63 protein-coding genes (2 of these 63 running past the window's edge) are annotated in these 56159 nt (G+C 47.7%); 10 read left to right on the top strand and 53 right to left on the bottom strand.

Annotated elements, in window-relative coordinates; translation table 11 throughout:
- The 10 genes from BCOA_RS31485 to gpr all read right to left on the bottom strand — a co-directional run.
- Positions 1-321, bottom strand: partial view of a 16S rRNA (uracil(1498)-N(3))-methyltransferase gene (locus BCOA_RS31485; RefSeq protein ID WP_014097973.1) — the start only. It extends 432 nt beyond the left edge of the window; 321 of the gene's 753 nt are visible here — the first part of the coding sequence; the start codon lies at positions 319-321; its stop codon lies off the left edge, out of view.
- A 6-nt stretch (positions 322-327) separates the two neighbouring features.
- Entirely contained in the window at positions 328-1266 is a 939-nt protein-coding gene (gene prmA / locus BCOA_RS31480; protein WP_014097972.1) for a 50S ribosomal protein L11 methyltransferase, read from the bottom strand.
- 22 nt (positions 1267-1288) lie between these two features.
- On the bottom strand, positions 1289-2425 hold the full coding sequence (gene dnaJ / locus BCOA_RS31475; protein ID WP_014097971.1) for a molecular chaperone DnaJ: 1137 nt from the start codon (positions 2423-2425) through the stop codon (positions 1289-1291).
- Positions 2426-2556: 131 nt separating this feature from the next.
- Positions 2557-4383: a molecular chaperone DnaK gene (gene dnaK / locus BCOA_RS31470; protein ID WP_014097970.1), complete on the bottom strand. Its 1827-nt coding sequence runs from the start codon at positions 4381-4383 to the stop codon at positions 2557-2559.
- Between the two features lie 34 nt (positions 4384-4417).
- Positions 4418-5080: a nucleotide exchange factor GrpE gene (gene grpE / locus BCOA_RS31465; RefSeq protein WP_014097969.1), complete on the bottom strand. Its 663-nt coding sequence runs from the start codon at positions 5078-5080 to the stop codon at positions 4418-4420.
- A gap of 110 nt (positions 5081-5190) precedes the next feature.
- Positions 5191-6219 (bottom strand): heat-inducible transcriptional repressor HrcA, encoded by a 1029-nt coding sequence (hrcA, locus tag BCOA_RS31460; RefSeq protein WP_014097968.1) that lies wholly within the window; start codon positions 6217-6219, stop codon positions 5191-5193.
- Between the two features lie 99 nt (positions 6220-6318).
- Entirely contained in the window at positions 6319-7452 is a 1134-nt protein-coding gene (gene hemW / locus BCOA_RS31455; protein WP_014097967.1) for a radical SAM family heme chaperone HemW, read from the bottom strand.
- 92 nt (positions 7453-7544) lie between these two features.
- Positions 7545-9377 (bottom strand): translation elongation factor 4, encoded by a 1833-nt coding sequence (gene lepA / locus BCOA_RS31450; RefSeq protein WP_035199711.1) that lies wholly within the window; start codon positions 9375-9377, stop codon positions 7545-7547.
- Positions 9378-9503: 126 nt separating this feature from the next.
- A complete protein-coding gene (locus BCOA_RS31445) occupies positions 9504-10706 on the bottom strand; it encodes a stage II sporulation protein P (RefSeq protein WP_014097965.1) in 1203 nt (400 codons plus the stop codon).
- A 105-nt stretch (positions 10707-10811) separates the two neighbouring features.
- Positions 10812-11963: a GPR endopeptidase gene (gpr, locus tag BCOA_RS31440; RefSeq protein WP_043052562.1), complete on the bottom strand. Its 1152-nt coding sequence runs from the start codon at positions 11961-11963 to the stop codon at positions 10812-10814.
- 135 nt (positions 11964-12098) lie between these two features.
- Here gpr and rpsT point away from each other — a divergent pair, with 135 nt between their 5' ends.
- Positions 12099-12359 (top strand): 30S ribosomal protein S20, encoded by a 261-nt coding sequence (rpsT, locus tag BCOA_RS31435; RefSeq protein WP_014097963.1) that lies wholly within the window; start codon positions 12099-12101, stop codon positions 12357-12359.
- 38 nt (positions 12360-12397) lie between these two features.
- Here rpsT and holA read toward each other — a convergent pair whose 3' ends face one another.
- Positions 12398-13423: a DNA polymerase III subunit delta gene (gene holA / locus BCOA_RS31430; RefSeq protein WP_014097962.1), complete on the bottom strand. Its 1026-nt coding sequence runs from the start codon at positions 13421-13423 to the stop codon at positions 12398-12400.
- 268 nt (positions 13424-13691) lie between these two features.
- Between holA and BCOA_RS34845 the strand changes: the two genes are divergently transcribed.
- Positions 13692-13826, top strand: coding sequence for a YqzM family protein (locus BCOA_RS34845; protein WP_014097961.1), 135 nt, complete (start codon positions 13692-13694; stop codon positions 13824-13826).
- A 54-nt stretch (positions 13827-13880) separates the two neighbouring features.
- Here the strand turns inward: BCOA_RS34845 and BCOA_RS31420 are convergent, their stop codons facing one another.
- The 3 genes from BCOA_RS31420 to BCOA_RS31410 are packed head-to-tail and all read right to left on the bottom strand — an operon-like array spanning position 13881 to position 17521.
- On the bottom strand, positions 13881-16163 hold the full coding sequence (locus BCOA_RS31420; RefSeq protein ID WP_014097960.1) for a DNA internalization-related competence protein ComEC/Rec2: 2283 nt from the start codon (positions 16161-16163) through the stop codon (positions 13881-13883).
- Positions 16164-16175: 12 nt separating this feature from the next.
- Entirely contained in the window at positions 16176-16778 is a 603-nt protein-coding gene (locus BCOA_RS31415) for a ComE operon protein 2 (RefSeq protein ID WP_014097959.1), read from the bottom strand.
- A gap of 26 nt (positions 16779-16804) precedes the next feature.
- Positions 16805-17521, bottom strand: a complete 717-nt coding sequence (locus tag BCOA_RS31410; protein WP_014097958.1) for a helix-hairpin-helix domain-containing protein — start codon at positions 17519-17521, stop codon at positions 16805-16807.
- Between the two features lie 110 nt (positions 17522-17631).
- On the opposite strand from BCOA_RS31410, the gene comER reads away from it, so the two are divergent.
- A complete protein-coding gene (gene comER / locus BCOA_RS31405) occupies positions 17632-18453 on the top strand; it encodes a late competence protein ComER (RefSeq protein ID WP_014097957.1) in 822 nt (273 codons plus the stop codon).
- A gap of 80 nt (positions 18454-18533) precedes the next feature.
- Here the strand turns inward: comER and BCOA_RS31400 are convergent, their stop codons facing one another.
- The 10 genes from BCOA_RS31400 to glcD form a co-directional block, all read right to left on the bottom strand.
- Positions 18534-19280, bottom strand: coding sequence for a class I SAM-dependent DNA methyltransferase (locus BCOA_RS31400; protein WP_014097956.1), 747 nt, complete (start codon positions 19278-19280; stop codon positions 18534-18536).
- The gene (rsfS, locus tag BCOA_RS31395) at positions 19277-19630 is read right to left on the bottom strand and encodes a ribosome silencing factor (RefSeq protein WP_014097955.1); all 354 of its coding nucleotides are present in this window, start codon (positions 19628-19630) and stop codon (positions 19277-19279) included. Before rsfS ends, BCOA_RS31400 begins: the two co-directional genes overlap by 4 nt.
- Positions 19631-20200 carry a bis(5'-nucleosyl)-tetraphosphatase (symmetrical) YqeK gene (yqeK, locus tag BCOA_RS31390; protein WP_014097954.1) on the bottom strand — a complete coding sequence of 190 codons (570 nt, stop codon included), beginning with the start codon at positions 20198-20200 and terminating at the stop codon, positions 19631-19633.
- Complete coding sequence (locus BCOA_RS31385; RefSeq protein WP_014097953.1) at positions 20190-20759, bottom strand: nicotinate-nucleotide adenylyltransferase; 570 nt, start codon at positions 20757-20759, stop codon at positions 20190-20192. Before BCOA_RS31385 ends, yqeK begins: the two co-directional genes overlap by 11 nt.
- An 11-nt stretch (positions 20760-20770) precedes the next feature.
- Positions 20771-21061 carry a ribosome assembly RNA-binding protein YhbY gene (gene yhbY, locus BCOA_RS31380; protein WP_014097952.1) on the bottom strand — a complete coding sequence of 97 codons (291 nt, stop codon included), beginning with the start codon at positions 21059-21061 and terminating at the stop codon, positions 20771-20773.
- Complete coding sequence (gene aroE / locus BCOA_RS31375; RefSeq protein WP_014097951.1) at positions 21055-21897, bottom strand: shikimate dehydrogenase; 843 nt, start codon at positions 21895-21897, stop codon at positions 21055-21057. The genes yhbY and aroE overlap by 7 nt, the downstream gene beginning before the upstream one ends.
- 31 nt (positions 21898-21928) lie before the next feature.
- Positions 21929-23035 carry a ribosome biogenesis GTPase YqeH gene (gene yqeH / locus BCOA_RS31370; RefSeq protein WP_014097950.1) on the bottom strand — a complete coding sequence of 369 codons (1107 nt, stop codon included), beginning with the start codon at positions 23033-23035 and terminating at the stop codon, positions 21929-21931.
- 2 nt (positions 23036-23037) lie between these two features.
- The gene (locus BCOA_RS31365) at positions 23038-23556 is read right to left on the bottom strand and encodes a YqeG family HAD IIIA-type phosphatase (protein ID WP_014097949.1); all 519 of its coding nucleotides are present in this window, start codon (positions 23554-23556) and stop codon (positions 23038-23040) included.
- A 287-nt stretch (positions 23557-23843) separates the two neighbouring features.
- Positions 23844-25184 (bottom strand): (Fe-S)-binding protein, encoded by a 1341-nt coding sequence (locus BCOA_RS31360; protein ID WP_014097948.1) that lies wholly within the window; start codon positions 25182-25184, stop codon positions 23844-23846.
- Positions 25181-26590 (bottom strand): glycolate oxidase subunit GlcD, encoded by a 1410-nt coding sequence (glcD, locus tag BCOA_RS31355; protein WP_014097947.1) that lies wholly within the window; start codon positions 26588-26590, stop codon positions 25181-25183. The genes BCOA_RS31360 and glcD overlap by 4 nt, the downstream gene beginning before the upstream one ends.
- 167 nt (positions 26591-26757) lie before the next feature.
- Between glcD and BCOA_RS31350 the strand changes: the two genes are divergently transcribed.
- A complete protein-coding gene (locus BCOA_RS31350) occupies positions 26758-27843 on the top strand; it encodes a CdaR family transcriptional regulator (RefSeq protein WP_014097946.1) in 1086 nt (361 codons plus the stop codon).
- Between the two features lie 254 nt (positions 27844-28097).
- Here BCOA_RS31350 and BCOA_RS31345 read toward each other — a convergent pair whose 3' ends face one another.
- A complete protein-coding gene (locus BCOA_RS31345; protein ID WP_014097945.1) occupies positions 28098-29522 on the bottom strand; it encodes a multicopper oxidase family protein in 1425 nt (474 codons plus the stop codon).
- 177 nt (positions 29523-29699) lie between these two features.
- On the opposite strand from BCOA_RS31345, the gene BCOA_RS31340 reads away from it, so the two are divergent.
- Positions 29700-30140, top strand: coding sequence for an Hsp20/alpha crystallin family protein (locus BCOA_RS31340; RefSeq protein ID WP_013859723.1), 441 nt, complete (start codon positions 29700-29702; stop codon positions 30138-30140).
- A gap of 38 nt (positions 30141-30178) precedes the next feature.
- Here BCOA_RS31340 and BCOA_RS31335 read toward each other — a convergent pair whose 3' ends face one another.
- From BCOA_RS31335 to BCOA_RS31310, 6 genes are all read right to left on the bottom strand, one after another.
- Positions 30179-30571 (bottom strand): DsrE/DsrF/DrsH-like family protein, encoded by a 393-nt coding sequence (locus tag BCOA_RS31335; protein ID WP_013859724.1) that lies wholly within the window; start codon positions 30569-30571, stop codon positions 30179-30181.
- A gap of 13 nt (positions 30572-30584) precedes the next feature.
- Positions 30585-30818, bottom strand: coding sequence for a glutaredoxin family protein (locus BCOA_RS31330; RefSeq protein ID WP_014097944.1), 234 nt, complete (start codon positions 30816-30818; stop codon positions 30585-30587).
- A 188-nt stretch (positions 30819-31006) separates the two neighbouring features.
- A complete protein-coding gene (locus BCOA_RS31325; RefSeq protein WP_013859726.1) occupies positions 31007-31366 on the bottom strand; it encodes a rhodanese-like domain-containing protein in 360 nt (119 codons plus the stop codon).
- Positions 31367-31381: 15 nt separating this feature from the next.
- Positions 31382-33322, bottom strand: a complete 1941-nt coding sequence (locus tag BCOA_RS31320; protein ID WP_014097943.1) for a CoA-disulfide reductase — start codon at positions 33320-33322, stop codon at positions 31382-31384.
- Between the two features lie 162 nt (positions 33323-33484).
- A complete protein-coding gene (locus BCOA_RS31315; RefSeq protein ID WP_014097942.1) occupies positions 33485-33739 on the bottom strand; it encodes an SHOCT domain-containing protein in 255 nt (84 codons plus the stop codon).
- 1204 nt (positions 33740-34943) lie between these two features.
- Positions 34944-36164 (bottom strand): multicopper oxidase family protein, encoded by a 1221-nt coding sequence (locus BCOA_RS31310; protein WP_014097941.1) that lies wholly within the window; start codon positions 36162-36164, stop codon positions 34944-34946.
- Between the two features lie 206 nt (positions 36165-36370).
- On the opposite strand from BCOA_RS31310, the gene BCOA_RS31305 reads away from it, so the two are divergent.
- Positions 36371-36808 carry an Hsp20/alpha crystallin family protein gene (locus BCOA_RS31305; protein ID WP_013859730.1) on the top strand — a complete coding sequence of 146 codons (438 nt, stop codon included), beginning with the start codon at positions 36371-36373 and terminating at the stop codon, positions 36806-36808.
- Positions 36809-36874: 66 nt separating this feature from the next.
- Here BCOA_RS31305 and BCOA_RS31300 read toward each other — a convergent pair whose 3' ends face one another.
- The 7 genes from BCOA_RS31300 to BCOA_RS31270 form a co-directional block, all read right to left on the bottom strand.
- Entirely contained in the window at positions 36875-37111 is a 237-nt protein-coding gene (locus BCOA_RS31300) for an SHOCT domain-containing protein (protein ID WP_014097940.1), read from the bottom strand.
- A gap of 72 nt (positions 37112-37183) precedes the next feature.
- Positions 37184-37783, bottom strand: a complete 600-nt coding sequence (locus tag BCOA_RS31295) for a TlpA family protein disulfide reductase (protein WP_014097939.1) — start codon at positions 37781-37783, stop codon at positions 37184-37186.
- Positions 37784-38210: 427 nt separating this feature from the next.
- The gene (locus tag BCOA_RS31290; RefSeq protein WP_014097938.1) at positions 38211-38984 is read right to left on the bottom strand and encodes a TPM domain-containing protein; all 774 of its coding nucleotides are present in this window, start codon (positions 38982-38984) and stop codon (positions 38211-38213) included.
- On the bottom strand, positions 38984-39562 hold the full coding sequence (locus BCOA_RS31285; RefSeq protein ID WP_014097937.1) for a LemA family protein: 579 nt from the start codon (positions 39560-39562) through the stop codon (positions 38984-38986). The genes BCOA_RS31290 and BCOA_RS31285 overlap by 1 nt, the downstream gene beginning before the upstream one ends.
- A gap of 139 nt (positions 39563-39701) precedes the next feature.
- Entirely contained in the window at positions 39702-40067 is a 366-nt protein-coding gene (gene crcB, locus BCOA_RS31280; RefSeq protein ID WP_014097936.1) for a fluoride efflux transporter CrcB, read from the bottom strand.
- A gap of 17 nt (positions 40068-40084) precedes the next feature.
- Complete coding sequence (gene crcB / locus BCOA_RS31275) at positions 40085-40495, bottom strand: fluoride efflux transporter CrcB (protein ID WP_014097935.1); 411 nt, start codon at positions 40493-40495, stop codon at positions 40085-40087.
- An 86-nt stretch (positions 40496-40581) separates the two neighbouring features.
- Positions 40582-41280 (bottom strand): VIT1/CCC1 transporter family protein, encoded by a 699-nt coding sequence (locus BCOA_RS31270; protein WP_014097934.1) that lies wholly within the window; start codon positions 41278-41280, stop codon positions 40582-40584.
- Between the two features lie 202 nt (positions 41281-41482).
- On the opposite strand from BCOA_RS31270, the gene BCOA_RS31265 reads away from it, so the two are divergent.
- The 3 genes from BCOA_RS31265 (at position 41483) to pssA (ending at position 43604) form a co-directional block, all read left to right on the top strand.
- A complete protein-coding gene (locus BCOA_RS31265; protein WP_014097933.1) occupies positions 41483-42394 on the top strand; it encodes a cation diffusion facilitator family transporter in 912 nt (303 codons plus the stop codon).
- 436 nt (positions 42395-42830) lie between these two features.
- Positions 42831-42971 (top strand): sporulation histidine kinase inhibitor Sda, encoded by a 141-nt coding sequence (locus BCOA_RS31255; protein WP_013859738.1) that lies wholly within the window; start codon positions 42831-42833, stop codon positions 42969-42971.
- Between the two features lie 93 nt (positions 42972-43064).
- Positions 43065-43604: a CDP-diacylglycerol--serine O-phosphatidyltransferase gene (gene pssA / locus BCOA_RS31250; protein ID WP_014097932.1), complete on the top strand. Its 540-nt coding sequence runs from the start codon at positions 43065-43067 to the stop codon at positions 43602-43604.
- Between the two features lie 38 nt (positions 43605-43642).
- Here pssA and sigK read toward each other — a convergent pair whose 3' ends face one another.
- The 6 genes from sigK to mtnN all read right to left on the bottom strand — a co-directional run bounded on the left by sigK (position 43643) and on the right by mtnN (position 48770).
- Positions 43643-44368, bottom strand: coding sequence for an RNA polymerase sporulation sigma factor SigK (sigK, locus tag BCOA_RS31245; RefSeq protein WP_013859739.1), 726 nt, complete (start codon positions 44366-44368; stop codon positions 43643-43645).
- 163 nt (positions 44369-44531) lie between these two features.
- Positions 44532-46088 (bottom strand): alkyl hydroperoxide reductase subunit F, encoded by a 1557-nt coding sequence (gene ahpF / locus BCOA_RS31240; protein ID WP_014097931.1) that lies wholly within the window; start codon positions 46086-46088, stop codon positions 44532-44534.
- A 14-nt stretch (positions 46089-46102) separates the two neighbouring features.
- Entirely contained in the window at positions 46103-46666 is a 564-nt protein-coding gene (ahpC, locus tag BCOA_RS31235) for an alkyl hydroperoxide reductase subunit C (RefSeq protein ID WP_014097930.1), read from the bottom strand.
- Positions 46667-47192: 526 nt separating this feature from the next.
- Positions 47193-47336 carry a YrzI family small protein gene (locus tag BCOA_RS34835; protein ID WP_014097929.1) on the bottom strand — a complete coding sequence of 48 codons (144 nt, stop codon included), beginning with the start codon at positions 47334-47336 and terminating at the stop codon, positions 47193-47195.
- 374 nt (positions 47337-47710) lie between these two features.
- Positions 47711-47989 carry a YrhC family protein gene (locus BCOA_RS31230; RefSeq protein ID WP_235221954.1) on the bottom strand — a complete coding sequence of 93 codons (279 nt, stop codon included), beginning with the start codon at positions 47987-47989 and terminating at the stop codon, positions 47711-47713.
- Between the two features lie 88 nt (positions 47990-48077).
- Positions 48078-48770 (bottom strand): 5'-methylthioadenosine/S-adenosylhomocysteine nucleosidase, encoded by a 693-nt coding sequence (gene mtnN / locus BCOA_RS31225; RefSeq protein ID WP_014097927.1) that lies wholly within the window; start codon positions 48768-48770, stop codon positions 48078-48080.
- Between the two features lie 116 nt (positions 48771-48886).
- On the opposite strand from mtnN, the gene BCOA_RS31220 reads away from it, so the two are divergent.
- A complete protein-coding gene (locus tag BCOA_RS31220; RefSeq protein WP_014097926.1) occupies positions 48887-49093 on the top strand; it encodes a YrzA family protein in 207 nt (68 codons plus the stop codon).
- Between the two features lie 17 nt (positions 49094-49110).
- Here BCOA_RS31220 and BCOA_RS31215 read toward each other — a convergent pair whose 3' ends face one another.
- The 9 genes from BCOA_RS31215 to alaS all read right to left on the bottom strand — a co-directional run.
- Positions 49111-49725 carry a DUF1510 family protein gene (locus tag BCOA_RS31215; protein WP_014097925.1) on the bottom strand — a complete coding sequence of 205 codons (615 nt, stop codon included), beginning with the start codon at positions 49723-49725 and terminating at the stop codon, positions 49111-49113.
- 171 nt (positions 49726-49896) lie between these two features.
- Entirely contained in the window at positions 49897-50367 is a 471-nt protein-coding gene (gene greA / locus BCOA_RS31210; protein WP_013859748.1) for a transcription elongation factor GreA, read from the bottom strand.
- A 153-nt stretch (positions 50368-50520) separates the two neighbouring features.
- Positions 50521-51156 carry a uridine kinase gene (gene udk, locus BCOA_RS31205; RefSeq protein ID WP_013859749.1) on the bottom strand — a complete coding sequence of 212 codons (636 nt, stop codon included), beginning with the start codon at positions 51154-51156 and terminating at the stop codon, positions 50521-50523.
- Between the two features lie 5 nt (positions 51157-51161).
- On the bottom strand, positions 51162-51803 hold the full coding sequence (locus BCOA_RS31200) for an O-methyltransferase (RefSeq protein ID WP_014097924.1): 642 nt from the start codon (positions 51801-51803) through the stop codon (positions 51162-51164).
- 101 nt (positions 51804-51904) lie between these two features.
- On the bottom strand, positions 51905-53005 hold the full coding sequence (gene mltG, locus BCOA_RS31195; RefSeq protein WP_014097923.1) for an endolytic transglycosylase MltG: 1101 nt from the start codon (positions 53003-53005) through the stop codon (positions 51905-51907).
- 189 nt (positions 53006-53194) lie between these two features.
- The gene (locus tag BCOA_RS31190) at positions 53195-53500 is read right to left on the bottom strand and encodes a DUF1292 domain-containing protein (protein WP_013859752.1); all 306 of its coding nucleotides are present in this window, start codon (positions 53498-53500) and stop codon (positions 53195-53197) included.
- 12 nt (positions 53501-53512) lie between these two features.
- A complete protein-coding gene (gene ruvX / locus BCOA_RS31185) occupies positions 53513-53929 on the bottom strand; it encodes a Holliday junction resolvase RuvX (RefSeq protein ID WP_014097922.1) in 417 nt (138 codons plus the stop codon).
- On the bottom strand, positions 53926-54198 hold the full coding sequence (locus BCOA_RS31180; protein WP_013859754.1) for an IreB family regulatory phosphoprotein: 273 nt from the start codon (positions 54196-54198) through the stop codon (positions 53926-53928). The genes ruvX and BCOA_RS31180 overlap by 4 nt, the downstream gene beginning before the upstream one ends.
- Before the next feature lie 144 nt (positions 54199-54342).
- A protein-coding gene (gene alaS, locus BCOA_RS31175) for an alanine--tRNA ligase (protein ID WP_014097921.1) crosses the window boundary here: on the bottom strand, positions 54343-56159 show its 3' portion. Its footprint extends 829 nt past the window's final position; the window shows 1817 of its 2646 coding nt (coding positions 830-2646); the start codon falls outside the window, past its right edge — the gene reads right to left on this strand; the stop codon is at positions 54343-54345.

The raw sequence follows: 56159 nt of genomic DNA, 5'->3' as shown, positions 1-56159 counted from the left end.
AGGCAAAAATTGAAAGGCGCCGAGCTCTGTTCCCTTTTGGATGATCCATTCCAGTTTATCCGCTTTCGGGAGTCCGCATGATACCGTCACATGGACCGGAAGCTCTTTTACAGCGGTTTCCCATCCGGTAATCCGGGCCACAACGGCATCACCTGTAATCTCCCCGATTTCACAAATGCACACCTTTTCATCTGAAAATACACCATAGAAGCGGCTTCCGACGGACATTCTCATGACGCGCGCGATATGATGGTAATTTTCGCCACTCAGGCGGATTTCCTGCTCACCGCGATACGGCCGATCCAAAAAATAACGCTGCATGGCCAATCACCCGCGCTTTGCGATGAGCGCAACCCAGTCTTCCATGACCATCGTTTCTTCAATGATGAAGCCGGCAGAAGTGAGTGCGTCCACGACAAGGTCCTTTTTTTGCCGGATAATTCCGGAAGCAATAAAATGGCCGCCCGGTTTGACATGTCCGAATGCGTCTTCAGCAAAACGGGCGATCACTTCAGCAAGAATATTGGCCACCATCACATCGGCTTGTTCGTTTACGCCCTTCAACAGATCATTTTGTTTGACGGTTACCCGGTTTTGGACTTTATTGAGTTTCACATTGAGCGTAGCCGCCCGAACCGCCACCTCGTCCAGATCAAGTGCAAGCACCCGCTCTGCTCCAAGCATGGCGCTGGCAATGCTTAACACGCCGGAACCGGTGCCGACATCCATCACCGAGTCGCCCGGTTTTACCGTTCGTTCCAATGCCTGAATGCACATGACCGTGGTCGGATGGGTGCCGGTGCCGAACGCCATGCCGGGGTCCAGTTCAATGATCAGCTCATCGCTTGATACCGGCTCATAATTTTCCCACGTCGGCACAATCGTAAATTTTTCGGATATTTTCACGGGATTGTAGTATTTTTTCCATGCCGTTGCCCATTCTTCTTCATGCACTTCGCTGATCGTCACCTTGTTCGGGCCGATATCAATATCAAAAGTGGTCAGATTGGTAATCGCCTGTTTAATTTCCTCGACAGTTTCACCTAAAAAGCTGTTCACAGGCAGATAGGCTTTAATGATGACCCCTTCTTCCGGAAAATCGTCCGGATCCAGTTCATAAATTTCACCGTACTGGTCGTCGTGCTCTTTCAGCAGCTCATCCGAGTCCTCGATCACAATCCCGCCGGCGCCCGCTTCATATAAAATATTCGAAATCGGCTCCACCGCTTCATTCGTGGTGTGAATCATAATTTCCGACCATTTCATGAACGCCTCACTCCATTCCTGTTTAGTCCCCTTTAAATGCCCGTTTCATTTTGTCAAAAAAATTGCTGCTTTGTTCATCCGGGACCTCTCCGCTCACTTCGGCGAATTCACGCAATAGTTGTTTTTGCCGTTCGGTGAGCTTCGTCGGGGTGACAATTCTCGTGATGACATGCTGGTCGCCGGTGCCGTGCCCATGGACGTTTGGCACGCCTTTCCCGCGCAGCCTGAATTTCGTGCCGGATTGTGTGCCGGCCGGAATTTTTAATTTAACTTTCCCGTGCAACGTCGGCACTTCGATTTCGTCGCCTAAAGCAGCCTGGGTAAAAGCAATCGGGATTTCGCAGTAGATGTCATCGCCGTCCCGTTCGAACAGTTCATGCGGCCGGACATGGAAAATAATGTACAGGTCGCCGGCCGGTCCGCCGTTTATGCCCGGTTCACCCTGGCCTGCAACGCGGAGCTGCTGCCCGTCATCGATGCCGGCCGGAATTTTGACATGAATTTTGCGGCGCTTTTTCACTCTTCCGGTACCACCGCAAGTTTTGCATTTGTCTGTAATGATCTTGCCTGTACCGCCGCAGTAATGGCATACCCTGCGGTTTACAATCCGACCGAATGGTGTCGATTGCTCGGTATTGAGCTGGCCGGTTCCGTGACAGTGCGGGCATTCTTTCGGATGCGTTCCCGGTTTTGCCCCGGTTCCGTGGCAGGTGTCACAAGTTTCCTCGCGCGGAATCCGGATGTCCGTCTCTTTCCCGAACACCGCTTCCTCAAATTCAAGCGTCATCGTATATTGCAAATCAGCCCCCTGCCTTGGCGCATTCGGGTCATTTCTTCTGCCACCGCCAAAGAAAGTGCTGAAAATATCTTCAAAACCGAAACTGTCAAAATCCGAGCTGCTGAATCCGCCAAAACCGTTTCCGCCCCCGAAGCCCTGGTTCGGCCCTGCATGCCCAAACTGGTCATATTGAGCGCGTTTCTGGTCATCGCTCAACACTTCGTACGCTTCCTGGATTTCCTTGAATTTTTCTGCAGCATCAGGCGCTTTGTTAATATCCGGGTGGTATTTTTTGGAAAGCTTGCGGTACGCTTTTTTTATCTCGTCTTTCGATGCATCTTTCGCGACGCCCAACACTTCATAGTAATCCCGTTTACTCATTTCTTCTCACTCCCGAAACGTTCACATAAAGGTAATTGTAGCATTCGCATAAGAAAAAAGTCAAAGCCGAGAATAGACCAGACTTTGACTTTTTTTCTGACTCATTGAAAAATGGCCATATTGTTTTATCGTTATTTTTTATTATCATCGACTTCTTCAAAATCAGCGTCGACAACATTGTCATCTTTTTTTCCGTCTCCCCCGGCATCCGTGTTTTGCTGCTGTTGTGCCGCCTGCTGATACAGCTTGACGGACAAGTCTTGGACGATTTCCTGCAGCGCATCTTTTTTCTGCCTGATTTCATTGAGATCGTTCTTCTCAATGGCCGCTTTTAATTCGTCTTTTGCTTTTTCGGCTTTGGAAATTTCAGATGCGTCCACTTTTCCTTCCAGTTCTTTCAATGTTTTTTCAGCAGTGAATACAAGCTGGTCGGCTTCATTGCGGAGTTCCGCTTCTTCTTTGCGCTTCTTGTCTTTTTCTGCGTTCGCTTCCGCTTCTTTTACCATCCGTTCGATTTCTTCATCGGACAAAGTGGTGGACGATTTGATCGTAATCTTTTGCTGTTTGCCAGTGCCAAGGTCTTTTGCGCTGACATTGACAATCCCGTTTTTATCAATATCAAACGTAACTTCGATTTGCGGAATGCCGCGCGGTGCCGGCGGAATATCGGTCAATTGGAAACGGCCGAGCGTTTTGTTGTCGGCAGCCATCGGGCGTTCGCCCTGCAGAACATGAATGTCAACGGCTGTCTGGTTATCCGCTGCAGTTGAAAAGATTTGCGATTTTGAAGTCGGGATCGTTGTGTTGCGCTCAATCAATTTCGTGAACACGCCGCCCATTGTTTCAATTCCGAGCGACAGCGGCGTAACGTCGAGAAGCACGACGTCTTTCACATCCCCGGTCAATACGCCGCCCTGGATTGCGGCACCCATCGCCACGACTTCATCCGGGTTGACACCTTTATGCGGTTCTTTCCCGATTTCTTTGCGGATCGCTTCCTGAACGGCCGGAATCCGGGTCGAGCCACCGACTAAGATGACTTTATCGATGTCATTCGCCGTGAGCCCTGCATCCTGCAACGCCTGGCGTGTCGGGCCCATTGTCCGTTCAACAAGGTCTGCCGTCAGTTCGTCGAATTTCGCACGGGTTAACGTCATTTCCAGGTGGAGCGGGCCTGATTCCCCTGCTGTAATAAACGGCAGGGAGATTTGGGTGGAAGTGACCCCTGACAAATCTTTTTTCGCTTTTTCAGCCGCATCTTTTAAACGCTGGAGCGCCATTTTGTCTTTCGACAGGTCGATGCCGTGTTCTTTCTTAAATTCACTGACAAGGTAATCGATGATCGCCTGGTCGAAGTCGTCGCCGCCGAGATGGTTGTCACCGGCTGTCGCGTGCACTTCAAAGACGCCGTCGCCGAGTTCAAGGATGGAAACATCAAATGTACCACCGCCAAGGTCAAATACAAGGATGGTCTGGTCTTCATCCGTTTTATCAAGGCCGTATGCCAGCGCTGCGGCAGTCGGTTCGTTGATAATCCGTTCGACTTCAAGCCCGGCAATTTTCCCGGCGTCTTTCGTTGCTTGGCGCTGGGCATCATTGAAATAAGCAGGGACCGTAATGACCGCTTTTTCGACTTTTTCGCCCAGATAATCTTCCGCATACGATTTCAAGTATTGCAGAATCATGGCGGAAATTTCCTGTGGCGTATATTCTTTTCCTTCCGCCGTGACTTTGTGTGTCGTGCCCATATGGCGTTTGATCGAGATAATCGTATTCGGATTTGTGATCGCCTGGCGTTTGGCGACTTCCCCTACCTGGCGTTCCCCGTTTTTAAAAGCGACAACAGACGGTGTTGTCCTGCCTCCTTCCGGGTTCGGAATGACTTTCGGTTCGCCGCCTTCCAAAACTGCGACACATGAGTTCGTCGTACCTAAGTCAATGCCGATAATTTTGCTCATGATAATGCCTCCCTTAAAAATTATGTAAAGCGCGTTACTCGTTCACTTTCACCATGGACGGGCGGATCACCCTGTCTTTTAAAATGTACCCTTTTTGGAATTCCTCGATCACAACATTGGACGCAGTGCCTTCTTCCTGCCCCTGCATGATCGCCTGGTGATAGTGCGGGTCGAATTCTTTCCCGAGTGCTTCAATCGGTTCTGCGCCTTCTTTTTTCAGCGCCTCCAAAATGCTGCGGTAGACCATTTCCATCCCGTCCAGCAACTGGGCCGTATGTTCATTTTTTTCAGCCATGGACAGCGCGCGTTCAAAATTGTCAAGCGCCGGCAGCAGGTTCACAATCAGATCCTGTGCCCTGTATTTCTCGGCTGCTTCGCGGTCCAGATTTACGCGGCGCCTGTAATTGTCAAAATCTGCGCGCAGGCGGAGATAACGGTTTTCAGCCTGATCGAGCTCATTCCGCAATTTCTCAATCTCCTCTTTTGCTTTATTCAGTTCTTCAGCGGCATTTTCGGTTTCAGGCTTCTCCGCCTTTTCCGCTCCATTACCTTCGCCCTCTGGCGGCGCCTGCTGATTTTCCGTATCTTTTTCTTCCGCAAAAACGGATTCAATTTGTCCTTCTTTCACTTCATCCGAAGCCCGTTTTTGTTCGTCTTTCACTTCTTCTGAAGCACGTTTGTTTTGTTCGTCTGCCATGAGCGTTCACCCCCTTTAAAATGAGACGGGCATAAAAAAGTCCAGTAAGAAAGGACTTAAAGCATGTGCTTTTGCGCTTTAAGCCTCCCTACCCAATATGCCCGTATTGCCTATCCGTCATACAGTTTCGTCAAGGCGTTGGTCATATCATTACTCAAGAAATCCACTATGCTGATGACGCGTGAATATTCCATGCGCGTAGGGCCCAAAATTGCAATTTTGCCGACCGGCTGGTTACCGATCGAATAGGTGGCTGTAATCATGCTGCAATCTGCCATCTCGGAAATCTGGTTTTCTTTCCCGATTTTTACGTGAATGCCGCTCGGCACGCGTTTGACCAGGTCATAAAAACTGTCTTCCCGTTCTATCATATCAAGAAGGGGACGGACTTTCTCAAGGTCATGGAACTCCGGCTGGTTCAAAATATTGGCTTTCCCGCCGACAAAAATTTTATCATGCCGGTTTTCGTTGAACATGCTGATTACGGTCTTCAGGATCGATTCATAGTTTTCAGTATGGCTGCGCAAAATGTCAGCGACTTCTTTATATATTTTATCCCTTAAATCCGGAATCGGCACATTGGCCAGCCGCTCGTTAAAAATATTGACCATTTTTTCAAGTTCGCCCGGGCGGAATCCTTCCGGCAGCGAAATCGTCTTGTTCTCCACGCGGCCGGTATCGGTAATCATAATGGCAACCGCCGTTTTTTCATTCAGCGGGACGATCTGCATATTTTTCAGTTTCGTATCTTTGACTTCCGGGCCAAGCAGAATCGCCGTGTAGTTCGTCATTTCGGAAAGGATTTGGGCAGACTTTTTCACAAGCTCTTCCATTTCGTCTATTTTTTCGGCAAAAATCGAATGAAGCTGCGATATGTCTGCCGGTCCCAGTTTTTGTGGCGACAGAAGATGATCGACGTAATAACGGTACCCTTTTTCAGAAGGTACCCTGCCGGATGACGTATGTGTTTTTTCAATAAACCCAAGTTCCTCAAGATCTGCCATTTCATTCCGGATCGTAGCGGAACTGAAGGAAATGCCGTTTTTCTTGGAAAGCGTCCTGGAACCTACCGGCTGGGCGGAACGAATAAAGTCATCAATGATCACTTGCAAAATCAACAGCTGACGATCAGTTAACAACTTCCATCACCCCTGTTAGCACTCCGTATAAACGAGTGCTAATTTATATAAATAAATTAACAAAATCCCCTGTTGTTGTCAATATATTTACATCAAGCGTCAACTGAGGAGAAAAGCTTCAAAGACTTCATTGCCGAGAAAACGCCCTTCCCTTGTCAGCCGGAGAGAACCGCCCTTTTCTTCAAGAAGCCCGCGTTCTGTCATTTCTTTGATCGCGCCTGCAAAAACTTCTTTCATATCCACTCCAAATTTTTCACGGAAATGGCGGAAACGGACGCCTTCGTTTTTTCTGAGCCCGAGAAACATTTCTTCTTCCATTTTTTCTTTTTTTGTCTCTGTATGTGTTTCCATAACAGGGAGGCACCCGTCCCGGAGCATGCCGATATATTTTTTCAATGCGCCGTAATTGGACAGGCGGACACCTTTTTCATACCCATGGGCGCCGGCGCCGAAACCGAAATATTCTTCATTATTCCAATAGACGAGATTGTGGCGGCTTTCATAGCCGGGTGTGGCAAAATTGCTGATCTCATACTGCTTTAGGCCGTGCTTTTCCATCTCGTCCATTAACATGCTGTACATATCCGCTTCCGCATCTTGTGACGGCAGGCGGAGTTTTCCTTTCCGCAGCAGATTGTAAAAAATCGTCTTCGGCTCAATGATCAGCGAATAACTTGAATAATGCGGCAGCCCCATCGACAAGGCTTCGTCAAGCGTTTCGCGGAAATCTTCAAGCGTCTGCCCGGGAAGCGCGAACATCAAATCCATGCTGATATTGGAAAAACCGATCTTTCTCGCATGGCTGATCGTCCGGTAGACATCTTCCCGGCGGTGGGTCCGTCCGATTTTCTCAAGCAGCCGGTCATTGAACGACTGGACGCCGAAACTCAGCCGGTTGACACCGTAGTCATGCAGAAGGCGTAGCTTCTCTTCTGACGTTTCCCCGGGATTGGCTTCAAATGTAAACTCCCCGTCCCCGTCATAAGGCAGGATCGTGCGGATTGCGGCAAGCAGTTTTTCAAGCTGCCGCTCATTCAGCGCGGTCGGCGTGCCACCTCCGACAAAGACCGTGCTCAGCTTTTCACAAGGGGCTTCAGCCGTTTTGATCCGCATTTCTTCCAGCAGCATCTCAATGTATTCATCCACCGGCTGGCCTTTTAACAAAAATTTATTGAAATCGCAGTAATAACAAATATGTTCACAAAATGGAACATGAATATATGCGGCTTTCATTGCATCACAACCTTATTTGTTTTCATCACGGGCATGCCCCGGGGAAAAGGAGCGCGCGGACAGCCGCCAATCCGCTCCCTACCCGCCCCCGGTTATTTTTTCGGGGTCTCGTCCATTTTCAGCACAGCCATAAACGCTTCCTGCGGGATTTCAACAGAACCGACCTGCTTCATCCTTTTCTTACCTTCTTTTTGCTTTTCAAGCAGTTTCCGTTTCCGGGAAATGTCCCCGCCGTAACATTTTGAAAGCACGTTTTTGCGCAATGCTTTAATATTGGAACGCGCAATAATTTTCTGGCCGACTGCCGCCTGTACTGGCACTTCAAACTGCTGACGCGGGATGAGTTCTTTTAATCTTTCGACAATCGTCTTGCCGCGCTCGTACGCAAAGTCGCGGTGGACGATGAAACTGAGGGCGTCCACTTTTTCCCCATTCAGTAAAATATCCATTTTTACGAGATTGGACTGTTTGTAGCCGATCAATTCGTAATCAAAGGAAGCATACCCTTTTGTACTCGATTTCAGCTGGTCAAAAAAGTCGTATACAATCTCAGAGAGCGGGATTTCATAAATGACATTGACACGGATATCATCGAGGTACTGCATATCGATAAAATTGCCGCGTTTTGCCTGGGCAATTTCCATCACTGCGCCGACATAATCGTTCGGAACCATAATGGACGCGCGCACGTACGGCTCTTCGATATATTCGATTTTCTGCGGTTCCGGCAAATTCGCCGGATTATCAACCGTCACTTCACTGCCGTCCGTCAGTTTAGTTTTATAAATGACGCTTGGCGCGGTCGTAATCAGATCAATGTTGAATTCGCGTTCAAGCCGTTCTTGGATGATTTCCATATGCAGGAGCCCGAGAAAACCGCAACGGAAACCAAAACCGAGCGCCTGCGATGTTTCCGGCTCATATTGCAGCGACGAATCATTTAACTCCAGCTTTTCAAGGGCATCCCGCAAATCATTGAATTTCGCGCTGTCTACCGGGTACAGGCCGCAGTAAACCATCGGATTCATCCGCCGGTAACCGGGAAGCGCCTCTTTTGCAGGATTTTCAGCGCTTGTAATCGTATCGCCGACGCGCGTGTCTTTTACATTTTTAATCGATGCCGTTAAAAATCCGACATCGCCGACAGTTAATTCGTCTATGTACAACGGTTTCGGGGTGCTTACGCCAAGCGCTGTCACTTCAAATTCCTTGCCGGTTGACATCAGTTTAATCTTATCCCCGACTCTGACAGAGCCCTCCATTACACGGATATAGGCAATCACGCCGCGGTACGAATCATACAGCGAGTCAAAAATAAGCGCCTTCAGCGGGGCATCCGGATCCCCCTCAGGCGCCGGTACTTTTTCGACAACCTGTTCAAGAATATCTTCAATCCCGATCCCGGCTTTAGCGGAAGCAAGAACGGCTTCCGATGCATCAAGGCCGATCACATCCTCTATTTCCTGCTGGACGCGTTCCGGATCGGCGGAAGGCAGGTCAATTTTATTGATGACCGGGATAATTTCAAGATTGTTATCCAATGCAAGATAAACATTTGCAAGCGTTTGCGCCTCGACCCCTTGCGCGGCATCGACAACGAGCACCGCTCCTTCACAGGCGGCAAGGCTGCGTGACACTTCGTATGTAAAGTCTACATGTCCCGGGGTATCAATCAAATGGAAAATGTATTCTTCCCCGTCATTTGCTTTATAGTTCAGCCGGACGGCATTTAATTTGATCGTAATTCCGCGTTCCCGTTCCAGTTCCATCGAATCGAGGAGCTGGTCCTTCATTTCGCGCTCGCTCAGCGCATGGGTCTTTTCCAGAATGCGGTCGGCCAAAGTCGATTTGCCATGGTCGATATGGGCAATAATGGAAAAGTTGCGGATCCTCCTCTGCCTGTCTAATTTTTCTTCACGGTTCATCATTTACCTTCACTCCTGTATTCGGCACATGTACACTATTTCTGATTATATCAGCAGGAAAGCGCGACTTCAACGAAAAATGATCAGCCGCGCCTCGCCAAAAAAAAGAACCGCCTGTTCAGACGGCTAACGGTTTCCTGATTGTCCGCTCCCGGCGCCGTTTACACTGTCCGCCTGCCAGTAATACCCAGCGAACACATCGGCAAAAACATCCATCGTCCGGTACATTTCTTCAAAAGTATTATCCACGCCGCCGACTTCAATGAGAAAAGCATTTCCCGATAAATCCTGGTTGAATTTTCCGTTGGTTGACGCCCCTTTCTTCAAAATGACACCCCTTGACAGGTTTTTATACTTCTTTTTGATCAAGTTATGCAAATCCTCAGCCAGCTTTGCATTCTTTTCCCAGTTCGGGTTTTCCCCGCCGATCACAAAAGCAATTTTTGCATACGATTTTCCATTGATGGTAACGGTCGTATCTTTTTTTCTTCTCGAATCGCGGTGGATGTCAATAAAATATTGAAGGTCGCGGTCGTTTTTCATCGCCGATTCGACGACGGTGCGCGATCCTTGGTAAGACTGGTAATACTGCATATGGTTTTTCTCAAGTAGCTTCAACACATCAGTCGTATTCGCCTCTGCGCCAATTCCCTTGTCCTCGAGATCCTGCGCGAGCCTCGCCCCGACTTTTGTTACGTTGATCTTCGAATGCTGGGCAAGGTCGGGATTCGTGACGCCTTTTAAATACGGCAGATAGGATTCATGTGTATGGGTAAAATAAATCAACACCCGTTTCTTGCCGCCCGTTGTCCGCCCGGGCCGCTGTTTTGCATCGTCCGATCCGCCATTTTCCTCGATTTTTTCCGTATTTTGTGTGGCCGGATCTTTCGATTGCAAGGCGCTGTCAGGCGGGACGGATTCAATCGGCATATTCGTATAGTCAGCGCCGTCTCCGGCAACAAGGATTTTGCTGTCAAAGATTTCAAATCCCGGCAGTTCACGCCCGAGAAAGCTGCGCGGGTCTTCAAAGCGGATGTTGGTGAGCATTTCAAACACGAGATTTCCGACCGGCCGCTCGTCCGTATCCGGAAAATGGTGTACAAGCAGCTGGCTGTCCGACAGCAGGTACTTGTACAATGTTTTGCTTGAAAGATGCTTTGCGGCTTCATTGACAGCCGAAGAGGAAACCCGGTATCCCGGCTTCAACGACGTCAATGTGCCAATTAAGATGACAACAAGCACGAGGGACAGGATGATTATAGAGATTAGGCGTATCACACTGGTCAGATTCAATATAAAAAAATGGCTGGAATGCCTGCCGCTTTTCATCGTCCCACCCTTTCCAATCGATTCTATTACATTCTATGAATCTCATGGAAGAATAGAACACCGAAAAGCGGGGGCGCCCTCGGGCTATGGCGGAGCGCCTGCAACTTACCTCGTCTTAAAACCGGTATTTTCCTGGTTCACATGGGGGTGGAGCGCCGCATTTAGCCCGCTCGCCAGAAGATTTGCCATATCTTCCATAAAAATGTCCACTTCTTTTGGCGTCACCATTAAGTTATGGCCGAGCGGCGCGAGCACTTCGTGAATCAGTTTCCGCTTTTCCTGTTCATCCAGATTGCCGACAATTCCCATAAACATTTTCCGTGCTTCACTTCCCGGCAGATCTTCTTCCGTTAGCCTCCGCTTTTCCCCGAACGAAAGCCCTGCCGGTGCAAGCGCCCGTGAAGGCCGGCCTGATTCTTTCATTTCTTTGCCAAAATGTTTTAAAAGAAAATCGATCGCGTCGCTCGTAATCGTCACGGCGTCCACCACTGTCGGAACGCCGATCGCAATTACCGGCACACCGAGCGTTTCTTTCGACAATTCTTTCCGCTTGTTGCCGACACCGGATCCCGGTTGAATGCCTGTATCCGAGATCTGGATCGTGGCATTCACCCTTTCCAGCGAACGGGATGCGAGTGCATCGACGACAATAATAAAATCCGGTTTCGATTTTTCACTGACGCCGAATATAATATCGCTCGTTTCGATTCCGGTCAGCCCCATAACCCCCGGGGCAAGCGCACTCACCGGCCTGTAGCGCGATTCAACATTTTCCGGCTCGATTTTAAACAGATGGCGGGTGACGAGCACTTTTTCGCAAACAAGCGGGCCGAGCGCATCAGGCGTCACATTCCAGTTGCCGAGCCCGACAACAAGGCAGCTCGCCTCCGGACCAATATTTAAATGTTTCAAATATTGATTAAACTCAAGTGCAAACAATTCTTCCACCTTTTGCTGGATGTCCATATCCCCGCTGCGGATGCCCTGCATTTCAATCGTCAAATAATTCCCGGCCTTTTTTCCGATGACTTTTTCCCCTTTTTTGGAAATTTGAACCGTCGTCACCTTTATATCGTTTACGGTCCGTTCTTCCACCGTTACGCCTTCCAGTTCTTCGCTTTCCCGGTTCTTCACTTTCTCTTCCACTGCAAGATCACGCGCTTCAATCGCTAAATCTGTGCGGACGGAATAAACACTGAGATCCATTTGTTCTTCTTCCTCCTTTTGGCCGTTTCCTTTATCCTTGTTTTTCCCCATTCCAGCCAGACCATTCGTTTTGTGCAAATTCCGGCTGTATGTATTGCAATCTTGTCTTCCATTTGTTACAATATCATTTGTTCTAAAGTGAAAGTGGACGAGCCAAACTAAGTTTGCTCGTAGGAGGTGAAACGGGTGCCAAACATTAAATCTGCGATTAAACGCGTAAAAGTGAACGAAAAAAACTATGCTCAAAATACAGCGGCAAAATCCGCCATGCGCACGGCAGTGAAAAAGTTTGAAGCGGCGGTTGAAAACAACGACGAAAACGCAAAAGCACTTTTAGTCGATGCGGTGAAACGCCTTGATAAAGCTGCATCTAAAGGCCTTATCCATAAAAATGCGGCAAGCCGCCAAAAATCACGCCTGATGAAAAAATTATCCGAACTGGCGTAACGCACCAAAATAAAAAAGACGCGCAATCCGCGTCTTTTTTATTTTGCCTTCATTTCATGCAGTTGAAACAAAAACATTTCAATGATCATTTCTTTTTTCAGCCCGCCCGATTTCATCTGGTAGTCGCTATCGGCAAGCAGCGCCATGATCCGGTTCAGTTCATCCGCGGAAAAAAGCCCCGCCTGCCCCGCCGCCAGTTTTACTCTGTATGGATGCACTTTTAAATAAGACGCGATTTGCTGCTGGCCATAGCCGCGCCTTGCCAACTCTTTCGTCTGGTAGATGAGCCGGAACTGGCCGGCAAGGAGCGCCAATATTTTAATCGGCTCTTCATTGAGCTTTAAAAGGTCATAATAGATCCGGAGCGCCTCATCAATGCGGCGGTGAACCACTTTTTCGACAAGTTCAAATACATTTTGCTCAAGCGACCGTGCCGTCAGCAATTCCACCATTCCATCTGTAATTTCATTACCGCTTCCGGCATACAGGGCCAGCTTGTTTATTTCATGATCGAGCGCAATCATATTGGTTCCGGCAAGCGAAATCAAGTGTTCCGCAGCCTTCCTGTCAATCCGGCAGCCTTCTTCAGCGGCGCGGGAAACAAGCCACCCTTCAAGCTCCCTTTCATTTAATTTTTTTGCCTGGAAAGTTGCGGCCTGCTTTTTGATCAATTTCACCAGTTTTTTCCGTTCATCCAGTTTTTCATAAGGCGCAACCAGCACAAAAACCGTGTAAGGGGCGGGAGATTTCACGTATGCTTCCAGCTTGTCCAGCTGGTGTTCCACTTTCTGTTTTTGCTTTTCAGCAGTCAAAAAAAACGGATGGTGCGCAATCACGAGCCGTCTCTCCCCCATAAAAGGGAATGTCTCCGCATCTTCGACCGCTGTCTCGACCGGCACTTCCTCCAGGTCATACGAAGCATAATTAAAATCTGCCTCTTCCGGAGTGAGCGCATGATCCAGCAACTTTTGTTTCGTTTTTTGAATGAAATAATCTTCTGCGCCGTACAATAAATAAAGCGGGGAAAATTGCCCGCGTTCAATCTTTTTCCATAATTCATCCATTCTGTTCCGCTCCCAAACCTTTCTTACTCCCTATGTTAAGAGAACGGGCGCATGGTTGCAAGTAGAAAACAAATGGAAAAGGGGATCCGTAAAATCCCCTTTATCTATATAAACGTTAACGGAACAGTCCCGGGAAGCTTTTCCGTTAACGGTGGACCCGTACCCTTATTGTCACACGCAGCCGGATATCTATGAATGACAACTCCATCCAAAACGGTGGAAATCGTTCTGAAATTATTATATAATCAAAAAACAGGGAGGGATTTGGATGAATGAATTCGAGCAGGATGTCCAGTCAAAAACGAACGATGTTGCCGATGCCGGAGCAGGTTTTCTGATCTCTTTTTTGTTTTTTGCGCTGATATTTATCATTGCCACCGCAGCAGACATCATTGGCAGATAGCCCCGCTCCGGGCAGTGCCGAAGCCATTCCGGACGGTTCCTTAATTAATGTATATTATGGGAGGACGGTAGAAAAGGTTCCCTTTTCTTTGAAAAAGCGGTATTGCACCGCCCCGTCCTCATCCGTCCGGAATATGAATACCCCGTTTTCGCTGAGCCGTTTGACCACTTCCGGAGATGGATGCCCGAAACGGTTATGCTTTCCGACAGAAATGACGGCGATCCGCGGATGATACTTTTGGATGAGCGTTTCGCTTGTCGAAGTTTTGCTGCCGTGATGCCCGGCTTTTAGTACGTCAATGTGGATATCCGGATAAGCCGCCACGAGTTTTTCTTCTCCTTCCTGCTCAAGGTCTCCGGTAAACAGCCACGTCTTTCCCCCTGTTTTCGCATAAAGGACAAGCGAGTCATTATTCCCCTCATACGTTTCGTCAAACGGCGAAAGATATTGAAATACGCCCGATTTGTTTTGCCATCCGTTCCCACTTTTCATTTCATATACCGGGATTTTTTTCTGTCGGGCACAAGCGAGCACCTTCTGCATCAGCGGTTTTTCCCATGAATGGGGCGAGATATCGATTTCTTTGACGCGGAGAGACGTGATCACCGCCGTTGCGCCGCCAATATGGTCCTCGTCGCTGTGCGTTAAAATCAGCTTATCAATCGTTGTAATCCCCTGGCTTTTTAGAAATGGCACCACAATATCTTTGCCGGTTTCAAACGGATGCTCCCTTTTTTTCCATGCCGGTTCCGGAAACTGGACGGTCCCTCCTGTGTCAATCAAATACGTCCCCCTTGAAAGCGGCAGCCGGATTAAAATACTATCCCCCTGCCCGACGTCAATAAAGGTGATTTTACCGAAAAGCGGATATCTGTTTGCCGCAAGGAGGAGCAAAAGCACAGAAAAAAGTGGCAGGACAGCCCGGATCGTTTTCTTGCCGTTTTCCATCGCCACCAAACCATAAAATCCCGCACCTGTCATCAGGATCAATCCCCAGTATGGCGGCCTCCCGGTAACGAGCGTGGACCAGCGGCCGTCGAACGCTTCCCCCGTTTTTTCCGACAGCGTTACAAGCCCGTCAAAACACGTGGCAAAGATGGAAAACAGCGGCGGCGCCCATTCTGAAACAAAGGCAAGCGCAGCAAGCGGGAGCAAAACATACGTATAAAGCGGCACATAAAAAAGATTGGCAACAAGCCCCGCAATAGAAAACGCGTAAAATGAATAAGAAAGGATGGGGAGGGCCGCAAGCTGGGAAATGAACGAGATTGCGAGCCCTTTTTGCAACGGGCCCCGGAACCGCTCTAAAAGAGGCCCTGAAAGAAGCAGTGCGGCGCAAACGGCAAAAGAGAGCTGGAATCCGATATTATACACGATATTTGCATTTTTTAACCCATACAAAATGAAACAGATGGACAAAGCATCGAGCGGCCCGATTGGCAGTTTTTTTTGCCCAGCCAGCACAAGCAGCATCGTCATCGCCGCCGACCGGACAACTGGCGGGTTCATGCCGCATAATACCGCATAAACCGGCATCACCCCCAGTAAACAAACGGCGGCACGTTCCCTTGTCATCCCGAGCCGGATGAACAAATAGTAGCAAAACCCGGCAACGAGCTGCACGTGAAGCCCGGAAATGGCAAGCAGATGGACGACGCCAAGCCGCTGGTACAGCTGGTAAACATCGTCATCAAAGTCTGTTTGCTCGCCAAATAAAAGCGCTTCTGCATACGGTACGGATTTTTCCGGAAATGTTTTTTGAATTTGAAGCAGGAAGTGGTGGCGGATTTTTTTCAAGAAACCGAGCAGATGCTGTGGCGGGCTGTTGCACGCGGAAAGCCGGTCCGCTTTTAAAATCCAGCGGATATGCTGATGAGCCAAATAGGTGCGGTAGTTAAATGTAGACGGGTTGCGGTTTGGCTCAGGGGCTTCCAGTTCCCCTTGAGCCATGCAAACCGTTCCGGGGGATAAGGTTTGTTTCAAAGATTCCAGTTCTGCTTCGTTCCCAGCGTAATACGTTAACATAAACGTTTCTTTCCCGGTTTCCGCCTTTCCCTTGATCGCGTTCCCGTCGATACGCGGATAATCGCTGAAGCGGACGGGCATCCGGGCACTGCCGGCATGAAACTTTGTATCATACGCAACTGTCTGAAAGGTACCGCTCAAAAACCCCAACCCGTAAAAAACAGCGGACAAAAGGAGCAAAGGCCGGTTTCGGGCCAGGAAAATCCGGATCCAAACCAAATGGGCCGAAAGAACCAGAAGCAGCGGCGCGTGAAGGCCAATCAGGATGCCGCTTAACGTGGCGAGCGCGGCGAACAGCCAGTTGCCTTTCACACCATCACCGTGTTACGCTTTCGGAACGGATCCCGTTTCCGTTTCTTGATAAGTGCCTGCAAATAATGCCGCCGCCATTTGCTGCAATTCCTCCAGTTCTGCCGCTTCCGCCCCGTGGTCCTTTGCAATCATGAATAATTTCTCCACCAGTTTGGCTTTTTCTTTCGCCCGGATATCGAGCGTTTCCGGATGGAACGGGACATGTTCGACATGCACCCCCGCTTTTTCAAAAAGCTCCTTTGCATACGGATGTACCCGGTAATCTTGGGCATAGTACACGTTTTGAATCCCTGCCTGAATAATTGCTTTCGTACAGTGCAGGCACGGGTAATGAGTCACATAAAGATCCGCGCCGTTTGTTGCCACCCCGAACTTTGCACATTGCAAAATCGCATTCATCTCCGCGTGGATGGTCCGCACGCAATGTCCATCAATCACGTAGCAGCCTTTGTCAATGCAGTGTTCGTCCCCCGCGATCGATCCGTTGTAGCCGCCTGCGATAATTCTTTTATCCCTGACGATCGTCGCCCCAACCGCAAGCCTTGAACAAGTGCTCCGCCAGGATAATAAATGGCTTTGCGCCAAAAAATACTGGTTCCAGGAAATCCGGTCCATTTTTCTCTTCCTTTCTGCTCATGTGATTACTGTAAAGTGATGGAATTTTCGATTTTCGCAAAAGTCTGGTCCCCAATCCCCGACACATTTTTCAAATCTTCCGGTTTTTGAAAAGGGCCGTTTTTCTCCCGGTATTCGATAATGGCCGCAGCTTTTGACGGCCCGATGCCCGGAAGCGTTTCAAGCTGGGTCTGGTCGGCCGTATTGATATTGACCTGTGCGGCCGCTTCACCGCTTGCCGCCGTCCCGGAAGAAGAGGAAGCGGGCGCAGAAATTCCGGCAGCCGCCGTGGCAGTTTGGGCAGAAGCCGCTTTTTCGCCTTTTTTCGGCACCTCAATCACCATTTCATCTTTTACTTTCTGCGCGAGATTGACCTGATTCCGGTCGGCGTTTTCATTAAAGCCCCCTGCTTCCTGAATGAGGTCATAGACCCGGTCATCTGCTTCTGCTTTGTAGATGCCGGGATGCTTCACCGCGCCTTTTACATCCACGTAAACTTCGGCAGCGTTCTGCGTTTGGGCCGGGGCTTGCGTTTGTGCGGTATTTTGGGTCCCGTTTTGATTTTGCACATCTGTCCCGCCCTCCGCAGGCTGTCCGGACTGCACGGCCGTTTCGGGTTGCTGGTAAGCCCCGGAAGCAGTGTCCATACCTCCATTTTGGCTAAAATAGTAAAAGATTGCAATCGTAATGGCTGCGACAGCCGCAGCAGCATGCCAGCGGTATTTGAGAAACAACGTTTTCAAAGACGTTCACCTCTTTTTTTCTTTTTGTTTTTGGATACATAATCGCCTGAATTTGCGCATATATTGTACCGGGCGCTGAAAGATCGGCGGCTTGAGGAGGGGAAGCCAGCATGAACATTGGCGTGATCGGAACGGGAAATATGGGTAGCATGTTAATTGAAGCTTTGATAGAAACAAAAGCCGTTACGCCTGCACAATTCCGGATCACAAATCGCACACCTGAAAAAGCCGCAAAACTTGCAAACAAGTATCCCGGGATGCAGGTTAAAAATATAGAAAATACTATTTTGGAGAGCGACTTAATTTTGCTGTGTGTAAAACCGCTTGAGATTCACGGCATTCTAGAGAAGGCTGGGGGCGCCTTCCGGAATGATCAGTGCCTTGTCAGCATTACAAGCCCGGTTACAGTCGGGCAGCTCGCCACAATGGTTCCCTGCTCGTGCGCAAGAGCCATCCCGAGCATTACAAACAGGGCAGCTGCCGGTGCGGTGTTGCTGACATTTGGCAGCCAGTGCACAAGCGAGTGGCAGGGAAAATTAAAAACCCTGTTCTCCAACATCTCCACCCCGGTTGAAGTTGACCAGCAAATCACGAGAGTGGCATCGGATTTGGTCAGCTGCGGTCCTGCTTTTTTCAGTTTTTTGGCACAAAAAATGATAGAAGGAGCCGTCAACAAAACAAAGATTGACAGCGACACCGCTTGCATATTAACGGCTGAGATGTTGATCGGCCTGGGGGAACTGCTGAAGCAGCAAATTTATACGCTACCTGCCCTGCAGGAAAAAGTGACGGTAAAAGGCGGTATCACCGGCGAAGGATTAAAGGTGCTTGAAAAAGGGACGGATGGCTTATTCGAAAAACTGTTTGAAGCGACGCATGAGAAATTTAAGGAGGATACGGACGCGGTGGCCGGGCAATTCGGCACACCATGATATTTCGACATCTTTCTGTTTATTCCTGCTTCTTTTTTAAATTTTTTTCAAAAAAAGCATTCTGCGTAGGCAGAATGCTTTTATCGTTTGATGCACGTAAAAAATATCCTTTCACTTTTTGGGCCGGGCGCTTCTTCTGTAAAATCAGCAGCGGGCGGCATAACATGGAAGCCCGATTCCGTAAGCCAGTTTTCATAATCAGCAACCGGAAACGTCCGCTGTTTATGTAATTCATCAAAACGTTCATACAAGCCGGATTTCTCATCATATACGAAAAAACTGAGATCATGTTCAACGGCATGCGGGCGCTCACCCGGAAAGCAGTTCCAGATATAGGAAACCTCATCCCCGTTATCGGCAAAAGTGTGATGAGGGAATAACACATCTGTTTTATAAACGGAATGCACGTCAAACAAAAACATTCCCCCGGCCTTCAGGGCTGCATGCACATGCCGGAACGTTTCTTTGACCTCTGTTTCCGTTTCCAAATAGTTCAGAGAATCACAAAAAATCGTGACCATATCAAAATCATGCAGGCCGCAAAGCGCGCGCATATCCTGCTGCAGGAAAGTGAGGTGTGCCCCTTCAGCCAGTGCTTTTCCGCTCGCGACTGTAAGCATGTCTTCCGATAAATCAACGCCCGTTACTTCAAAACCTTCCCGTGCAAGCAGCAGTGACAGTTCACCGGTACCGCAGGCAAGATCGAGCATGCGCCTTCCTTTGACACCATGCCGCTCCCTTTGCTGCTTCACCCACTGCAGCCATTGCGGATAGGGGGCATCTTCCATCAACGCATCGTATACATAGGCGAAATTTTCGTAGCTCATTGCAAGACGCTCTCCGCACTAACAGTCGGCGCGTCCCCCCAAAGCCTTTCCAAATTATAGTAATTCCGTTCATCACGGTTAAAAATATGGGCGACAATATCCCCAAGGTCAATCAGCACCCATTTTCCCTCTTCAAACCCTTCCATGCGCCTGACCGCAGTTCCTGCTTCTTCCGCTTTTTCTTTCACTTCACGGGCGATCGCCTGAATTTGTTTATCGGAGTTCCCATTACAGATCAGGAAATAATCCGCAATTAATGAAATCCCGCGCATATCGAGGACGACGATGTCTTCCGCACGTTTATCATCGCAAGCTTTTACGACTGTTTTTAATAACGTCTGATTGTCCATTTACTCCCCTTCTTTCTTCATCACTAAATCATTGTATAACGCAATCGTATCCGGAAAAACGGGCTGATTCCGGCCAATTAAAAATGTAATGGTATGCCCGGCTGCATACAACACCGCTTCATCGAGATCCTTGCCCGCAAGCCGCCTTGCTTCTTCGACACCCGGAAAATTCCGGCCGGGTTCAATATAATCAGCCAAATATACAATTTTTTCAAGCAACGCCATTCCAGCCCTGCCTGATGTATGGTATTTGATGGCATCGAGCACTTCCCGGTCCGTGACGCCGGCTTCTTTTTCCACCAAATAAGCGCCAACAGGGGCATGCCATAATTCATGATGAAAAGAAAGCAGCCGTTCGTCCATTTTCTGGTCGAGGATGATTTGTTTCATTTCCTCTTTCGGGCGGAATTTTGCATAATCATGAAAAATCGCCGCAAGTTCGGCTTTTTTCTGATCAGCATGATATTTTTTCGCCAGCCGGACGGCGCTTTCAGCAACACCGAGCGTATGGATGTAACGGCGCTCCGTCAGCTGGGCTTTGACAAGTTCCAATGCTTTCTCACGTTCCATATAAATGATGCTCCTTTATATATTCCCACACTGCATCCGGAATTAAATATTTTACCGACCGATTTTTTTGCAGACGTTCACGGATCAGTGACGAGGAAATATGAATTTCCGGAATTTCAACAAATTGGACAGGATACTTGGTCTGGTGCGAATATGACGGCCGGTTGACGCCGACAAAGCGGACGAGCCGGACGAGTTGATCGATATTCCGCCATTTCGGCAAATATTCGATCATATCCGCACCAATGATAAAATAAAAGTCCGTATCAGGTTCCCGCTTTTTAAGCAGCACCATGGTTTCATATGTGTAGGAGCGGCCGGGCCTCTCCATCTCTATCCCCTCAATCGAAAATGCCGGCTGCCCCGAAATGGCAAGCATGAGCATTTTGATCCGGTCATGGCCAGTGATGCCAGCCGTTTTTTCTTTATGGGGTGGGTCCTGGTTTGGCATAAAACGGACTTCGTCAAGTTTCAGATCCTGCAAAATTTCGTTCGCGATAATCAAATGACCGATATGCGGAGGGTCGAACGTCCCCCCTAAAATACCCACTCTTTTCATGCCGCCCACCCTTAAGGCAAAACAATCTCTTTATGGTTTTTTGATTCTTTATAAAGGACAATCGTATTGCCGATGATTTGCACGAGTTCCGCACGCGCCCCTTCTGCAAGCGCTGCGGCAACAGTATCTTTATCTTCTTCGCAGTTTTGCAGGACGCTGATTTTGATCAGTTCCCGCGCTTCAAGCGCCTCCTGCACCTGTTTGACCATATTTTCATTGACCCCGCCTTTTCCGACCTGAAAAATCGGGCTCAAATGGTGGGCTTTTGCCCGCAAAAACCGTTTTTGTTTACCTGTTAACATGAGTTTCCTCCTAAAATGCTTTCAACGACGTTTTTCATTTTCCTGGTATCCGGCTTTACGCCGGTCCATTTTTCAAACGCAATAGCCCCCTGGTAAATAAACATGCCGAGGCCGTTTTGCACCCGGGCGCCGCGTTTTTTTGCTTCTTTTAAAAATTTCGTTTCAAACGGATTGTATATAATATCAGATACAAACGCATCTGGATTTAAATTGCGGACGGAAAGCGGCTGTGCGTCTGTATTTGGATGCATGCCGATCGATGTCGTCTGCACAATCAGCGTATATTCTCCCAGCTGTTCTTCCGCTTCTTTAAGCGTAAGCACCTTTGACGGGCACGGAAAAGGGCTTTCGTCCCGCATTTCTTCCGCTTTTTTTACCGTGCGGTTGCACAGATCAACGGTGACTGCCCCTTCCCGGCATAGCGTATAATAAATCGCTCTTGCCGCACCGCCCGCGCCGATGACAAGCACTTTTTCCCCGGAAATCACCCGGCCGCTTTCTTCTTTCAGCGCCTGCATAAACCCCGGGCCGTCTGTATTATACCCGGCCCATCCGTGTGGGGTGCGGACAACGGTATTCACCGCACCGATCGTTTCCGCAAGCAAGTCAATCTCATCCAAATAGGGCATGATCGCCTGCTTATGCGGAATGGTCACATTAAATCCGGCCACGCCGATTGCTTTCATGCCGTTTACGGCGGCTTCCAGATTTTCCGGTGTGACATGGAAAGCATGATAGTCTGCATCAATCCCAAGTGCCCGGAATGCTTCATTGTGCATCGCAGGCGACAGCGAATGGGCAATCGGGTCACCGATCACCCCATATAAATCGCGCACATTCCTCACTCCCCGTTAAAACAGAACCTTTTTAGATCAACGACTGGCGCAGCATGACCTGAACGCCCTTTGGCACATAGGCCGCGACAACGGCACCCGGTTCGTTGACCGTCACCCAGCCAAGCCCGGAAAAGACAATATCCGTCTTTCCTTCTTTAATGGAAAATTCATGGCGGACAAGCGCCGGGAAATCCGCGGCTTCCGCTTTTCCCGGCGGCTGGAGCAGTTCCCCGAGCTGGCGCGCATACAAATCATCCGCATTTTCAAGTTTTGTACGGTGAATCTTTAAAGCATTTGAAACATAGCAGACAAATGAACGTCTGCCGCCTTTTATATAATCAAGCCGCGCAAGACCGCCGAAAAACAGCGTCTGCTGCTCGTTCAGCTGAAATACGGTCGGCTTGATTTCTTTTTTCGGCGTAATCACCTTTAATTCGTTTTTCCCGACAAAATGCGCCATCTGGTGGTGGTTGATGATCCCCGGCGTGTCATAAAGAGATGTCCCGTCATCAAGCGGGATACCGATCATATCCAGCGTCGTCCCCGGAAAATAGGATGTAGTGATGACCTCTTTTTCCCCTGTTGCCTGCCGTATAATGCGATTGATAAAAGTGGATTTCCCAACATTCGTGCAGCCGGCAACATACACATCTTTCCCGTTCCGGTACTGTTCGATGGCAGCCATCGCTTCATCCATGCCGTGCCCCTTTGCTGCGCTCACAAGCAACACATCGACCGGACGGAGCCCGAGTTCTTTCGCCTGCTGCTTCATCCAGTTGGCCATTTTCGCTCTTTTCACCGATTTTGGCAGGAGATCCTCTTTATTGCCGATTAAAAGAACCGGGTTTTTGCCCGCGAAACGGTGGAATCCCGGCAGCCAGGACCCGTTGAAATCAAAAATATCGACAATTTTTACAACGAGCGCATCCACTTGCCCAAGCCGGTTTAAAATTTTTAAAAAATCATCGTCTGTAAGCGGCACGTCCTGCACTTCATTGTAATGTTTCAATCTGAAACAGCGCTGGCAAATGACCTGCTCTTTTTCCAGCGCAGATTTTGGCGCGTAACCTGCCTCATCCGGATCTTCCGTCTGGATGAGTGCCCCGCAGCCGATACAATGGACAGCTTGTTTTTCCAAATTCAATCCTCCCAAGTCAAATAACCTTTTTTCCTGAACCAGCCCATAATCCGGCGTTCAATCATCCGGTTGAGTTTCGTCGCAAAGCCGTCTGATTGCGCAACCGGGACGACGAGAATCGTATAAAAACCGCTTCTGTTACCGCCGAGCACATCGGTCAAAAGCTGGTCGCCGATCACGACGGTTTCTTCCTTTTTCACGTTCATGATGGCAAGCGCCTTACGAAACGCTTTGCCAAGCGGTTTTCTCGCTCTGAAAAGAAACGGGATGCCAAGCGGGTCCGCGAATGTTTTGACCCGCATTTCATTATTATTGGAAACAATCGTGATTTTGATATGATGTTCCTGCATATCTTGGAACCATTGGACCAGTTTTGGCGGCGCAATCGGCCTGTCCCATTCGACCAATGTATTGTCCAAATCGGTGATGATAGCTTTAATGCCATGCTTTTTTAATTCTTCCGGCCTGATTGACAACACCGATTTCACTTGTCGGTCCGGCAAAAAATTTTTCAAGATCAATCCGTGACACTCCATTCATTTTACCGTTCTGTCCACAAGATGCAAGCTTATCCGCCCGTTTATGCGTATATTGTCCCGAATATGCTTCATTCAAGTTTCTTTTATCATAACAATTTTTGCAAAAGATTCAACTGATAGCAATACCCAGTTCCCCGAAAGCCGGAAAAACAGGAAAAACCGCCGGGCAGGGTACGCTCAGCGGTTTTGATTGCTTTCTAACAGTTCGGTTCGACTCCATGGGTAAATCGCAAGGTCGCTATGCCCGGTCCGCTAAAAAACTTTGCGCTTTATACCGGCACTTTTTCCCCAATCGCTTCGATCAGCAAGTCGGCGATATGGACAGCGCGGACTTTTCCGCTTAAACCAGCCCGTTCGATCCCGAGTTTCATTTGCAGCAGGCAGCCCGGATTGGCGGTCACAATGGTTGTGGCATGTGTTGCTTTTGCGTTTTCCATTTTATGATCCAAAATTTGCATGGACATCTCCGACTCGACAATATTGTAAATGCCGGCCGACCCGCAGCAATGGTCCGCTTCCTTCATTTCCCGGAATTCCACATTTTCGATCGCGTCAAGGAGCAGGCGCGGGGCAGAAGAGGTCTTCATCACATTGCGCAAATGGCATGAATCCTGGTACGTCACCACTTGTTCCGGGAGGCTGAGTTTCCGTTTATGGAAGCCTAGTTCTACGAGGATAGCAGAGATATCTTTTATTTTGCTTGAAAATGCCGCGGCCCGTTCCGCCCATTCCGGATCGTCTTTTAACAAATGGCCATAATCGATTAAATAGGCGCCGCAACCACCGGCATTCGTAATAATATAATCGGCGTGCAAATCTTCAAAAGCCTTGATATTGCGGCGGGCAAGGTCTTTTGCCATCTCTTTTTCGCCGCCGTGGCCGTGCAGCGCCCCGCAGCATACCTGGTCCTGCGGAATGACAACCTCACAACCGGCAAGCTGCAATAGTTTCATTGTCGCATCATTGGTCTCCATGAACATCGTATCCATCAGGCAGCCGGTAAAAAAGGCAACGCGTTTTTTTACTTCTGCTTTTGGCATCAGATGTTCCGGGCGCTGTTTCATTTCCTTCCATTTTGGGATGTTTGGCAGCACTTTTTCCATAGACGATAGATTTTTTGGCAAAAGTTTTAAAGCGCCTGTCGCATGCGCCGCTTTTTGCAAGCCGCTTCGCTGGTAAAAGCCGATCAGGCCTGTTAAAGCACGCATCCGGTTCTGGTGGGGAAACAATTCTTCAAAGACCGCTTTTCGGATCACTTTTACCGGCAGAGACTGCTTCTTTTTCTTCGATTGCTGGATAATATCGCGCGCTTCTTCCAAAAGATGCCCGTATTGGACGCCGGGCGGGCATACCGCTTCGCAAGCCCGGCAACCGAGGCACAGGTCCAAAGAGCGCTCCACATCTTCATCCGGTTCGATAACGCCGTCCACAACGGCTTTCATTAATGCAATCCGGCCGCGCGGCGAGTGCGATTCTTTGAACCCCGATTCAATATAGGTCGGGCAAGACGGTAAGCAAAAGCCGCAGCGCATGCAGTTTAAAAGCTGGTCTTCGTCCATTCTATCCCTGAATTTCTGCTGGATTTCTTTTTGCTGTTCTTGTGTTATCATTTTTCCATCACCACTCGATCCGTTTCTTTGGCAAAGACTTTGCCGGGATTTAAAATATGGTTCGGGTCCAGCGCATTTTTGATCGCATTCATGACGCTAATGCCCGGTTTCCCGAGTTTCCATTCAAGGTACGGCGCTTTAGCCATCCCGACGCCATGTTCGCCGGTAATCGTGCCGCCCAGTTCAATCGCTTTTTGAAAAATTTCCGCAAACGCTTTTTCAACCCGCTCCATTTCGTCCTGATCGCGGATATCAGCAAGACAGGTCGGGTGCAGATTCCCGTCCCCCGCATGGCCGAATGTTCCGATATGAAGCCCGTATTTTTCAGCGATTTCATTGATCGCCACTACCATCTTTGCGACTTCAGAACGCGGCACGGTCGCATCTTCCAAAATTGTTGTCGGCTTCAGACGGGCGAGTGCGCTTAATGCGCTCCGTCTTGCCGTCATGAGCGCTTCCGCATGCTCCGGGGAAGCTGCCACCTTTACATCGACTGCATGTTGCTTGCGGCAAATTTCCGCGATCTTTTCAATATCGCGTTCCACCACTTCCTGCGGGCCGTCCTGCTCGATCAAAAGCACTGCCTTCACATTGGTCGGTAGGCCGATATGCGCAAAAGCTTCCACCGCCTGCAGTGTCGGCTGGTCCAGAAATTCCAGCGTCGCCGGGATGATCCGGTTCGCAATAATGTCGGAAACCGTTTGCGCACACGCTTCAATATCCTGGTAAAGCGCCAGCATCGTCTTTTTTGCTTCCGGCATCGGCAAAAGTTTCAGCGTCGCTTCCGTAATGACGGCGAGCGTCCCTTCCGAACCGACCAAAAGCCGCGTCAAATCGTAGCCGGCTACATCTTTCGCCAGTTTTCCGCCGGTGCGGATGACCTCACCGCTTGCAAGCACGGCTTCAAGTGCCAGCACATAGTCGCGGGTCACCCCGTATTTCAAACCGCGCAGCCCGCCGGAATTTTCGTTGATATTGCCGCCAATGGTCGAAATCTTCATCGAACTCGGGTCCGGCGGATAAAACAGCCCCTTTGCTTCCACCGCTTTGATCATATCGAGCGTGATCACGCCGGGCTCAACCGTCACCGTCAGATTTTCTTCATCAATTTCCAAAATCTTGTTCATATGCTTAAACAACAGCACGATGCCGCCTTCTATCGGGCATGTGCCGGCACAAAGGTTGGAGCCCGACCCGCGCGGCACAATAGGAATCCGGTGTTTGTTGCAAATTTTTACGATTTTCTGCACTTCTTCTTTATTGCGCGGCGCCACGACCGCATCCGGCATTGACTGAAACTGCGGGCTTGCATCATACGAATACACAAGCCTGCCCGCCTTCGAATCATCGTAATTTTCCGGGCCAACAATTTGCTGCAGTTTTTCTTTTATATCGGCTTGAATCATCAAACCTTCCCCCCGTTCTGCAAATTTTCAATATTTTAACGAGAAAAATATTGTTTTGTGCTTCATTTTATGATAAAGCTAAAAGTGCAAGAATGATATAGATAAAAATACAAAGTTTAGCGGTTACTATTGGTTGATTTTTAAATTTATATACAAAGGTGGTCAACATGCTGTTGTTTCCAAAAATTGCCGGAAAAATCGTGAATGAAGTGCAGTCGGTGATGGATGAGGATATTATTGTTGTGGACGAAAACGGGGTGATCATGGCCTCGACGCAAAAAGACCGGATTGGAAACTTCCATATGGGGGCACAGAAAGTTTTTCAAACGAACAAAAAATTGTATATTGATGAAGAAATGGCGGCGCAAATGGAAGGGGTGCGGATGGGGATCAATATGCCGATCCGGTTCGAAGGGAGGACGATTGGCGTTATCGGCGTCACCGGCAATCCGAAAGAAGTCGAACATTATGCGGAGCTGATCCGCCGGCTGACGGAGCTTATTATTCAGGAAACCGTCCATGCTGAACAAGCACGGTCCAAAACGAGGGGGCTCGAGGCATATTTCTACGAATGGGCGACAGTAAAGGCGTATGACCAGCATTTCGTTGAACGGGGACTGATGCTTGGGATTCCGATGCAGGTGCCTCACATCTGCTGTTTTTTAAAAATGGCGGTGCCGCCATCGGGGGAAACAGAAATATTTGAACGGCTGCAATCCTATATTGAAACGGACCGCGACATGATTGTGCACTGGAGTCCGGGGTTGTTTTTGCTGCTGAAAAGCGTGGAAGCGCCGTTTTCAAAAGAACGGTTTTATGGGCAATTGGAAGATTTTAAGCGGCGATTTGCGCCAAATTGCGCAGTCGGGGTCGGAAAAACAGCCGGTACATATGTGATCCGCCAGTCGTTCAAAGAAGCACAGAAAGCTTTGAAAGTTGCCGGAAAAAATGGCGGTATTGTGTTTTATGAAGACCTGCTCCTTGATCTGCTGATAGAAGAAGTGTCGGAAGAGGCGCGCCAGGAGTATTTGCAAAAAACAATCGCGAAACTGCAGGAACATGCGGGCCTCGCAGAAACATTGCAAGCCTATCTTGCAAACAACCTGTCGCTGAAAGAAACAGCCGCACAGCTCCATGTGCATATTAATACGCTCCATTACAGGCTGAAGCAAATCACCGAAGTCACGGGCATTGATCCGAAAACAGCGGAAGGCATTGCACTGTTTTATTTGGCGGTACATTTGGCGGAGTAGAAGATTTTTCACTGAAAGCGTAACGGAGCTGTCCCAAAAGCCCCATTTAAGTAGGAATTTTGCTCTAACGGTCGTGACACAGCTTCTCAAAGCCGTTTCTCCAGAGATTTTTGCTCTAATGATCCTGACAAAGCTTCTCTGAACCGTTTCCTCGGGAAAATTTTGCTCTAAACAAGAAAACCCTTTGAGAAAAAGTAATTTCTCAACGGGTTTTCTTGTTTAAAAAGGACTTTTGCGAGAACTCCCTTTCTGGCTTATTTCACTTCAAACTGCCCCATCATGCCAAGGTCTTCATGTTCGAGGATATGGCAGTGATACATATAAATGCCTTTAAACGGGAACCGCATTATCACTTTCACCGTATCTCCCGGATTGACGAGCACTGTATCTTTCCAGCCCTGCTCATTTGCAGGCGGCGTTTTGCCGTTTATGCTCAAAATCTGGAACTGGACACCGTGGACATGGAACGGGTGCACCATTTTTTTCGTCCCCATGGAAGTTGAAGCGTTTTTGATTTCCCAAATTTCGATGGAATGCAGTTTCACTGTTTCATCAATGTGGTTCATATCCATTTGCTTGCCGTTGATGCTGACATTCGGGCCCATGCCGCTCATCACAAATTTGCGGGTTTTGACCGCTTTTGAATCCGGGATTTTCTTAATGGTTGCAAGTTTCCTTGGGACGCTGTAAGATTTTGTGTATTTGCCTTTAACTTTAAAATACATCAGCGTTTCTTTTCCGTTTTTCAACTGGAGCATACCGCCGTCTCTTAGCTTGGAAAAATCAACAAGGATTTCCGCGCGCTCTCCGGCTGAAAGTGTCAGTTTTTTCATTTTCACCGGCGATGCAAGGAACCCGCCGTCAGATGCAATTTGCGTAAATGTTTGGTTGCCGCTTAGGTGCAGATTATACGTCCTGCCGTTTGAGCCGTTTAAAATCCGGAGGCGGACAAGACCGCGTTTGACTGTCAATTGCGGCTGGATTACGCCGTTGACGAGTTCGGTCGTGCCCTGAAAGCCGAATACTTGGTCGTTCATGTCCAATTTATAGGACAATTGCCCGTTTTTCGTAAAACGGCGGTCCTGCAGCACGAGCGGAAAATCGTTTTTTCCGTAGTCTTTCGGGATATCTAGTTTCTCCGAATTTTGATCATCGACATAAATCAGCCCGGCCAGGCCTTTATAAACCTGTTCACCCGTCTTTCCCATCGGGTGCGGATGGTACCAAAGCGTGGCTGCCTGCTGGCTTACGGTAAAGCTGACTTTCCACGTTTTGCCCGGCAAAATCGTATTATGTGGGCCTCCGTCTGCGGAACCCGGTACCAGAAGGCCATGCCAGTGTACCGTTGTCACTTCTTTTAAGTCGTTTTTTACTGTCATATTGACCTTTTCGCCTTTTCTCACCCTGATCACAGGACCTAAATAATTGCCGTTATACCCGTATGTCGTTGACGTTTTTCCAGCTATAAATTCTTTTTTGCCATGCTGTGCGGTTAAAGTGAAATCCGCCACATCCGGATCCGGATTGGTGTCTTTAAGCACCGCCGGAATCGGCAGTGCAGGATGCTGCGCGTCTTTTTGCTCCGCGCTCTTTTTCACGTGCCAACTGTAAAAAACGGCACCCCCGATGATCACGATAGCCAATAGGATAATGGCTGTTATCCATACTCTCTTTTTCATATTACCCCTGCTTTTTGTTATTTTTATGTTCGGTATCATCTTAACGTTTTTTTGTGCAGGAGTTCTATTAATAAGTTTTGACGCTTTTGTGAACAAATTTATTTTGAATAGTATCTTTGTTTTAAACCGATTTCAGCAGGGTATAATGATAGTGTAAGTAGAAGGAGGGATTTTGAGATGTTTGATTTAATGCCATTCAGAAGGAATGAAGATGTTTTCGAACGTATGCTTAAGACCTTCAATGATATGTTTGACACAAATGCTTTAACACCGTTCAACGGTAATGCCAACTCGTTCCGGACAGATATTACTGAAAAAGAAGATGCTTATCTCGTTGAAGCGGAATTGCCTGGCTTTTCCAAAGAAGACATTACGATTGATGTGAACAATAACTATTTAACGATCCGCGCAAAACGCGACCAAATGGAAGAAAGCAAAGACGAAAAAAATAAAGTCATTCGGCAGGAACGCCGCTACGGCGAATTCGTCCGGCAGTTCTATGTCGACAATATTAAAGAAGACGAAATCAGCGCCACCCTTGATAACGGCGTCCTGAAAATCAACATCCCGAAGAAAACGAAAGAAGGTTCATCCGGAAAAAGGATTGAAATTCAATAAAAAAGAGCGGGGACTCGAGGGAGAGTCTCCGCTCTTTTTCAAAACGCCAGCGTTACATCCGCATCTTTTGCGTATTCGAGAAAAGTGACAGCGCCGCCGACTTCAGTGCCGTCGATAAAATCTTCTTTCTTCAGGCCCATGACATCCATTGTCATCTGGCAGGCGATGAATTTTACACCCAGGTCTTTTGCTATTTCAACGAGTTCAGGAATAGAAGGGGTGTTGCTTTTCGCAAAACCTTCCGCATAGTTTTCTTTTCCTTCCGGCATCGGCAAATTTTTATGCACTTCTTTATGGATGAGGTTCAATCCTTCAAATGTGAAAAAGATGGCCACCTCCATGTCGGACGCTGCCCCTGCCGTTGCAATGTTAAATACTTTATAGGCATCAAACAATCCGCCGTTGCTTGCAATGATCGCTACTTTTCCCATGTTTCATCTCTCCTCAATTTTGTAATGCCTGCATAATGCCTTCCGGGTCAAAACCGATCACCCATTTGCCGTTGATTTCGGTTTGTGGAACGCCAATCTGCCCGGTTGTTGCGACAAGTTTCCGCATCATCGCAGGGACCCTTTCCACATTTACTTCTCTGTAAGGAATGTTCTGTCCGTTTAAAAAGTTTTTTAGCATCGCGCAAAACGGGCAATGCGTCGTAGTATAAACTGTTACATTGTTCATCTGTCTTCTCTCCTTTTTGTTTTACAAGGGGTATCTCCGATGCTGTTTCATAAAAAATCAGCGGTTCTCATGCTTTTATCAGCGGTTTTTGGAAAATATCAGCGGAAATTCAATACATATCAGCACTTCTTACCTATTTATCAGTGGACTGCCCGAATTATACAGGGAGGGGTATCTGGCATCCCAAGCTATCTCCACGCTGACATGCCGCCTTTTACATTTGTGATCTGCTTAAATCCCTGTTTCTTTAAAATTTTGCATGCTTTGCTGCTTCTCATCCCGCTTCGGCAGATGACCACCACTTCTTTGTCTTTCGAAAGCTGTGCGGATTTTTCGGCCAGCTGGTGCAAAGGGATGTTTTTAAATTCTTTGATGTGGTTCCCTTTGAAATCTGCAGGCGTTCGCACATCAATAAATTGCTTCCCTTTATCTTTTAATTCATTCTTTAACGTTGCTGTGGTGATCTGCCTGACCCCTTTTGCCGGGATCAGGCGGGGAATCACAAGCAGCACGATCAATACCAGGATGACAATATTTAAGATCGTCATATTGCGCCTCCGCTATTATTTTTTCTGAATCCAGAATTTAATCGTTGGTCCGTCTTGTTCGGTTTTCAAAATTTGATGGCCTGCATTTCTTGACCATGCCGGAAGATCATTGAGCGCGCCTCTGTCTGTTGCATGCAGTTCAAGCACTTCGCCGCTTTTAATTGTTTCGATGCCTTTTTTCAAGCGGATCACCGGCATCGGGCAAACCAGACCGCTCACATCCAGTACTTTATCCGCCTGTACTTCACCTGTAACTTCCGTTTCGCCTCTGTCATTCACAGTCGTTTTGCTGTCATTTTCAATGTTGCTTCCAAACACGCCGGAGTATGTTTTCCATCCACCGTCCACGTTTTTCACGTCAAAACCGTTGTTTTTCAGAATCCTCGTAGCCAAATAGCCGCGCAAACCAACCTGGCAGCTGACATAAACGGTTTTGTCTTTCGGAATTTCATCGAGCCTGTCCCTTAATTCGTTCAGCGGAATATTGATCGATCCTTTGATATGGCCGAATTCGCGTTCTATCGGTTCCCGGACGTCTATCAAAATCCCGTCATCTTCAATGATCTTGTCAATTTCATGCCACTGGACATGTTCGAGTTCCCCGTTCATGAGATTGGTAGCGACATAGCCAGCCATGTTGACCGGGTCTTTCGCAGAAGAATATGGCGGAGCATAGGAAAGTTCCAGGTTCGTCAAATCTTCAACAGTTAAGCCGCCTTTAATGGCCGTCGCAATGACATCGATCCGTTTATCAGCGCCGTCCGTACCGACCGCCTGTGCTCCGAAAATTTTTCCAGTATCTTTGTCAAAAATCAGTTTCAAGGAAATCGGCGTGGCGCCCGGATAATAGCCGGCATGCGAACTCGGATGAATATGGACGACTTCGTATGACACGCCAAGCCGTTTCAGCGTTTTTTCGTTATTGCCGGTTACCGCAACAGAGAGGTCAAATACTTTTGCAATCGAAGTGCCGAGCGTCCCCTCGTATTTTTCCTTTTTGCCCATGATGTTATTGGCGGCAATGCGCCCTTGCCGGTTTGCCGGTCCCGCAAGCGGGATCATTGTCTTGTTTCCGTTGATGTAATCCACAACTTCTACCGCATCACCGACTGCGTAAATATCTTCATTTGAAGTTTGCAAGTATTCGTTAACAACAATGCCGCCGCGCCCGCCCAAAGCAAGGCCCGTATCCTTTGCCAATTGGTTTTCCGGACGGACGCCGATCGCCAAAATCGTCATATCCGTTTCAATTTCTGTCCCGTCTGATAAAATCACTTTTTTTCCTTCATTTGCAAAAGCTTGAAGCCCGTTTTCCAACACAAGGCGGACGCCTTTTTCTTTCAAATGGTTGTGTACAAGGCTCGCCATTTCATAATCGATTGGCGCCATCACTTGGTTTGCCATCTCTACGATTGTCACTTGAATCCCGCGATGTGCAAGGTTTTCCGACATTTCAAGGCCGATAAAACCGCCGCCAATAATCACTGCACGTTCCGGTTTTTCCTGATCCACAAAGTTTTTGATGCGATCCGTATCCGGGATATTGCGAAGCGTAAAGAGCGTTTTGTTTTCTCCCAGCCCCGGAACAGGCGGCACAATCGGGCGTGCACCCGGGGACAAGAGCAGCTTGTCGTACGTTTCTTCGTACACTTCATTGGTCCGCAAGTTTTGTATGGTGACAGCCTTCTTCTCCGGATCAATTTTTGTTACTTCGCTTAAAGTGCGGATATCTATATTGAACCGTTTCGACATGCCCTCAACCGTCTGCACAAGAAGATTGCTGCGGTCCTTGATCGTTTCGCCGATATAGTACGGCAATCCACAGTTTGCGAAAGAGATGTATTCACCGCGTTCCACAAGAACGATTTGGATGTCTTCACTCAGCCTTCTGAGTCTGGCGGCAGCGGTTGCCCCGCCGGCTACACCTCCTACGATGATCACTTTCCTTACAGCCATGATATTTACCTCCTAATGATCTGTCTAAATACCCATATAGGTATATTGGAAACCAAAAAATAATTTGATTTTTATTTAACTTGGTATTTACAAAACTCATTTTATACCCCTATAGGTATATTGTCAATAAAATTTAACGAAAAAGGAGCCAATTGCAGCCCCTTATTCCGCCAAGTCTTTCTTCATTTTCTTAAATTCTTCTTCCGTGATCTCGCCTTTTGCATACCGTTCCCGCAATATTTCCAGGCTACGGTCTTCTTTCGGATGAACCCCGAAATCTTTTTCGCTTACTTTTTTAATGCCAATTACAATCAAATAAATAATTAATATGAAAATCAACAGCTGGACGATCATGCCAATCATCCCGAAAACGCCCATCATGCCGTATCCACCGTACTCATTGTACCACATATGCATAGACAAGCATCCTTTCATTTTTAATTTTCGCTCTCCAAATTATATTTCGATCTTCATACTTAATGTATCACCTTTTTCTAAAAAATTCCTTAAACATGCTTATATTGGCCTGTAATGGCTTCCAACTAATTCTTTGTTTTTCGAGGAATATCCGCAACGTCCAGAACAAGCTGAGAAATGCCGGTTTTCGGTATATCATACTTTGATCACCGTTTGGGGAGTGGGGTATAAGGGGTTGTGGACCCAAAAAGATTTTTTATCTCATAATTAGACAGTGTGGATTACTTCATTTTTTATCATCAATTGTCTCTGTAACAAATTTTTTCTTTACCACTCGTTCCCCGCCTCTATTTTTTAGATATAATATTAGTATAATTTAGTAAAATTGCCATTTTTAAAAAGGAGTTTTATCAATGGAAGACATCATCAACACCTATAAAAATGACCCCGAGTCCGTATACCACACTTGGTTCTTAAATAATGATGATAGATTAAAAGCTTTCCGGTCCATTAGAAAAAGCCTGGCAAAGGTTATAGATGAAATTGAAGAAGGCAAGTTTGGAAATGATTTTAAAGGTTCCAGTTTAGAAACGGTAGTGACGGCGATATCAGAACAGAAACAAATATTTGAAGGCGCCGCCCATGCATTTTTTTGGAAACCAAAACTGCGTATCCCGGATATTTACGAAAATGAGGCAAACAAAAAAGCGTTCGGGCGGTTTTTGAAAGCGTGCCTGAATGCAACAAATGAAAAACAAGTTTTGGATGAAATACGTGAATTGAATGGATACAACATAAAAGGGCTAGGACCGGCTGTTGCAAATATAATCTATTTTTTGCATCCGACTTTATTTCCTCCGTTTAATACAGCCATTGTGAAAGGCTTTAATTTGCTGTTCAGCCAAAAAATTAAACTCGGCTCCTGGCCTGAGTATTTAAAAATGAGGGAGATTATTCTCTTTAAAAATCAGGAATACCGTAACATGCTGTCCAAAGATTTGGGCGCTTTCGCCGGCCTTCTCTTTGAAATCGGATCGAACCGTTTAGTCATCGATGAAAATGCAAAACTTGTATTACAAAATGAACTGGATAAGCAGGTAAAAGCAATTGCACGCCGACATAAAGAAGTAGAGAAAGATATGGCGGAGGAAAACTCCCATTCAGAAATGCAATATGATCTTGCCAAATTAGGGCGGGCTTTAGGCTACAAAGTGTGGATAGCACGCAATGACCATAAAAGAAAATGGAACGGTGTAAGTTTAGGTGAGCTCTCCATCGTATTTAATTTAACCGCCTCATCTATCCGGTCCATGTTCATTTGCCTGCCGTTAATGCTGACGTTCGGGCCCATGCCGGACATGACAAATTTCCGCGTTTTCACCGCTTCTTGCACCGGCATTTTTTCGATCACAGCCAGTTTTTGTGGAACTTTGTAGGTCTGGTCGGACTTTCCTTTTACTTTAAAATACATGAGCGTTTCTTTCCCATTTTGGAGCCGGAGCGTGCTGCCGTTTTTCATTTTTGAAAAATCAACCAAAATTTCTGCACGTTCCCCGGGAGAAAGCGTTAATTTTTTCATTTGCACAGGCGTCTTGAGAAATCCCCCGTCGGATGCAATTTGCACAAATGTCCTGTTGCCGCTCAGATGAAGATTGTACGTCCTGCCGTTTGCCCCGTTTAAAATCCGGAAACGGACGAGGCCGCGCCTGACCGTTAACTGCGGCTTCACCGCGCCGTTTACCAGTTCGGTTGTGCCCTGGAAGCCGTACATTTCATCTGTCATATTTAATTTGTACACGAGCTGGCCGTTTTTGTTAAAGCGGCGGTCCTGCAGCACAAGCGGAAAATCATTTTTGCCGTAGTCTTTCGGAATATCAAGGCTTTCCGCATGTTTGTCATCGACATAAATCAGACCGGCCAGGCCTTTGTATACCTGTTCGCCTGTTTTTCCCATCGGATGGGGATGGTACCAGAGCGTGGCAGCCTGCTGGCTCACCGTAAACTTTGCTTTCCATGTTTTGCCCGGCTGGATGGCAGCATGCGGGCCGCCGTCAGCCGAACCCGGGACAATGAGGCCGTGCCAATGGACCGTCGTTGCTTCCGGCAATTTATTTTTTACGGTGATATTCACTTTTTCGCCCGTTTTCAACCGGATGACCGGCCCCAAATAGTCGCCGTTATATCCGTACGTTGCTGTTGTTTTCCCGGAAATAAACGCCTTTTTCCCCTGCTGTGCGGTTAAAGTATACTCCGCCACGTTGGGATCCGGGTTCGTATCTTTTAAAACGGCTGGAATGGGCAGATCCGGATGCTGTGCCGCTTTATGATTTGTGCTGATTTTCACATAGCCATTATAAAAGAAAACACCGCCAATACCCACAATGGCCACGATTAAAATCAGAGCCCCTAACTTTGTCTTGTTCATCCTACCCCTGCTTTTTCTTTTTTGATGTTCAGTACCATTGTAATGGTTTTTAACACCGGAAATCCATCGTTATAGATTGACGATTTTGTGAACATCTGTTGTGCATTGGCATCTTTGTTTTCAACTTTTTTACAGTGGGGTATAATAACTTTGTTTTCAACTTTTTTACAGTGGGGTATAATAATAGTGAAAAGGAGGGATTGAATATGTTTGATTTAATGCCGTTCAGAAGAAACGACGATGTTTTCGAACGTATGATGAAGACCTTCAATGAGATGTTTGATGCGAATGCGTTGGCGCCTTTTGCGAACGCAAACTCGTTCCGTACCGACATTACGGAAAAAGAAGATGCTTATCTTGTGGAGGCCGAACTGCCGGGCTTCTCAAAAGAGGACATTACCATTGATGTCCGCAATAATGAGCTGACCATCCGTGCAAAACGCGACCAAATGGAAGAAAGCAAAGATGAAAAACATAAAGTTATCCGGCAGGAACGCCGCTATGGCGAATTCGTCCGGAAGTTTTACGTGGATAATATTAATGAAGACGAAATCAGCGCCACCCTTGATAATGGCGTCCTGAAAATTCATATTCCGAAGAAAACGAAGGAAGGCCCATCCGGAAAACGGATTCAAATCCAGTAATCATGAAGCGGAGGCTTGTAATGCAAGCCCCCGCTTTTTTGTGTAAAAAAGAAGCCGGATAATCCCTTAATCCATCAAATCCTTCTTCATTTTTTTAAATTCTTCTTCCGTGATTTCCCCTTTTGCATACCGTTCCCGCAAAATGTCGAGGCTTTTGTCTTCCCTTTGATGCGGCCGGAATTCGCTCACTTTTTTGATGCCTGCCACTATCAAAAAAATCACGAGCACAAAGATGACAAGCTGGGCAATCATGCCGATTAGGCTGAATACGCCCATCATGCCATAGCCACCGTACATCATCATGGTCAGCACCTTTCCTTTTTACATTCCCTACTACTGTATACTGTACCACTTTTTTTTTAAAAAATCCTTGATCTATTCGGGCTTCCCTTCCCCCCTTTTTTTGCACTCTTGCGCAAATTCGGCCATCGTTTTCTCATCCATCGGGCCGATGACTTTACGGATGATGGTCCCTTCTGCATCAATAAAGTAAGTCGTCGGAATGGTAACCGTTTTGTAAAGGGTGCCGACGGAGCCGTCCATGTCAAACAGAATTTGAAAAGCAAGGCCGTTTTTCTTCACAAAGTCAAGCGGCGCATTCTCGTTTGTTTCGGTATTCGTTAAATTCACAGCAAGCACTGCGACATCCGGGTTTTTTTCATAGAAACGCTGCATATCCGGCATCTCCGCTTTACACGGCGGGCACCAGGAAGCCCAAAAATTCAGGATCACCGTTTTCCCTTTAAAATCAGACAGTTTGACCGTTTGCCCCGATAGATTTGTCAGTGCAAAATCCGGCGCCTTTTCCCCTTCTTTTGCTTCTGCACCGCCGGATAGCGGTTGTGCCTTCACCGCGGTTTCCTGCCTCTCCCCTGCTGTTTTATTTTTATCGGGATCGTCCGGTTTTTTTAAGGCCATAAGCAAAATGGCTGAGGCCAGAAGCACGGCGGCAGCCAGAAACACTCTTTTTTTCAACCGCTTCAACTCCTTTCCGGGTATTAAAGTGCTTTCTATCATTTTTATTCTTTTTTACGATGAAATAGAAGCAAACGCTATAATACCATTATTTGCAAAAGGGGCAGGAGACGCTCTATAAAACGAGATGGAACCCGACCGGTATTGCAAATGCAAAAAACGTGCTGCCACAAACCAGTATGCGGCCGATATCGGCTGGGCATCCAAGCAGGTTTAAAATACTTATAAGCTGTACAACCTGCTCGATTCGGGCAAAACGAACCTGGCATCCCGAAATCTCAACAGCCATGCAAAGAAAGCAGCAGGGTGCTTTATCCTGCTGCTTTACCCGTTTTCATTTCTCCTATGGCTGCGCCGGGCTTTTGCCAATGCGGGGAGCGGTTTAAAGCGTGCTTCCCGGCCGTTCAAAAAAGGAGAACCTTTGGCGTTACCATCCCCGGCTTGCGCCGCCGCCTCCGGAAGAACCGCCGCCGCCTTTGCTGCCTCCCCCGCCGCCACCGCCGCCGCGAAAGAACATCATCAGGATATTCAGCAGAAAATACGTCATGGTCCCGCCGAGAAACTTGAAATCAATGAAAATCAGGATAAGGATCCCAAGCCCGATCAAAATCTGTTTCCAGAACGAATAAGGGGAAGCCTGGGCGGAAGAGGGCCACTCATACGCCTTTGGATGGGCTTGAAGATTTACATTGTATTCTTTCGCCGTTTCGGCGGCAAGCTTCTTATACGTATTGATAACCGCCGCATCCGGCTTGTTTTCTTTCAAATACGGTATGGCATACTGATCAAGGATCCGTCCTACTTTTCCGTCCGGAAGCGCCCCCTCCAAGCCGTACCCGACTTCAATTCTAATTTTCCTGTCTTTTACTGCCACTACGAGCAATACCCCGTTGTTCATGGTTTTATTGCCGAGCCCGTACTGGCGGAAAGCTTTGTTGGCGTAAGCATCAATGTTTGTGTCTTTCCCGGTCGTGTCCACAGTCAATACCGCGACTTGCGCTTTTGTTTGCTCATCTAGCTGCCTGCCGAGCGAAACGAGCTCCTGTTTCTGGCTGTCTGTCAGCACCCCGGCAAAATCCTGCACATAGATGTCCCCGGCCGGTTTCGGAATGCCCGCTGCAGCACGCGCACTGGGAACGGCCGTGCATACGGCAAACAGAAAGGCGAGAAAAACGGCTGTAATAAGCGCGGCCCTTTTCATCACTGATCACTGCTGTCCCCAAAATCAACTTTCGGGGTTTTCTTTGCACTTTCATCCGCTTTAAAATATTCCTTTTCCTCAAAACCGAACAGGCCGGCAATAAGTGCGCCGGGCATTCTTTTCACCTTTTTGTTATACGTTGCGACGGCGCTATTGTAATCCTGGCGCGCCACAGCAAGGCGGTTTTCCGTGCCGGCGAGCTCATCCATCAGCTGCGTGTATTGTTGGTTTGCTTTTAAATCCGGATATTTTTCAACCACCACCAACAGCCGGCTCAACGCACTGTCCAGGCGGTCGTTTGCCGCTGCCTGATCTCCGGGTGTTTTCGCCCCGGCCAATTGTGCGCGGGCTTTCGAGACGTCATCTATCACCGCTTTTTCGTGGGAAGCATAGCCCTTGACGGTGTTCACAAGATTCGGGATCAAATCCGTCCGCCGTTGCAGCTGGTTTTGAATTTGCGAATAAGATTGATTTACATTTTCTTCCGCATTCACCAAGCTGTTATAACTTGTAAAAACGCTGACGATCAGAACCACCAATATGGCGGCCACAATCAGCCATGGCATCCACTTCTTCATATACAATCCTCCTCATTTATGCTTATAAATCCAATACCCTGTCAAGAGCATTGAAATACCAGGCTCGGCAAATAAAAAGAAAACATGTACCGGCCGTCTATCATTAAGATACGGAGTGCCTGCCCAAAAGTTTCATGCTTCATGTAAAATATTTTCCGAGCAGGATGCCTGAAAATGCCAGGGCAATGCCGAACAGATAGCTCAACACAAGGTACGGGACAAGAATATGATATTTTTTGTCTGCTTGCAGCTGAATATTCTCAAGTTTAAAAGTGGAGAAAGTTGTAAAGGCACCCAAAAAGCCGGTCCCGAGAAGCAGGCGCCACGAACTCCCGGCACCAGCACCGAACAGAAGGCCGAGCATAAATGAGCCCGAAAGGTTAATGAAAAATGTGGCCAGCGGGAATTTTGCCGGAAAGGCCCGGTTGATCCACCGCGAAAGAGAAAATCGGGAAACCGCCCCGAAAAAGGCGCCAATTGCGATAAAGATGCCGTTTAAAACCATGAATCCGTCTCCTTTATTTATGCTGTATCTGAACCGACGCTGCCTTTAGCCCGCGAATGCAGTATTCCGCCAAGTTTAAAGCCGGCCCATGACATGAACAAGCCGCCAAATAAACTGCAGAAAACATACAACATCGCGGCAAACGCATGCGATTGCCGGATCAGCTGCACCGTTTCCACACTGAAAGTCGAAAATGTGGTGAAGGAACCGACAAACCCGGTGCCAAGTGCGGTTACAACATACGGATGAATCTTTTTAGACTGAAATATATGCATCGTAAGCCAGCCAAGCAGAAAACAGCCGGCCAGATTGATCGCAAGTGTCGGGTATGGAAAAACGGCATGCGTGTACATGCCGATCCATATGCCGAAATAATAGCGTGCCAAGGCACCGAAAATACCGGCAACCCCGACCCAAATATATAACATACAGCTCCCTCCAGTCCATTGCGGCATGGGCTCCCCCCACTGTTTTTTCGTGAAAAGAGTTCCCCGTGCCGTTCTTAAAGTGCGTTTTATTTTGTCAAAAGCCTTGCCAGCCCAAACGCAGCGGCAGCGGCCAAACCGCCAATCACAACCGTTTCAAGCCCGCTCTTCCACACATTGGAACCGGTAAACCGCCCTTTCACTGCCCCGAAAATAAACAGAACAACGAGCGTCACCAGAACGGAAACAAGCAAGGCCTGTGATGCCCGGGTGACAAAAAAGTAAGGGGAAAGCGGGATCAGCCCGCCCACAATATAAGACAAGGCAATCGTTAACGCACTTTTTAAGCTCCGCCCTTTTTCTGGCTTCTCAAGCCCCAGCTCGAATTTCATCATAAAATCCACCCATTTATCAGGGTTTTCCGCCATTTTATCGACGATTGCCTCGATTTGTTCCGGTTTCAGCTCATATGCCTTAAATACATCCCGGACTTCGTCTTTTTCCCGTTCCGGTACCTCTTCTACTTCCCGGTATTCCCTTTTTAATTCACTATAATAATGCTCGGCATCCGATTTTGCTGCCAGATATCCGCCAAGCCCCATGGCAATGGAACCAGCCGCAATTTCCGCCGCGCCGGCTGCGAGAACGAGCACCGGCGAATCCACTGCACCGGATAATCCTGCTGCGAGTGCAAACGGCACAGTCAGCCCGTCTGACATGCCAATCACAATATCACGGACGGTGTCAGATGCCTGGAAATGTTCCTCAACATGTTCATATTCCGGCATTCCTTCTCTTCCTTTCTGTCTTTATAGGTCTTATTGTAGCATTTCAAGCCGGAAATGGGCGAAAATGAACATAAAGTTTACTTTCTTGTAAAAGTTTCTTTGCAAACTTTTGAGATACGCATATAATGAACTTAACAACTGACGTCCGTCCAAAAGCCTGTTTCCCGGCTTTTGGACAGCATGTGTAAAAGGAGCCAATAAAATGTCACACGGCCATGGACACCAACACCATCACCATGAACCGGCACAATACGGAAAAGCTTTCGCCGCCGGCATCGGGCTGAATATTCTTTTTGTTGCGGTTGAAGCCATTTACGGTTTCTTTTCCGATTCCCTTTCGCTGTTGGCGGATGCAGGCCATAATCTGAGCGATGTGCTCGGGCTCATCATTGCTTGGGCCGCTGTCTGGCTTGGCAAAAAATTGCCGACAAAAAAGCGCACATACGGCTATAAAAAATCATCCGTGATGGCTGCGCTTTTAAATGCGATTATTTTGCTGATTGCGATCGGCGCGATTTTTCTCGGGGCAATCCAGCGTTTTGCCCATCCGGAACCTGTCGCAGGCAAAACGGTCATGATCGTTGCCGTGATCGGGATCGTTATTAATACCATTACCGCTTTACTGTTTATGTCAGGAAGAAAAACGGACCTCAACATCCGCGGCGCTTTTCTGCATATGGCTGCCGATGCGCTTGTCTCTCTCGGCGTTGTCATCGCAGGTGCGATTATCCTGTTTACAGGCTGGGAGTGGGTCGACCCGGTTACAAGCATCATTATTGCGATTGTGATTTTTGCGGGGACATGGGGTCTGTTGCGGGAAGCAGCCGACCTTTCGCTTGATGCGGTGCCTGCAGGCGTTGATGCTGATGCGATTAAAACCTATTTAGAACAAATTCCGACCGTGCTCAACGTCCATGATTTGCATATCTGGGGAATGAGCACGACAGAAACGATATTGACGGTCCATATTGTCCGTTCGCAAATTGAAGACAACGACCTGCTGCTTGAAAAACTGGAAAAAGAACTGCATGACAAATTTGGGATCGAACACGCTACCATCCAAATTGAGAAAGGGACATATGTTTGCGGCCTGGCGCCGGACAACAAAGTTTAAACCGGATAAACAAAACTTACGGCAATTCAATAAGCATGGCCGGCACATGAAGCCGGATCCAGCATGCAAAACCCCGATGGAAACAAGCGGTTTACCTCATAAATACGTCTTTTGCCCGGATTTTCCTTTTGTACCGGCAAAAGAAAAAAGGCTGCCACTGCGCAGTCTTTTTTTGCCCCTTTAAAAGCACAAAACTTTTCGACAGATTTCTACATTCTCCGTTGCTGTGGATATTCTTATACACATTTTGCACAAAGTAACACCAGGCCTTCTCACGTTTATAAACAATTTACCCACAAGATATAAACATTTTACTGTGGATAAAAGAACGCTTGTTCCGCAAGGCTAAATTTGGTAAAGTAAGAATACAAATACTCTCTCTTTATGATACGCGGGCTACTTAAAAAAAAGAACAACATTTTCGGAGGTGGTACAAATGTATAAGTTATCTGATGAACTATTGATCGAGTCCTATTATAAAGCAAAAGAGCTGAAATTAAGTGCCGAGTTTGTGAAGCTGATTGAAAAAGAGATTGAACGCCGGTCCCTGACCCATAAAATCAAAGCAACGTCCTAGCCACTTTTGCTTGATATGTGGCTTTTTTTGTGTGATCAATCCTTTTTTCTTGAATATATATATAAATAAATGGCAGTTGGGAGGTTTGCGGGGGTGGACTTTGATCATTGGTATGATGCTTTCTTGAATTTTATCAAATCGCAAGCCGCCAATGGATTGACAATGGCAAACGGATGCTGCGGTGCTGCAGCGCTTTTTTATTGCGGCAATCATCAGCCGGCGGTTTCCGCAGCCTTGATCTTTGCCGCTGTATTGTTCGACCGCTATGACGGGAAACTGGCCAGGAAGTTAAAAACGGAATCCGCACTTGGCAAACAGCTTGATTCCCTTTGCGATTTGCTTTCGTTTGGCGCCACGCCTGCCATGCTGATCCATACAGCGCTGTTTTGCCTGTACGGGGTTCCGGGTATGTTGGCCGCCATTTTTTATATGCTTTGCGGGATGATCCGGCTCGCCCGGTTTAATATCAGCAAGCAAGAGGGCTTTTTTTACGGGCTTCCGATCCCCGTGGCAGGCTTATGTGTAACGGCCGGTTTTTTTGCCGTTCCTTATGTCACCCACTTCTGGTTGTTTGTGTGGATGGTGCTGTTGTCGGTCCTGATGGTGGCGCCGTTTAAGTTAAAAAAAATATGAAAAAGGCGCACTGCAAATTTTGCAATGTGCCTTTTTCATTATTCGCCGTTTTGTTCCTTTCTTTTTTCTTTCTCAAGCCGGTAAAATTCGTGGAACATTTTCATGAGGGCCCGCTTTTCAATACGGGATACGTAGCTTCTTGAAATGCCGAGCTCCTTCGCAATTTCGCGCTGTGTTTTTTCCTTTTTTAAATTCAGGCCGAATCTGCCGATGATCACCTGTTTTTCGCGTTCATCCAATATGTCAAAGAATTGTTTCACTTTTTCCAGCTCCATATTCAGCTGGATCGTGTCAAATACGTCTTCCGCTTCAGACTGGAGAACATCAATTAACGAAATTTCATTTCCTTCCTTATCTTGGCCGATCGGGTCATGCAGCGAAACATCTTTTTTTGTTTTCTTTAAAGCTCTTAAATGCATGAGGATTTCGTTTTCTATACACCTTGCTGCATAAGTGGCAAGTTTTGTCCCCTTCCCTTCCGAATAGCTCTCAATTGCTTTGATGAGGCCAATTGTTCCGATCGAGATAAGGTCTTCTGTATCTTCACCGGTATTTTCAAATTTTTTGACGATGTGCGCTACAAGCCGCAGGTTATGTTCGATTAAAATATTCCGGGCATCCGCGTCGCCTTCCGCCATCCGCTTCAAATATTTCCGTTCTTCGCTTGCCGAAAGAGGTTGTGGAAAAGCATTGTTTTTCACATAGGAAACCAAAAAAACAAGCTCTTTCATCATATAGCTTACCGCTGTTAAGATCCCCGACATCCTTCCACCTCCATTAGGCTTGAGCCTATATAGTTCAAACATATGAACAAGGAGGCGGAATTGTGTCTGTCCCGAAGAAAAGACGGTCTGGTAAATATTGCACGGCATTTAAAAAATCAAAAAACCGCATTACAGCGCGCTGTAATGCGGTTGAAAAGATTCCTTAATTGTGTACAGCTTCATCCGTTTTTGTTTCCCGGATGATGTAATCAAAAGCACCGAGCGCAGCTGTCGCGCCGGCCCCCATCGAAATAATGATTTGCTTATAAGCGCTATCGGTGCAGTCTCCTGCGGCAAACACGCCCGGAACACTGGTCGCGCCGCGCTTATCCACCACAATTTCACCCCGCGGTGTGCGTTCCACTGTATCACCAAGCCATTCGGTATTCGGGACAAGGCCGATTTGGACAAACACACCCTCGAGTTCAATATGGTGTTCTTCCCCGGTTGCACGGTCAATATATGTGATGCCGTTCACTTTATCCGTGCCGGTAATCTCTTTTGTTTGCGCATTTTTTACAACCGTCACATTTGGAAGGCTGTAAACGCGCTCAAGCAGCACACGGTCCGCCTTTAATTCAGGCATAAATTCAATGACGGTTACATGTTTGACTACACCGGCAAGGTCAATGGCCGCTTCAATGCCGGAATTGCCCCCGCCGATTACGGCGACATGTTTACCGGCAAACAACGGCCCGTCACAGTGCGGGCAATAGGCCACACCTTTGTTTTTGAATTCTGCTTCGCCCGGCACGTTGATGTTGCGCCAGCGTGCACCGGTGGAAATGATCACGGTTTTGCTCTTTAATACAGCCCCGTTTTCCAATTCCACCTCAACGAGATCTTTCTTTTCGACCCGTTTTGCACGTTGCAGATTCATAATATCAACATTATACTGTTTGACATGTTCTTCAAGGTTTGCAGCAAGTTGCGGGCCTTCCGTATACTTCGTGCCGATTAAGTTTTCAATGCCGACTGTATCGAGAACCTGCCCGCCAAAACGTTCAGCGACAATCCCTGTCCGGATGCCTTTGCGCGCCGCATAAATGGCTGCACTTGCGCCGGACGGGCCCCCGCCGATAACGAGCACATCAAACGGGTCTTTCTTTTCAAACTCGGACGGATCCGCTGTGCTGCCGAGTTTGGCAAGAATTTCTTCCACTTCCATCCGTCCGCTTTCAAAGAATTCGCCGTTCAGGTAAATGGAAGGGACGGCCATAATGCCTTTTCCTTCCGCTTCCTCTCTAAATGCAGCCCCGTCAATCATCGTGTGCGTAATATTCGGATTGAGCACACTCATGATGTTTAAAGCTTGTACCGCAACAGGACAGTTCTGGCAAGTCAGGCTGACATAGGTTTCGAAATGGTATTCGCCTTTTATGCTTTGAATCTGGTCAATAACCTTCTGATCCACTTTAGGAGGGCGGCCGCTGACCTGCAACAGGGCCAAAACGAGCGATGTAAACTCATGCCCGAGCGGTACGCCTGCGAATACAATCCCGGTATCTTCTCCCGGTCGGTTTACACTGAAACTCGGGGTTCTGTCGAGTTTTGTGTTTTCCACTTTTATCCGGGGCGACATGGCAGCCAATTGGTCAACCAGTTCGAGCATGTTCCGTGATGTTTCATCGGATCCCGCGCTCACTTTCAGCAGAACGTCGCCCTCCATCATTTGCAGATACTGGGCCAGTTGCGCTTTAATCTCTTCATCCAGTATCATATCGGTTCAGCTCCTCAGATTTTGCCTACAAGATCAAGGCTTGGTTTCAGTGTTTCACCCGTTTCTTTCCATTTTGCCGGGCATACTTCACCTGGATGCTGGCGTACATATTGTGCGGCTTTGACTTTGTCGATCCATATGCTTGCGTCACGGCCGATGCCGTCAGCGTTGATTTCAACCCCTTGGATGACGCCGTCCGGATCGATCAGGAAAGTGCCCCTGTCAGCAACGCCTTCTTCTTCGCGCAATACATCAAACATACGGGTAAGTTTTTGTGTCGGGTCGCCGATCATGGTGTATTCGATTTTGCTGATCGCTTCAGAATGGTCATGCCATGCTTTGTGCACAAAATGAGAGTCTGTTGAAACCGAATAGACTTCCACGCCGAGTTCTTTTAAAGCGGCATAATTTTCCTGAAGATCTTCCAGTTCAGTAGGGCAGACAAATGTAAAATCAGCAGGATAGAAGCAGACAATGCTCCAGTTTCCATTGAAATTTTCATCCGTCACTTCGACAAATTCACCGTTGCGGTATGCTTGTGCTTTGAATGGTTCAATTTTTTTGCCAATAAGGGACATCGTGCAATTCCTCCTTAAAATCATTTGTGGTAAATGATCATGGTTCACTGACCAGGCCAGCAAACAATAATCATTTTAATTCAATACCAATTATTATATGGAATTAATTTCGTGTCAAGCAATTACACCCGGTTTTCTATTTTATCGTTTCCTGATTTTATATGATATAGTCATAAAACCATGATATTTATGTTTTTTATGCTGTTTCCGCCTCTTTTTTTCACCTCTGTAATTGAAAATCAGGGCAGATAATTGAAATTTTTTACGCCCAGAGACCGCCGCTCTCCCATTTCAGTATTGAGAATGCTTTTCAATAGATAGATGTCAAAAAAGCCGGTGGCCGGAGCCATCAGCTTTTTCTTTTCCGCCTGTGGAAAACAGCGGTAAAAATCAAAATATGCAAAAACATAGCGCCATCCCCTGATCCGGTTTTGCTAGGTGGAATCTGTCTCCATAAAGATAAAGTCCAAACGTTTCTGATAACGGGCCATCGTCAACCGCTCCTTTCTTCAGGTGTTTTTTCAGCTTAAAAATGCCTTGCTTGGAATGCCTCACGCTTTGCATTCATTTCATCGTACAGCCTGAAAACTTCTTCATCACGCTGCCTTTGTTCTGCCGTCTTTTTCAGCCGTTTAATCGTGACGGTAATAAAGATTAAATTGAGTGTCATATTTTTCCACCTCCTTAAGGGCGCAAAAAAACCGCAGGACAGGCATGATCCCGCGGCTTTCCGGAAAAAAACCGCACGGATCAGGCAAATGCATCCTGCGGCTTGTGCGTCAAGTTAAAAAATCAGCGCAAATTCAAACCGATACGGAGCGGATGCAGAACATGTTCAGTTGCAACTGCAGAAAATAGGATTGTGTATGCCATGTTCTTCAACCTCCTTTGAATTTGCTTACATAGGAAAGTATATCCAATTCCGGCGGGTTTGTAAACCGCAAATTGGCAAAAAAATAAAAAAAGGCCGAAAACCTTGTATGCCGGACAACCGTGTGCTTCGTTACTGCACCGCCCGCGTTACAAAGGCCCCTGCCTTTTCGATTATGATTTGCGATTATTCCGCTGTAAAAGCTGTGCGCCTTCTTCGCTTTTTAAAAGCTGTTTATGGTAAGCACGTGAAATCGAGAAAAACAAAACAGATACGGCAACAAACCCGCTTGAAGCAACGAGTAAAATTTTTGTCCCCAGTTCGGATTTCCCTTCGATCGGCATCACCGCACCCAAATATAAAAAGCCCGTCACAGCAAGCAGCACGATGCCGTACATTTTAAAATCCACCATTTTCACATACATCGATTTCGCTTTCTTCAACCGCCTCACCCTTTCTATCAATCTGCTAAACCTACTCTATCACAGATGAAACATAAAAAAGACAAGTAATTACAGGAAAGGAAGGAAAAAAATGGGTCTACAGATTTTCAACAATACCCGTGACAAGATGGGCAGAGTTCACGGCCGCCGTTTCAAGATATTCATCAAAAGAGATCCCGGACTCCTGCCCTGCAATATCGGAAAGGGAGCGGATGATCACAAACGGGATGCCAAATTGCCATGCCACTTGTGCGACGGCAACGGCTTCCATTTCCACCGCCTGCACTTCCGGGAAGTGCTCCTTTACAGCCGCCGTTTTCGCAGGATCATCCATAAACGAGTCCCCGGTAGCAATCAGTCCTTTCACAACCTGAATGCCAGGCAGTTTCCCTGCGCAGCTTTCCGCAATCCGGACAAGTTTCTCATCCGCCAAAAAAGCGGGCGGCATTTGCGGCACTTGCCCGTATTCATAGCCGAATACTGTCGCGTCCACATCATGGTGGCGTACTTCCGTTGAAATGACGACATCGCCGACGTGAAGGGCGGGGTTTGCGCCGCCTGCTGAACCGGTATTGATTAAGCAATCCGGCGCGTATGTTTGCAGCAAAAGGCCGGTAGAAAGCGCAGCATTCACTTTCCCGATGCCGGATCGAAGCAAGATGACATCTTTCCCTTTCATTTTTCCCGCCGTATATTCATAACCGGCAATCGTTTTAACTTGCGGGTGCTCGATCTGCCCGCGCAAAATCGACACCTCTTCTTCCATTGCGCCGATGATTCCAATTCTCATATGACTCCCTCTTTCGTCCAAAAGTTCCAATCCCCATTATATAGCAAAAAAGCAGAAGTGGATACGGCTTGCCAAAAAAACAACGTCTGATACGATGAACATGGAGGTGTACGAAAATGGCATTTGAGCTTGACAGGATAGAGGATAAGATTGAATTTTTCGAAGCGGACCGGCTTGAGGCGCTCGAGAAAAAAATCAATGATCAAATCGAAGCCAATAAAACCTTGCTGCTCCGGGTGGCGTCCGTTTCCCACCAAATGCAGTTTGACGCGGACGGCAGACCCCATTATTCCGCGGTCGTCCATTTTACGGCACAAAAATAAGCGGCACAGACGGCCGCTTATTTTTTATCGTTCTCGATCAATTCATACATCTTTGTGGGTTTCCACCCTTTTCCGTCCACCCATGTCAAATAAACACGGTAGGTCGTATCGGCATTTTTCGCGGAAACCGTCCCGATCGCCTCATCGGTCGTTGCCCCGTGTTCCAAAAACCAGACCGTCATATTGTCTTCCGGTATGCCTGTTGCATACGACAATGCCTTCAGCTTTTCCTTCCAGTCAAGGGAAGTGGACGAGGCGGAATAGACATGTCCGCCTGTTTGTTCGGTTCCGACCGGTTTCCAGCTGGAATCGGTAATGACTTCTTTCACATTCGGTTCATTGCTTTTTTCCACTTTACGGGTTGATTTTTTGCTGTCTTTGTCCGCCGTTTTTTTGGATGTATGAGATGATGTCGTTTCATGGCCGGATGAAGCAGTCTTTGTTACGGCCGCTTTCTTTTCTTTCGGTGCCGGTTTTGAGTTGTCGTTCCCGGCGAAAAAAATGGAGTAAGCCACAATACAAATAAGCGCGATGACAATCACAATCAGTGTATTTAAAATGATGTTTGTTTTCCGCCGTTTTGACTGCTGCATGGCCTGTTTCCGCTCTTCACGGCTATAAAATTCAGGCAAGGTCATCCCTCCATTTCATGGCCTTATCATACCACGGTTTTACCGAATCGAAAAGGCGCACAAAGAAAATTCGGCGGGCATGGCCCACCGCAATCCGGATGTGATAAGCGTTTGCAGCAGGCCGTATCCTTTACAACTTGCACCTTGGAACACCTGCGCACCCGCTCCGGATTATTGAATCGAGATGATTTTGACTCTCATATCCCCGCCCGGCGTCTGAACCGTGACTTCCTCTCCGACGCTTTTCCCGAGCAGGCTTTTTGCAATCGGGGAATCGTTTGAAATTTTTCCTTCAAACGGATCGGCTTCAGCGCTTCCGACAATCGTGTACGTTTCTTCTTCCCCGTCCGGTAGTTCCACAAAAGTAACGGATTTTCCGAGCGATACCGTATCTGTCCCGTCATCTTCAATGATTTTCGCGTTGCGGATCATGTTTTCAATCGTCGTAATGCGGCCTTCCACAAAAGCTTGTTCTTCTTTCGCGGAGTCGTACTCGGAATTTTCGGAAAGGTCCCCGAAACTTCTGGCAATTTTTATCCGTTCGACGACTTCTTTCCGTTTGACCGTTTTTAAATATTCCAGTTCCTGTTCCAATTTTTCTTTCCCGTCCTGGGTCATCGGGTAAACTTTTTCCTGAGCCAAATCCCTTCACTCCTATATCTCTTAGTTATCAAATGTGTATGCGTTTCAACATACAAGATGACGCTTTCTGCAAGCGGCTGTGTTTTTTCCACCATGTTGTTTAGCGCGCCGAAAAGATTCCGGCGCGCTCACCATGTATTCTAAATAATCGTATTACAAAAAAGACTTTTGTTCAAGGATGGATTGCAATTTTGTCACGACCAAATCAATCGCCACCCGGTTTTGCCCGCCTTCCGGGATAATGACGTCCGCATATCTTTTTGTCGGCTCGATGAACTGGTTGTGCATCGGCCTGACCACCGTAATATACTGCTCGATGACCGACTGGAGCGTCCTGCCGCGCTCTTCGATGTCCCGTTCAAGCCGCCGGATGATCCGCAAATCGGCATCGGTATCGACATACAGCTTAATATCCATTAAGTTGCGCAATCTCTCATCTTCCAATACTAAAATGCCTTCCAAAATAATGACATCTTTCGGTTCCACATGGATGGTGCGGCTAGCGCGCGTATGTTTGGAAAAATCGTAAACCGGTTTTTCAATTGCCTCATAAGAAAGCAGTTTATGCAAATGCTCAATTAACAGGTCATTATCAAATGCAAACGGGTGGTCATAATTGGTTTTCAGCCTTTCTTCAAACGGGAGATGGCTTTGATCTTTGTAGTAAAAGTCCTGTTCAAGTACCAGAATGGAGTGTCCCTTCAAGCTTTCGTAAATCGCCCGGGTAACGCTTGTCTTCCCGGACCCGGAGCCCCCGGCCACGCCAATCACAGCCGGCTTTCGTTCCATTTTCTTCACCTCTTCATACTGACTGCCAATCCATCTCCGACTGGGAAAATCGCGGTGATAAATTGCTCATGTTGCATTAACCATTCGTTGTAGCTTCTGATTTTCCGCACCAGATTGCTGACTTGTTTCTTTGCGATGAAGTCTTGTACCACAAGGCCTTTAAATAGCACGTTATCCGTGTATACACATCCCTTTTCCCGCAGCAACGGCGTAAACGAATCAAAAAATTTCCGGTACTGCCCCTTTGCCGCATCAATAAAGATCGCATCGTACGGGCCAAGTTCCCGGGCCTTTTGGATGACGTCAGAAGAAAGTGCATCCCCTTTCAGCAGGCGGATCCGCCGGGATAAAGGAGTGCGGGCAAAATACGCATTTGCCTGGGCAACCCTTTCTTCTTCGCGTTCAATGGTGACGATTTTTACATCTGGAAGCGCATCTGCCATTTTCAGGGCCGAATACCCGATCGCCGTCCCGATTTCAAGCACGCTTTCCGGCTTTTGAATCCTTAACAACTGGCAGAGTGTTTCCACTCCGATCGGATCCATAATCGGAATATGCTCTGATTTTGCAAATGACGCCATTTCTTCAAAAAGCGGATCTTTCTTTTGCATCAACTGTTCTATATACGCTTCGACAGGGCCGTTCATCGCTGGGCCCTCCGGCATAAACACATTTCCATAACTTCTCCCTGCTTCTCAAAAAAATTCCGCTTATTATCGTAGCACATTTCAAACGGGAAAGCGAATGTTTACCGTTTCGCCTTCGCAATGTACTTTTCCTTTAAAGCATTATGTTCCTTCAATGTCTTGGCAAAATAGACTTTTCCTGTATCCACATTTGCAAGAAAATAGAGATAATCGGTTTTTTCGGGCTTGAGCGCAGCCTTGATCGATTGTTCTCCGGGACTTGCAATCGGGCCCGGCGGCAGGCCTTTATGTTTGTACGTGTTATAAGGGGAATTCACCCGCAAATCTTTATACGTCACTTTTTCTTTATGCCGGTTTAAAGCATACAGTACGGTCGGGTCCGTCTGCAGCGGCATATTCTTCTTTAATCTGTTGTAAAAGACGCTTGAAATTTTTGCCCTGTCCGCTTTTTCAGTTGCTTCTTCCTCGATAAGTGAAGCCATCGTAAGCAGTTTGTGCGGCGTTAAACGGGCCTGTGTGCTTTTCCCAGCGTAAGCGGAAAAAACCGCATTTGTTTTAGCCACCATCGTTTCCAGTACGGCATCAAGCGGCACATGCTGATCATAAAACGAATAGGTCGCCGGAAAAAAGTAGCCCTCGAGCGGATGCCGGATCTGCTGATTGAAAACTTCTTTTGTCACAAGGCGCGGATATTTTTTCATCAAATGTTGTACAAAAGCAGGGTCATCTGCCCGCTTGAGCACCTCTTCTTTCCGGAAGGAGCTGTGTTTTTGGATGATCTCCGCAATTTCCTCAAGGCCGGCCCCTTCCGGCACGGTAAAGCGGATCATGGCAATGCCGCCTTTTTGCATGCTGCTGACGATCTCGCTCGTATCCATGGACGGCGACATTTGATAGGTGCCGGCCTTTAAACCCGACTGGTGGTGGGATTTCGCATAAATTGCAAAAGCCCAGGCATTTTTGATAATCCCGTTTTTTTGCAAAATATGCCCGATCTCTTTTACCCCGGAGCCGGGCGGAATCGTGACGAGTTTTGTCTTATGGCTTCCAGGCTCCACCGGTTTCAGCGCCGACACGTAAAAAAGGGCAGCCCCTCCAAAAACAACAACAGCCAGCATGATGATGCATGCGGCTATCCATAATTTCGGTTTCTGCTTCATTTTTTGAAGCAACAGTTGAAACGGATTTTTCTTTCCGGCCAAAACAGAATCTTCCTCTCAATAAGAAAAATCTTAAAACAAGTACAGAAAGCCATTTTCGACTTTTTTCCTGTCCATTATACTACAAATTTCGCCAAGTTTTATTTCATTTTCTTTTCAAAAGGGAAAGTCTTCCATTCCGGCAGATGGAAAAAGCACACGGTTTGTCCCGTGTGCATGTTCAAGATGCGTTTATGCTTCTTCTTCATCGAGAAACGTATTCAGCATTTCCTCGATCATTTCCCACTCTTCATCTGTTTCAATCGGCTGGAGATCCCCTTCTGTGCCGTCTTCATTTTCCACATAGGCGGAAGCATGGATTTCGATGCTTTCATCCTCGTCTTCTTCCGCGCCAATCGGATAATACAGGACGTACGATTTTCCGAAATCTTCGGATTCAAACGTAAAAAGCACTTCATACAATTGTTCGTTTCCGTCTTCGTCCACTACGGTAATATGCTGGTGGTCTTCGTGGTCATGTTCATGGTTATGTGTCATTTCTTCACCCCGTTAAGTTTGACTGTCAAGGAATCCTTGCAAAATTACACTTGCCGCCATTTTATCAATTACTTTTTTCCTTTTTTTACGGCTGACATCGGCTTCCAGTAATATTCTTTCCGCTTGTGCCGTGCTTAAACGTTCGTCCCATAAAATAACGGGCAGATTGAGCCGTTTTTTTAATTCTTCGGCATAAACCTTTGAGGCCTCTGCCCGTGGGCCGATCGTGTTGTTCATATTTTTCGGGAATCCGACGACAATTTTTTCGACGCCGTGGATTTGCGCGAGTTCAGCGACCCTGTCGAAACCGAATTTGCCCTTTGCTTCATTGATGGCAATCGTTTCGATGCCTTGGGCAGTCCAGCCCAGGGCATCGCTGACCGCCACACCGACGGTTTTCGAACCGACATCAAGGCCCATAATTTTCAATTTGATCCCCCGCGATGTTGTTTCAAATACGATTTGACCAGTTCTTCGATAATTTCATCCCGTTCCAGTTTGCGAATCATATTCCGGGCATCCTGATGGCGCGGGATATAAGCCGGATCGCCCGAGAGGAGGTATCCGACAATCTGGTTAATCGGGTTATAGCCCTTTTCCTCGAGCGCGCTGTATACATGGAGCAAAACTTCCTTGACCTCGTGTTCCGTCGGTTCTTCCGGAAAATTAAACCTCATCGTTTCATCGAATGAGCTCATTATCGCAGCACCTCTCTACTAAAGCTTGGTTTTTTAGATGTTCCGGTTTACACAAATTTTGAAGGTGCATTTTCCGCTTTCTGCCTGAAAACGATCCGTGTAAACAACCAGCTTTGTTTCATTGTACACTACTTTTTGCTTGAATCAAACGGATTTTACCCATTCTTCTACAATTTGTAATGCGGCATCAATTTGTTCAGGCTGTTTGCCACCGGCCTGCGCCATGTCCGGACGGCCGCCGCCACCGCCGCCGCAGCGCGATGCCACTTCTTTTACAAGCTTCCCGGCATGGTACCCTTTTTCGACAAGGTCTTTGGTGACGCCGGCAATGAAGCTGGCTTTTCCTTCTGTCGCCGCAGCGAGGACAATAATGCCGCTTCCGAGTTTTTGTTTTAAATCGTCCGCCATATTGCGCAGTTGGTTCATGTCGCCGGCTTCGACTTTCGCCGCGAGCACATTTATGCCGTCTACTACTTTTACGCGGTCCACAAGCGATCCGGCTTCGATATTGGCGAGTTTTGCGGCCAGGGATGCATTTTCACGCTGCGCTTCTTTCAATTCCTGCTGGAGGGCGTCGATCCGATCCGGCAATTCTGTTGGTTTTGCTTTTAATTTGGCGCTTGCCTCTTTTAAAAGGTGGAGCTGTTCCTGCATCAATCCGTAAGCATATTTTCCCGTTACCGCTTCAATCCGCCTTGTCCCTGCACCGATTCCGGATTCGGAAACAATTTTGAACAGGCCGATCTGGGCTGTGTTCGAAACATGGCAGCCGCCGCACAGTTCCAGGCTGTAGTCGCCCATTTGAACGACGCGGACGATCTCCCCGTATTTTTCGCCAAACAACGCCATCGCGCCCATCGCTTTCGCTTCGTCCAGTTTTTTCAAATCCGTTGTAACCGGCAGGCTTGCCCAAATTTTTTCATTGACGATCGTTTCAATTTTTTCGAGTTCTTCTTCTGTCACCTGCCCGAAATGCGAGAAGTCAAAACGGAGGCGTCCAGGTTCGACAAGCGATCCCGCCTGGTTGACATGAACGCCGAGCACATCCTTCAATGCCTGGTGTAACAGATGGGTAGCAGAGTGGTTCTTTTCCGTGTCACGGCGTTTTGCTCCGTCCACCTGTGCAAATACTTCCTGGCCGGTTTTGATGGTGCCTGATACGACAACGCCCTGATGCAAATTTTGGCCGTTCGGCGCTTTCTGCACATTTGTGACCTCCACTTTCAGCCCTTCTGCTGTCAAGGTGCCATGATCGGCAATCTGGCCGCCGCTTTCCGCGTAAAAAGGGGTTTGATCTAAAATGAACCGGATTTCCTCTCCGCTGGCAGCCGACTCCGTGATGTCACCGTCTTTTAAAAGGACAGCGACATGTGCCGTCCCCTCCAGGTGGTCATAACCGATAAATTCGCTTTTCACTGTAATATTGCCGAGCACGCCGCCTTGGACGGACATCGATTCTGCCTGCTGGCGGGCGTTGCGTGCGCGTTCACGCTGCCGCTCCATTTCTTTTTCAAAGCCTTCATGGTCGGCACGGAGCCCCTGGTCGTGCGCATACTCTTCTGTCAGTTCAACAGGGAAGCCGTACGTATCGTAAAGCATGAAAATATCTTCACCCGGCAGCTGTTCTAAGCCGTTTTTCTTTGCCGCCCTGATCCGTTCTTCCAAAATGGAAAGCCCTTCGTTCAGCGTTTCCTGGAAACGTTCTTCTTCGGAACGAACCACTTTTTGCACAAAATCGGCATTTTTTTCCACTTCCGGATAATAGGAATTCATAATCCGGCCGACCGTCGGCACAAGCTTGTACATAAAAGCGCCGTGAATATCGAGCTGAATGGCGTATCGAACCGCCCGGCGCAAAAGCCTGCGTAAAACATAGCCGCGGCCTTCGTTTGACGGCAGTGCCCCGTCCGCAACCGCAAAGGCAACGGTGCGGATATGGTCGGCAATTACTTTAAATGCCG

Source organism: Heyndrickxia coagulans 36D1, from assembly GCF_000169195.2.
GTDB lineage: Bacteria > Bacillota > Bacilli > Bacillales > Bacillaceae_C > Weizmannia > Weizmannia faecalis.
The sequence above is the reverse complement of the archived record's forward strand: the minus strand, read 5'-3'. Positions and strand labels throughout refer to the sequence as shown.

What these genes read in the sequence shown, in the direction of transcription:
- prmA (WP_014097972.1), bottom strand. Translation starts at nt 1,266, where the DNA reads ATGAAATGGTCGGAAATTATGATTCACACCACGAATGAAGCGGTGGAG.
- dnaJ (WP_014097971.1), bottom strand. Translation starts at nt 2,425, where the DNA reads ATGAGTAAACGGGATTACTATGAAGTGTTGGGCGTCGCGAAAGATGCA.
- dnaK (WP_014097970.1), bottom strand. Translation starts at nt 4,383, where the DNA reads ATGAGCAAAATTATCGGCATTGACTTAGGTACGACGAACTCATGTGTC.
- grpE (WP_014097969.1), bottom strand. Translation starts at nt 5,080, where the DNA reads ATGGCAGACGAACAAAACAAACGTGCTTCAGAAGAAGTGAAAGACGAA.
- hemW (WP_014097967.1), bottom strand. Translation starts at nt 7,452, where the DNA reads ATGAAAGCCGCATATATTCATGTTCCATTTTGTGAACATATTTGTTAT.
- lepA (WP_035199711.1), bottom strand. Translation starts at nt 9,377, where the DNA reads ATGAACCGTGAAGAAAAATTAGACAGGCAGAGGAGGATCCGCAACTTT.
- BCOA_RS31445 (WP_014097965.1), bottom strand. Translation starts at nt 10,706, where the DNA reads ATGAAAAGCGGCAGGCATTCCAGCCATTTTTTTATATTGAATCTGACC.
- gpr (WP_043052562.1), bottom strand. Translation starts at nt 11,963, where the DNA reads ATGGGGAAAAACAAGGATAAAGGAAACGGCCAAAAGGAGGAAGAAGAA.
- holA (WP_014097962.1), bottom strand. Translation starts at nt 13,423, where the DNA reads ATGGATGAATTATGGAAAAAGATTGAACGCGGGCAATTTTCCCCGCTT.
- BCOA_RS34845 (WP_014097961.1), top strand. Translation starts at nt 13,692, where the DNA reads ATGAATGAATTCGAGCAGGATGTCCAGTCAAAAACGAACGATGTTGCC.
- BCOA_RS31415 (WP_014097959.1), bottom strand. Translation starts at nt 16,778, where the DNA reads ATGGACCGGATTTCCTGGAACCAGTATTTTTTGGCGCAAAGCCATTTA.
- comER (WP_014097957.1), top strand. Translation starts at nt 17,632, where the DNA reads ATGAACATTGGCGTGATCGGAACGGGAAATATGGGTAGCATGTTAATT.
- BCOA_RS31400 (WP_014097956.1), bottom strand. Translation starts at nt 19,280, where the DNA reads ATGAGCTACGAAAATTTCGCCTATGTATACGATGCGTTGATGGAAGAT.
- rsfS (WP_014097955.1), bottom strand. Translation starts at nt 19,630, where the DNA reads ATGGACAATCAGACGTTATTAAAAACAGTCGTAAAAGCTTGCGATGAT.
- yqeK (WP_014097954.1), bottom strand. Translation starts at nt 20,200, where the DNA reads ATGGAACGTGAGAAAGCATTGGAACTTGTCAAAGCCCAGCTGACGGAG.
- BCOA_RS31385 (WP_014097953.1), bottom strand. Translation starts at nt 20,759, where the DNA reads ATGAAAAGAGTGGGTATTTTAGGGGGGACGTTCGACCCTCCGCATATC.
- yhbY (WP_014097952.1), bottom strand. Translation starts at nt 21,061, where the DNA reads ATGTTAACAGGTAAACAAAAACGGTTTTTGCGGGCAAAAGCCCACCAT.
- BCOA_RS31360 (WP_014097948.1), bottom strand. Translation starts at nt 25,184, where the DNA reads ATGATAACACAAGAACAGCAAAAAGAAATCCAGCAGAAATTCAGGGAT.
- glcD (WP_014097947.1), bottom strand. Translation starts at nt 26,590, where the DNA reads ATGATTCAAGCCGATATAAAAGAAAAACTGCAGCAAATTGTTGGCCCG.
- BCOA_RS31350 (WP_014097946.1), top strand. Translation starts at nt 26,758, where the DNA reads ATGCTGTTGTTTCCAAAAATTGCCGGAAAAATCGTGAATGAAGTGCAG.
- BCOA_RS31345 (WP_014097945.1), bottom strand. Translation starts at nt 29,522, where the DNA reads ATGAAAAAGAGAGTATGGATAACAGCCATTATCCTATTGGCTATCGTG.
- BCOA_RS31340 (WP_013859723.1), top strand. Translation starts at nt 29,700, where the DNA reads ATGTTTGATTTAATGCCATTCAGAAGGAATGAAGATGTTTTCGAACGT.
- BCOA_RS31335 (WP_013859724.1), bottom strand. Translation starts at nt 30,571, where the DNA reads ATGGGAAAAGTAGCGATCATTGCAAGCAACGGCGGATTGTTTGATGCC.
- BCOA_RS31330 (WP_014097944.1), bottom strand. Translation starts at nt 30,818, where the DNA reads ATGAACAATGTAACAGTTTATACTACGACGCATTGCCCGTTTTGCGCG.
- BCOA_RS31325 (WP_013859726.1), bottom strand. Translation starts at nt 31,366, where the DNA reads ATGACGATCTTAAATATTGTCATCCTGGTATTGATCGTGCTGCTTGTG.
- BCOA_RS31320 (WP_014097943.1), bottom strand. Translation starts at nt 33,322, where the DNA reads ATGGCTGTAAGGAAAGTGATCATCGTAGGAGGTGTAGCCGGCGGGGCA.
- BCOA_RS31315 (WP_014097942.1), bottom strand. Translation starts at nt 33,739, where the DNA reads ATGCATATGTGGTACAATGAGTACGGTGGATACGGCATGATGGGCGTT.
- BCOA_RS31310 (WP_014097941.1), bottom strand. Translation starts at nt 36,164, where the DNA reads ATGAACAAGACAAAGTTAGGGGCTCTGATTTTAATCGTGGCCATTGTG.
- BCOA_RS31305 (WP_013859730.1), top strand. Translation starts at nt 36,371, where the DNA reads ATGTTTGATTTAATGCCGTTCAGAAGAAACGACGATGTTTTCGAACGT.
- BCOA_RS31300 (WP_014097940.1), bottom strand. Translation starts at nt 37,111, where the DNA reads ATGATGATGTACGGTGGCTATGGCATGATGGGCGTATTCAGCCTAATC.
- BCOA_RS31290 (WP_014097938.1), bottom strand. Translation starts at nt 38,984, where the DNA reads ATGAAAAGGGCCGCGCTTATTACAGCCGTTTTTCTCGCCTTTCTGTTT.
- BCOA_RS31285 (WP_014097937.1), bottom strand. Translation starts at nt 39,562, where the DNA reads ATGAAGAAGTGGATGCCATGGCTGATTGTGGCCGCCATATTGGTGGTT.
- crcB (WP_014097936.1), bottom strand. Translation starts at nt 40,067, where the DNA reads ATGGTTTTAAACGGCATCTTTATCGCAATTGGCGCCTTTTTCGGGGCG.
- crcB (WP_014097935.1), bottom strand. Translation starts at nt 40,495, where the DNA reads ATGTTATATATTTGGGTCGGGGTTGCCGGTATTTTCGGTGCCTTGGCA.
- BCOA_RS31270 (WP_014097934.1), bottom strand. Translation starts at nt 41,280, where the DNA reads ATGCCGGAATATGAACATGTTGAGGAACATTTCCAGGCATCTGACACC.
- BCOA_RS31265 (WP_014097933.1), top strand. Translation starts at nt 41,483, where the DNA reads ATGTCACACGGCCATGGACACCAACACCATCACCATGAACCGGCACAA.
- BCOA_RS31255 (WP_013859738.1), top strand. Translation starts at nt 42,831, where the DNA reads ATGTATAAGTTATCTGATGAACTATTGATCGAGTCCTATTATAAAGCA.
- sigK (WP_013859739.1), bottom strand. Translation starts at nt 44,368, where the DNA reads ATGTCGGGGATCTTAACAGCGGTAAGCTATATGATGAAAGAGCTTGTT.
- ahpF (WP_014097931.1), bottom strand. Translation starts at nt 46,088, where the DNA reads ATGATACTGGATGAAGAGATTAAAGCGCAACTGGCCCAGTATCTGCAA.
- ahpC (WP_014097930.1), bottom strand. Translation starts at nt 46,666, where the DNA reads ATGTCCCTTATTGGCAAAAAAATTGAACCATTCAAAGCACAAGCATAC.
- BCOA_RS34835 (WP_014097929.1), bottom strand. Translation starts at nt 47,336, where the DNA reads ATGACACTCAATTTAATCTTTATTACCGTCACGATTAAACGGCTGAAA.
- mtnN (WP_014097927.1), bottom strand. Translation starts at nt 48,770, where the DNA reads ATGAGAATTGGAATCATCGGCGCAATGGAAGAAGAGGTGTCGATTTTG.
- BCOA_RS31220 (WP_014097926.1), top strand. Translation starts at nt 48,887, where the DNA reads ATGGCATTTGAGCTTGACAGGATAGAGGATAAGATTGAATTTTTCGAA.
- udk (WP_013859749.1), bottom strand. Translation starts at nt 51,156, where the DNA reads ATGGAACGAAAGCCGGCTGTGATTGGCGTGGCCGGGGGCTCCGGGTCC.
- BCOA_RS31200 (WP_014097924.1), bottom strand. Translation starts at nt 51,803, where the DNA reads ATGAACGGCCCTGTCGAAGCGTATATAGAACAGTTGATGCAAAAGAAA.
- BCOA_RS31190 (WP_013859752.1), bottom strand. Translation starts at nt 53,500, where the DNA reads ATGACACATAACCATGAACATGACCACGAAGACCACCAGCATATTACC.
- BCOA_RS31180 (WP_013859754.1), bottom strand. Translation starts at nt 54,198, where the DNA reads ATGAGCTCATTCGATGAAACGATGAGGTTTAATTTTCCGGAAGAACCG.